We start from the raw sequence: 53869 nt of genomic DNA on the forward strand, positions 1-53869 counted from the left end.
CCGAAGTCGATCACCCGGGGGCCGTCCTCGACGACGAGGACGTTGGAGGGCTTGAGGTCACGGTGGACCAGGCCCGCGCCGTGGATGGACTGCAGGGCCTCGGCGACACCGGCGGCCAGCCAGCGCACGGCCTGGGCCGGGAGCGGTCCGCACTCGTTCACTATCTCTTCGAGCGAGGGCGCGGGGACGTACGCGGTCGCGAGCCAGGGCACGGCGGCCCGCGGGTCGGCGTCCACGACGGCGGCCGTGTAGAAGCCGGAGACCGCCCGCGCGGCCTCCACCTCACGGGTGAAGCGGACCCGGAACAGCTGGTCCTCAGCGAGCTCCGTGCGCACGGTCTTGATCGCCACGCGCCGGCCCGAGGCCGAGCGCGCGAGATAGACCAGGCCCATTCCGCCCGCGCCGAGCCGGCCCAGCACCTCGAAGGGCCCGATACGTCTCGGGTCGTGCTGCGTCAGCTGTTCCACTTGCCTGCCACCTCCCCGTACGGGCCATGAGGGTACGGCCCCGTGGCCCTGATTCTTCCTGTCCGAGGGCCCGGTTGCGAACCCGGGGGCGGATCGGGGTGTCACAGCTCATATCGGAGCCATCCGGAGCGGAAGCCTCACCTCGTGCCGGACGGCTCCGAGAGGACCGCGAAGCGCGCGCCCTGGTTGTCGTGGAGGACGGCGATACGGCCGTGCGGGGTGTCGAAGGCAGGGGTGGCGACCCGGCCGCCGAGCCGGACGGTGGTCTCGCAGGCCTCGTCGCAGTCGTCGACGGCGAAGTACACGAGGACGTGTCCGGGCATCTCGGCGGGGAAGTCGTCGCTGATGACGGCGCGGCCGCCGAAGGCGCTGTCGTCGCCGGTCCGGGAGCCGGGGGGCGACCAGACGCGGTAGTCGAAGCCGGCGGCCCTGCCCTCCTCGTCGGCGTCGGCCTGGCGGCCGAGGTAGCCGAAGACGGTGGCGTAGAAGGTGTCGACGGCGCCGGGACGGCGCGTGTACACCTCCATCCAGCAGAAGGAGCCCGGTCGGCCGGTCGTCTCGAAGCCGTTGTCGTCGCCGGACTGGCGGAGGCCGAAGACGGCGCCGCCGGGGTCGGCCGCGAGCGCGAGGACGCCGAAGGGACCGACGGGGTAGGGGTCCATGACCATCTGGCCGCCGGCGTCCCTGATCCGGGCGGCGAGGGTGCCGGCGTTCTCGGTGGCGAGGTAGACGGTCCAGGTGGTGGGCATGCGGCCGTCGCGCTTGGGGAGGAGGCCGGCGACGCGGCGCCCGTCGAGGAGGGCCTCGTCGCGGTCGGGGTCGAAGGTCCAGCCGAAGAGCTCGCCGTAGAAGCGCTTGCCCGCCTCGAGGTCGGGGAGCTGTGCGTCCACCCAGCAGGGGGTGCCCTCAGTGCGTACGGCCATGTCCACACGCTAGGTCGGCGGAAACCGCCCCGCAGCGTCTCACGGCACCCCGAAATACGAACAAAATGGCGATTTATCGGGGCGGAACCCTTGGGACAGTTGAGTTGTCCACCGAAGTTGTCCACAGGCTGTTCATAAGCCTATTCGGGTACGGGAATCCCGCGGCCCCGGTACGGGGATCCCGCCGGTCCGCGTACGAAGACCCCGCGGCCCCGGCACCGGGATCCCCTCGGCCTCCCTCCCACCCCGCCACGAGTGGCGTGATCCCGCCCCTCCCCTTCACCGGAGTGCCCGCGGAGACACGCGTGCCCACCTCGGAGAACACGAGTGGCAGGGGGGTGCACCCCATTTGCAGTCGGCCGAATCGCGCGCCGACACCCCCTCGGTAAGCTGACGGCATGACAGGACAAGTACGCACCGTCGACGGCCGCGTGGCCGGACGACGCGGCCAGGCGACGCGGCAGAAGCTGCTCGACTGCCTCGGTGAGATGCTCAGCTCCTCGCCCTACCGGGACGTCAAGGTCATCGATGTGGCCCGGAAGGCGGGTACTTCACCCGCGACGTTCTATCAGTACTTCCCGGACGTCGAGGGAGCCGTTCTCGAGATCGCGGAGGAAATGGCCAAGGAGGGAGCCGGGTTGACCGAGCTGGTCTCCGGCCGCTCCTGGGTCGGCAAGGCCGGCTGGCAGACCTCCGAGGAACTCGTCGAAGGCTTCCTGGACTTCTGGCGGAAGCACGACGCCATCCTCCGGGTGGTGGACCTCGGCGCCGCGGAGGGCGACAAGCGGTTCTACAAGATCCGCATGAAGATCCTGAACTCGGTCACCAACTCCCTCACGGACGCGGTGAAGGAGCTCCAGGCCAAGGGCAAGGTCGACAAGGAGGTCAGCCCCGCCGCCATGGCCGGCTCGCTCGTGGCGATGCTGGCCGCGGTCGCCGGCCACCAGAAGGGCTTCACGACCTGGGGCGTGAAGCAGGCCGAACTCAAGCCCAATCTGGCCCTGTTGGTGCATCTGGGCATCACCGGCAAGAAGCCGACCAGATAGGCCCACCCCCTCTCCTCCACCCGTCCTGTCGTCGACGCCGACGGCGGCCCGCCCCTCGGACCGCCGTCGGCGTCGCCGTGTCCGGACGAGCCTGCGACACCGCCGCACGGGCACCATCCCCGCGGCCGGTGGTGGCCGCGCCCACGGGGCGGAGGTCACCGGCGGCTCAGCCGGAAGAGCCTGATCTCGCGCTCGATCCGTGCCTGGTACGTGGCGTACGGCGGCCAGAACTCCAGTGCCGCCCGCCAGGCCTCCGCGCGCTCCTCCCCCGCCAGGAGCCGGGCCCGTACGGGGATGTCCTCGCCCTTCCAGTTCACCTCGACGTCCGGATGGGCGAGCAGGTTCGCCGTCCACGCCGGGTGACCCGGGCGCCCGAAGTTGGAGCCGACGAGCAGCCAGCCGCCGTCCGGCTCCGGCATGCAGGCGAGCGGGGTGACCCGGGGCAGCCCGCTCCTCGCGCCCCGCGCGGTGAGCACGACACCGGGCAGCATCTGGGCGCTGAGCAGCACCTTTCCCCTGGTCAGCCGGTGCACCGCCTTGTCCATGGCGGGCACGACGTGCGGCCCTATCCGGGCGAATGTCCTCGTCGAGGACATCTTCTGCATCAGCCTGCGTCCGACCGGCATCTACGCCGCCACCTCTCCGAAGAGTCCGGTCCGTTCCGCCGCGCGGGCGCGGAGCCGCCGCGCGGGCCCGAAGAGCAGTTCGTCGGAGGCGGCCCGCTTGAAGAAGAGGTGCGCCTCGTGTTCCCAGGTGAAGCCGATGCCGCCGTGGAGCTGGATGGACTCGCCCGCGGTGGCGTGGAGCGCCTCCAGGGCGTGGGCGAGCGCGAGCGGCCCGCTGTCGGGCCCGGGTCCGGGTTCCCTGGCCGCGCAGGCGGTGAGGGAGCGGGCGGCCTCGACCTGGACGTACAGGTCGGCGAGGCGGTGCTTGACCGCCTGGAAGGAGCCGACGGGCCGGCCGAACTGTTCGCGGGCGCCGACGTGGGCGACGGTCCGGTCGAGGGCCTCCCCGGCCGCGCCGACGGCCTCGGCGGCCAGCATGACGGCGGCGGCGCGGCCGGTGACGGCGAGCGCGCCGAGGACGTCGGCCGGTTCCTCGCCGAGGAGTTCGGCCTCGGTGTCCCTGAACTGGACGGTGGCCTGGGTCCGGGTGGAGTCCAGGGTGGCCTGCCGGGTGCGGACCAGTCCGGCGGCCTGCGGCGACCCCGCCCGTACGAGGAAGAGCAGGGTGCGGCTGCGGGCGAAGCCTCCGGCGTGGGCGGCGACGATCAGCAGTCCGGCGCTGTGCCCGTCGAGGACCTGGCCGGCCTCGCCGTACAGCCGCCAGGCTCCGTCGACCGCGCGGGCCTGGACACCGCCGGCGCGGCCGCCGCCGGACCAGTCCTCGGCGGTGTTGTCGCCGGTGAGGCCGAGGGCGAGGGCGAGTGAGCCGCCGGGGACGGCGAGGGCGCAGGTCAGGCTGCCGTCGGCGAGCCTGGGGAGGAGCGCGGCGCGCTGCTCGGGGGTGCCGAGGGCGGCGAGGAGCGGGGCCGCGAGGACGCTGGTCGCGAGGAGCGGGGAGGGGGCGAGGGCGCGGCCGGCCTCCTCGCAGGCGAGGGCGAGTTCGGCGGGCCCGCAGCCGACTCCGCCGTACTCCTCGGGGAGGGCGAGCCCGGCGACGCCGAGGGTGCCGGACATCCGGGCCCAGAGGTCGGGGTCGTATCCCTGGGGGGTGGCGGTGGCCGCGCGGTTCTCCTGCGGTCCGGCCCGTTCGGCGAGCAGGGCGCGCAGGGTGCGGCGGATCTCCTGCTGCTCCTCGGTGAGCGGGGCTGCGGGCGAGGCGGCGAGCGGGGCGGTTCCGGCGGCGTGCGCTGCGCTGTCGGCGGCGTCCATGAGACTCCCTCCGTTTCTGACGGTGCGTCATGCTAGGCCCGCTTGGGGCCGGTTGCCAGAGTCGCGCCGGTTCCGTTCACATCAATCTGATGTACCGTCAGATTTATGCCGACCACCGTGCCGACCACCGTGCCGACCGACGCGCCCGCCACCGTGCCGACCACCGCCCGCGCCCCCGGACGCACCACCGTCCGCGGCCCCCGCCGTGTCGCCGTCGCCGGCGTCGCCCTCGCCGACTGCGGCCGGGTCGACGAGGCCACCCCCTACGCCCTGCACGCCCAGGCCGCCCGGCGCGCCCTGGCGGACAGCGGTCTGGACCGCTCGCTGATCGACGGCCTCGCCTCGGCGGGCCTCGGCACCCTCGCCCCGGTCGAGGTCGCCGAGTACCTCGGGCTCCGGCCCCGCTGGGTGGACTCGACCGCCGTCGGCGGCGCCACCTGGGAGGTCATGGCCGCGCACGCGGCCGACGCGATCGCCGCGGGCCACGCGAACGCGGTCCTCCTCGTGTACGGCTCCACCGCGCGCGCCGACATCCGCGCCCGGCGCCGCACCGCGAACCTGTCGTTCGGCTCGCGCGGACCCCTCCAGTTCGAGGTGCCGTACGGGCACACCCTGATCGCCAAGTACGCGATGGCCGCCCGCCGCCACATGCACGAGTACGGGACCACCCTGGAGCAGCTCGCCGAGGTGGCCGTCCGGGCGCGGGCGAACGCGGCGCTCAACCCGGAGGCGATGTTCCGCGACCCGATCACCGTCGACGACGTCCTGGCCGGGCCGATGATCGCGGACCCGTTCACCAAGCTGCACTGCTGCCTGCGCTCCGACGGCGGCTGCGCGGTGCTGCTGGTCGCCGAGGAGTACGTACAGGACTGCCGTACGGCCCCGGTCTGGGTGCTCGGCACGGGCGAGCACGTCTCCCACACCACGATGTCGGAGTGGGAGGACTTCACGGTCTCCCCGGCGGCGGTCAGCGGCCGGCTCGCCTTCGAGCGGGCGGGCGTGACCCCGGCGGACGTGGACCTCGCCGAGGTCTACGACGCCTTCACCTACATGACCCTGGTGACCCTGGAGGACCTGGGCTTCTGCGCGAAGGGCGAGGGAGGGCCGTTCGTCCAGGAGAAGGACCGGCTGCCGGTGAACACGGACGGCGGCGGGCTCTCTGCCTGCCATCCGGGGATGCGGGGTCTCTTCCTGCTCGTGGAGGCGGTGCGGCAGCTGCGTGGGGAGGCCCCGGGACTCCAGGTCCGGCGGCCGGACGGGAGTCTGCCGGAGGTGGCGGTGGCATCGGGCACGGGGGGCTGGTTCTGCTCGTCGGGGACGGTGGTCCTCGGCCGGTCGTGACCCCGGCCAAGAATCTATACAATCGTCATAGACACGCGTGTAGGACATCCGTATAGTCATGTTCGCGGGCAGGGGACCGGCCCGCGGCCACCGACAAGGAGTCCTGCCATGAACAGCACCGCGCACACCACCGCCGGCACCCCCGCGAAGACCGTCCTCATCTCCGGCGCCTCGGTCGCGGGCCCCGCCCTCGCCCTCTGGCTGCACCGCTACGGCTTCACCCCCACCGTCGTCGAGCGCGCCCCCGAACTCCGCACCGGCGGCTACAAGGTGGACATCCGCGGCACCGCGATCGAGGTCTGCCGCCGCATGGGGATCCTCGACGAGATCCGCGCCCGCTCCACCGACATGCGCGGCGGTTCCTACGTCGACGACCGCGGCCGCACCATCGGCGAACTCCCCGCCGACATCTTCGGCGGACGCGTCGAGGAGGACGACGAGATCATGCGCGGCGAACTGGCCCGCATCCTGTACGAGCGGACCCGCGACGACGTCGAGTACCTCTTCGACGACTCCGTCGCCACCCTCGACGAGGACGCCGACGGCGTCACCGTCACCTTCGAGAGCGGCACCGTCCGCCGCTTCGACCTGGTCGTCGGCGCCGACGGACTGCACTCCCACACCCGGCGCCTGGTCTTCGGCGAGGAGAACCGCTTCAAGCGCCACCTCGGCGCGTACGTCTCCATCTTCACCGCCCCCAACCACCTCGGCCTCGACCGCTGGGAGACGTACCACGCCCTGCCCGGGAAGCTCGTCTGCGTCTACAGCTCGGCCGGCGAGACCGAAGCGAAGAACCTCTTCATCTTCTCCTCGCCCGGGGAACTCCCCTACCACCACCGGGACGTCGCCACCCAGCGCCGCCACCTCACCGACACCTTCGCCGGCGACGGCTGGGAGATCCCCCGCCTCCTCGGCCACGCCGCCGACGCCGACGACCTCTACTTCGACTCCATCTCCCTCATCGAGATGGACCGCTGGTCGAAGGGGCGCGTCGTCCTCCTCGGCGACGCCGCCCACTGCTCCTCCCCCGCCTCCGGCCAGGGCACCGGCCTCGCCCTCACCGGCGCGTACGTCCTGGCGGGCGAACTGGCCCGGGCCCGGGGCGACCACCGCGTCGCCTTCGAGCGCTACGAAGCGCACATGCGGCCCGGCGTGGAACGCAACCAGAAGATGGCGGAGGGCTTCGTCAAGGAGATGACCGTCGACTCGAAGTGGAAGATCAAGCTGCGGATGCTCATGGTGCGGACCCTGCCGAAGACCCCCTGGAAGAACCTCATCGCCAAGAAGATCCGCGACGACATCCAGGCGGCGGCGAACGCGGTCCCGCTGATCGACTACCGGGCGCCGCTCGCGGACGCGGCCCCCGCCGCCACCACCGCGCGGCCTACCGTGGCCTCATGACCGACTTCCACCACGCCCTGCGCTCCCTGAAGGTCTGGGACACCGAGCTGCCCGCCTTCGACCCCGCGGGCACCCCGCCCGAGCCGCTCCCCCTCTTCCACGACTGGTTCACCGCGGCGGTCGCCGCCGGCCAGACCGAGCCGCACACCCTCTCCCTGGCCACCGTGGACGAGGACGGCAGGCCCGACGTCCGCACGGTGATGCTGCACGACGCGGACGCGCGCGGCTGGCACTTCGCCTCCCACGCCACCAGCGCCAAGGGCCGCCAGCTCGCCGCCCGCCCCGAGGCCGCGCTCGGCTTCTACTGGCCGGTCCAGGGCCGCCAGGTCCGGGTCAGGGGCCATGTCACCACCGGGACGACGGAGGAGGCGTACGAGGACCTCCATGCCCGCAGCACCGGTGCCCTCGCCTCGGCCCTGGTCGGCCGGCAGAGCGAACTCCTCGACTCCCCGGAGACCCTCGCGGAGGCGAGCGCCCAGGCCTGGCTCCGGGCCCGGGCCGAACCGGACGCCCCCGCCCCCACCTGGACGCTCTACGTCGTCGAGCCGACCGAGGTCGAGTTCTTCCAGGGCGACGAGAGGCGCCGCCACCTGCGGCTCCGCTACCGCCGCACCGACGACGGCTGGACCCGCGAACTCCTCTGGCCGTGACAGCCGTTCGGCCCGCGGCCCTGCGGGCCCGCCGCTAGGCGCCGGCCCCGGAGGCGTACATCTCCTCGATCTCCCGGGCGAAGTCCCGCAGTACCGCACGCCGTCTGAGCTTGAGCGACGGGGTCAGATGGCCGGAACTCTCCGAGAACTCGGCGTTCAGGACCCGGAAGTCGCGGATCGACTCCGCCCGTGAGACGAGCCGGTTCGCATCGTCCACCGCCCGCCCCAGGGCGGCCAGCAGCTCCTCGTCCCGGGCCAGCTCCCAGAGCGCCAGATGGTCCTTGTGCCGCATCCGCCGCCAGTGCGTCAGACCCTCGTGGTCGAGGGTGATCAGGGCCGTGACGTACGGCCGGTTGTCGCCGAGGACCACGCACTGGGCGACCAGCGGATGCGCGCGCAGCCAGTCCTCCAGCGGGGCCGGAGCGACGTTCTTGCCGGCCGAGGTGATGAGGATGTCCTTCTTGCGGCCGGTGATCCGCAGATAGCCCTCCGCGTCCAGCGAACCGAGATCGCCGGTGGGGAACCAGCCGTCGTCGGTGTACGGCACGGCCGCCCCCCGCTGGGCGTCCCAGTACCCGGCGAAGACATGACCGCCCTTCAGCCAGACCTCGCCGTCCCCGGCGATCCGGACCGACGTACCGGGAAGCGGCCAGCCGACCGTGCCGGTACGGGGCCGCCGGGGCGGGGTGACCGTCGACGCGGCCGTGGTCTCCGTCAGGCCGTACCCCTCGAAGACCTCCACGCCCGCCCCGGCGAAGAACTCGGCCAGCCGCGCGCCGAGCGGGGAGCCGCCGGAGATCACGTACCTCACCCGGCCGCCGAGCGCGGCCCGGATCCGCCGGTAGACGAGCGGGTCGTAGAGCGCCCGCGCGGCCCGCAGCGAGAGCGACGGGGCGGCCTCCTGGCCGTAGCGGCGGGCGACCCGGGCCGCCCGGTCGAAGGCGGCGGCCTTGCCGCCCCGTTCGGCGGTGGCCCGGGCGGAGTTGAAGACCTTCTCCAGGACGTACGGGATGGCGAGGAGGAACGTGGGACGGAACCCGGCGAGATCGTCCAGGAGTTCCTCCCCCTCCACCGAAGGGGCGTGCCCGACACGCACCCGGGCCCGCACGCAGCCGATGGCCACCATCCGCCCGAACACATGGGAGAGCGGCAGGAAGAGCAGAGTGGCCGCCGGATCCTTGCTCTCGGAGACGAAGACCGGATGGAGGAGCCGGACCGCGTTGTCGACCTCGGCGAAGAAGTTGGCATGGGTGAGGGCGCAGCCCTTCGGCCGGCCGGTGGTGCCCGAGGTGTAGACGAGGGTGGCGAGGGTCTCCGGGGTGAGCAGCCCCCGCCGGGCGGTGACGGCCTCGTCGGCGACCCGGGCGCCCGCCGTCCGCAGCTGCTCGACGGCGCCGGTGTCCAGGACCCAGAGATGGGCGAGGCCCGGCAGCTGCCGCCGCTCGGCGGAGACGAGCCGGGCCTGGGCCGGATCCTCGACGACACAGGCGGCGGCGCCGGAGTCCTGGAGGATCCAGCGGGTCTGGAACGCGGAGGAGGTGGGGTAGACGGGGACGGTGACGAGCCCGGCGGCCCAGGCGGCGAAGTCGAGCAGCGTCCACTCGTAGGTGGTCCGCGCCATCAGGGCGAGCCGGTCGCCGGGCCGCAGTCCGTGGGCGATCAGGCCCTTGGCGACGGAGTGGACCTGGGCGGCGAAGGCGGAGGCGGTGACGTCGGCCCACGCCCCGTCCGGCCCCTTGCGGGAGAAGAGCACCGCGTCGGGGTCCTGACGGGCGTTGTCGTACGGCAGGTCGGCGAGCGAGCCGCGGCGGATCACGGGGACGAGCGCGGGCACGGACACCTCGCGGACCACCCCGTCCACCAGGGTCTTGTGCGGTTCGACCGGTTCGCTCTCGGACAGGGCGGTGACGACGGACACGTGCGGCTCCTCGGTCTGCGCGATGAACTGAGGTCGTGCGTCGATGAACTGCTCCCGCGCGACGGTGAACCACCGCCGTACGCCGGTACGTTGCGTATCCCGCAACTGCCTGACTAGCCGGTAACCTTACTGCCAGGTAAGGGCCGGCGGGGAGACCAGCGCTCGCTTTTCATGAGGTTCCCCAGACCGGACCACGCGAAGTTCATCAGCGTCGCGGCCGCCTCCCTCGCCGACACCCCCGGGGTCTCGTTGGCCCAGCTCGCCAACGACTCGGCGGACCCGACGAGCGCCTGCGCGAGCGCGTCGACGTCCCGCCCGGTGATCCCGGCACCGCCCGGCGCCTCCCGCGCCGCCTCACCGATCAGCCCCGCGACGAACGCCGTGATCTCCTCCCGCATCCGCGCCGCCTCCCCGGCGAACGGCTCCCCGTGCGTCCGCGCCTGCCGGCTGAGCACCGTCCAGGAGTCCGGATGCTCGGCGGCGAAGGTGAAGAAGGCCATCAGCCCCGCCCACAACCGCTCGTCGGGCGGCACCCTCCGGTCCACGACCGCCTCGGCCACGACCCCGAGCAGCGCCTGCGCCTCCCGCCGGATCACCGCGGTGAAGAGCTCCTCCTTGGAGTGCAGATACAGATAGACGAGCGGCTTCGACACCCCGGCCGACTCGGCGATCTCGTCCATGGACGCCGCCTGGTACCCGCTCCGCGCGAAGCACCGCACGGCCGCGTCCACCATCTGCCGCTCCCGCACGCCCCGCGGCAACCGCCGCGCCTTAGCCCCACCGGCCATGGCGACCCACCCCTGCTCCCAAGATCCCCCGGCTGCCCCGCCGAAAGCCTACGTGCCCCCTGCCCGGACGGGGGCAGGGGGCACGGAGGGTGTGTGCGAGGGAGGTCAGGCCGCGACCGCGACCTTCTCCTGGGTCTCGCGACTGTCGGCCAGGTCGTCGATCGGGGACGACGAGGCGTTCTCGTACGCGGTCAGGTCGAGGATCTTCTCCCGGGCGGAGACGATCACCGGCACCAGCGCCTGGCCCGCGACGTTCGTGGCCGTCCTCATCATGTCCAGGATCGGGTCGATCGCCATCAGGAGGCCGACGCCCTCCAGGGGGAGGCCCAGGGTGGAGAGGGTGAGGGTCAGCATGACCGTCGCGCCCGTCAGGCCGGCGGTGGCCGCCGAGCCGATGACCGAGACGAAGGCGATCAGCAGGTAGTCGCCGATGCCGAGCTGCACGTCGAAGATCTGCGCGATGAAGATCGCGGCGAGCGCCGGGTAGATCGCGGCGCAGCCGTCCATCTTGGTCGTCGCGCCGAACGGGACGGAGAAGGAGGCGTACTCCTTCGGGACGCCGAGGCGCTCGGTGACCTTCTGGGTGACCGGCATGGTGCCGACCGAGGAGCGGGAGACGAAGGCCAGCTGGATGGCCGGCCAGGCGCCCTTGTAGAACTGGACCGGGTTGACCTTGGCGACCGTCGCGAGCAGCAGCGGGTAGACGCCGAACATGACCAGGGCGCAGCCGATGTAGACGTCGGCGGTGAAGGTCGCGTACTTGCCGATGAGGTCCCAGCCGTAGTCGGCGATGGCGAAGCCGATGAGGCCGATGGTGCCGATCGGGGCGAGGCGGATGACCCACCAGAGGGCCTTCTGGAGCAGCTCCAGGATCGACTCGGAGAGCGTGAGGATCGGCTTCGCCCGGTCGCCCAGCTTGAGGGCGGCGATGCCGGCGACGGCGGCCATGAAGACGATCTGGAGGACGTTCAGCTCGGTGAAGGGCGTGATGACGTCCGTCGGGATGATGCCGGTCAGGAAGTCGATCCAGGAGCCTTCGCGCTTCGGCAGCTTGCCGTCCTGCGGGGTGAGGCCGGTGCCGGCGCCCGGGTTGGTGATCAGGCCGATGGCGAGGCCGATGGCCACCGCGATCAGCGAGGTGATCATGAACCAGAGCAGGGTGCGGGTGGCGAGCCTGGCGGCGTTGTTCACCTTCCGCAGGTTGGTGATCGAGACCAGGATCGCGAAGAAGACGAGCGGGGCGACGGCCAGCTTCAGCAGCTGGACGAAGATGTCGCCGACCTGACCGAGGGTCTCCTTCAGCCAGGAGACGTCCTGACTGCGGGCGATCCAGCCGAGCAGGGCGCCGAGGACCAGACCGGCGATGATCTGGGCCCAGAAGGGGAACTTCGGTATGCGCGAGGAAGCGGGGGACCGCTTCTCGGGTGTGGTCGCGGACGCGGACACAGACACACTCCACAGGTGCGTATCGGGCAATACGGGACGGGGGTGCGGCACACACGCGTTTTCACGCGGGCCGCTGCATGATGCCGGGTCAGACCCCGCGGCAACAGACCGCGGACATACAGCGGCACAGATCGACGTGCAGGCGCGCCACGAGCGGGGTGCTCGCGGCATGAGAGGGGCGCACAGCTGTCGTCATGTCGAACACGTTAACACTTGAACTTTGAGAACCTCAAAGCTCTTCTTTGGGGTAGCCCGATCCCCCTTTCGCCTCCGAAACGCAGAACGCCCCAGGCTGGAGCCTTGGAAGCTCCCGCCCGGGGCGGATGATCTGTGAGCAAGCTTACGCGGCCTTTACGGGCGGCGACGGCGTCGGCTAGTCCTCCTGGGACTGGTTCGCGGCCAGGCGGCCCTTCGCGCGGTCGACCCTCGCCACGACTTCGGCGCTCGCCTCGTCGCGCACCTTGCGCAGGAGGACGAAGCTCAGCGGGGCGGAGATGACGATGGAGAGGACGAGGACCCAGAGCAGGTTCGAGTCGCCGAGTCCGCGCGGCAGCGCGCCGACGTAGACGAGACCCCACAGGGCGAGGAAGCATCCGGCGAAGATGCCGAGCCGCATCAGCGTGTAGCGGAGCATGTCAGCCCACTCTTCCGTTCCGACGTTCCGAAAAGTTCCCAAGATCCCATACGGGACAAGAGCCCCTCCAGTGAAGCACGGCCCCGGGGGCACCCGGGGGCCGGGCCTCCCGCCCACCCCGGAGATCCCTCTTGAGCACCGCGAGCGTAATAGCTAAGCTCACCATATGGCCCTTACTTTCGAGGTGGATCCGGCGATCGACCCCGCTCTGCGCGACGGCGTGCTCTCCCTCTGGGCCGATGTCTCCAACGCGGGCGGCGCGGTCGGCTTCGTCCCGCCCGTCACTCCCGACGAGATCCGCCCCTCACTGCTCAAGCACCTCGTGGCGATGAGCGAGGGCGGTACCCGGCTGCTCGTCGGCTTCGACGCGGACGGCACGGTCGCCGCCACCGCGTTCTTCACCTTCAACACCCACCCCCTGATGAAGCACTGGGTGTGGCTCTACACGGTGATGGTCCACCCCCGGCACCAGGGCAGGGGATACGGCCGCGATCTCATGGCCGCGGTCGAGCGGACCGCCCGTACCGGCGCCGGCTTCGAGGACATCGAGGCGGTCCGGCTGACCTGCCGGGGCGGCACCGGCGTCGACGGCTTCTACGCCAAGTGCGGCTACAAGGAGGTCGGCCGCGTCCCCGACGCGATCCGGGTCGCCCCCGGCGACGACCGTGACGACATCATCATGCTGCTGCCCCTGACCTGACCGGACCGGACACAGGATGTCGGGTCCGGGCACCTGACCGCTTCCTACGGTGAGGACAAGGAAAGGGAAGGACGGACCACGTGCTGGAGCGGCTCAACCAGGCACTCGACCACATCGAGGAGCACCTCGTCACGGAACTCCGCGGCGACCTCGACCCGGCCGAACTCGCCCGGATCGCGACGACCTCGGAGCATCACCTCCGGCGCATGTTCTCGGCGCTGGCCGGCATGCCCCTGTCCGAGTACGTACGGCGCAGGCGGCTCACCGTCGCGGGCGCCGAGGTGCTCGCCGGGGAACGGACGCTCCTGGAGATCGCGGTGCGTCACGGCTACGGCTCCGGGGAGGCCTTCGCCCGCGCGTTCCGCGCGGTGCACGGGGTCGGCCCCGGCGAGGCCCGCCGCACGGGAGCCGCGCTCAACGCCCAGCCGCGGATGTCCTTCCGGCTCGTCGTCGAAGGGAACAGCAGCATGCGGTACAGGGTCGTGGAGAAGAAGGACCTCCGGGTCGTCGGGCGGAAGGCCCGCGTGCCCCTGGTCCACGAGGGGGAGAACCCGGCGATCGCCGCGCACATCCGGTCCCTCGGCCAGGAGACGATCGAGCGGCTCGGGCGGCTCTCGGACCAGGAGCCCCGGGGAGTCGTCTCGGCGGTCGTGCACCTGAGCGACAGCCGGGAGGAGGGCGCCCGGCTCGACTACTGGCACGCGGTGGTGAGCGACGCCGAGGTCCCGGCGGAGTTCGAGGTGCTCGACGTGCCGGCCGGCGCCTGGGCGGTCTTCGAGAACGAGGGCCCGCTGCCGGAGGCCGTGCAGTACCTGTGGCGGGACATCTTCACCCAGTGGTTCCCGTCCAACCCGTACGCCATCAGGCCGGGCCCCGAGATCATGAGCATCCACCCGTCGGAGGACTGGAAGACGGCACGGGCGGAGCTGTGGATCCCGGTGGAACACACGGCGGGATGAGCGAAGGGCCGGTGGGAGTCCCCACCGGCCCTTCGCCTCGTCACGAGCGGGTCAGAACCGCATCGCCTGCGGCGTCTCGCGCCGCTCCGCGTCCGGGCCCGGGTACTCGCGGATGATCTCGTACCGGGTGTTCCGCTCGACCGGGCGGAAGCCGGCGTCGCGGATCAGCTCCAGGAGGTCCTCGCGGCCCAGCTTGTTCGGCGTGCCGTAGTTGTCGGCGTCGTGCGTGATCTTGTACTCGACGACCGAGCCGTCCATGTCGTCGGCGCCGTGCTGGAGCGCGAGCTGTGCCGTCTGGACGCCGTGCATGACCCAGAAGACCTTGACGTGCGGCACGTTGTCGAAGAGGAGCCGGGAGACCGCGAAGGTCTTCAGGGCCTCGGCGCCGGTCGCCATGGTGGTGCGCGCCTGCAGCTTGTTGCGGACCTTGCCGTCCTGCATGTCGACGAAGTCGTGCTGGTAGCGCAGCGGGATGAAGACCTGGAAGCCGCCGGTCTCGTCCTGGAGCTCACGCAGCCTCAGCACGTGGTCGACGCGGTGCCGGGGCTCCTCGATGTGCCCGTACAGCATGGTGCTGGGAGTCTTGAGCCCCTTCTCGTGCGCGAGGCGGTGGATCCGGGACCAGTCCTCCCAGTGGGTGCGGTGGTCCACGATGTGCTGCCGGACCTCCCAGTCGAAGATCTCGGCGCCGCCGCCGGTCAGGGACTCCAGGCCGGCCTCGATGAGTTCGTCGAGGATGTCGGAGGCGGACATGCCCGAGATGGTCTCGAAGTGGTGGATCTCGGTGGCGGTGAACGCCTTGAGCGAGACGTTCGGCAGGGCCTTCTTGAGCTCGGAGAGGGAGCGCGGGTAGTACCGCCAGGGCAGGTTGGGGTGCAGCCCGTTGACGATGTGGAGCTCGGTGAGGTTCTCGTTCTCCATGGCCTTCGCGAGGCGCACGGCCTCCTCGATGCGCATGGTGTACGCGTCCTTCTCGCCCGGCTTGCGCTGGAACGAGCAGTAGGCGCAGGAGGCGGTGCAGACGTTGGTCATGTTCAGATGCCGGTTGACATTGAAATGCACCACGTCGCCGTTCTTGCGGGTCCTGACCTCGTGGGCCAGACCGCCGAGCCAGGCGAGGTCGTCGGACTCGTACAGGGCGATGCCGTCCTCACGGCTCAGCCGCTCACCGTCCCGGACCTTCTGCTCCAGCTCGCGCTTGAGCCCTACATCTTTGATGGATGCAGTCATCTCCGGGCGTCTCCCTTTTCTCCGAAATCAGACTTCTTCTACTGCTTCTGCTACGTCGTTCACCGTACTCTCAGCCGATCCGTCAGCCTTCCTCGGGCAGCTCTCCGACCCGGTTCTCCCACTTCGTGGAGAGCACGATCGTCGTCCGGGTGCGGGAGACGCCCTTGGTTCCGCTGAGGCGGCGGATCGTCTTCTCCAGGCCGTCGACGTCACTGACGCGCACCTTGAGCATGAACGAGTCGTCGCCGGCGATGAACCAGCAGTCCTCGATCTCGGCGAGGTCCTTGAGCCGGCGGGCCACGTCCTCGTGGTCGGCCGCGTCGGAGAGCGAGATGCCGATGAGGGCGGTCACGCCGAGGCCGAGCGAGGCGGCGTCGACGGTGGCGCGGTAGCCGGTGATCACTCCGGCGGCCTCAAGGCGGTTGATGCGGTCGGTGACGGAGGGGCCGGAGAGCCCGACGAGCCGGCCGAGTTCGGCGTACGAGGCGCGGCCGTTCTCACGCAGAGCCTGGATGAGCTGCCTGTCCACGGCGTCCATAGGGAGGAACCTTCCATTGTCCAGCGATACCGCGAGTTTAGGTATAGAATCTAAGGTACACAGGGGAGAGGCCCTGTGAATCTTTCAGCTGATCAAAGACGATCTTTCAGGAGTGGTGTTCACCGTGTACACGATCGAGATGGCCTACGCACGCATGCGCGAGCTGCAGGACCTGGCCAACCGCTCGCGTGCCCACCAGCCGACCGCCGCCTCGAAGCGTGCCGACAAGAAGCACGCCAAGAAGCGCTAATCCGACCGGGGGGTCGCTCCACCGAGCTCTCCCTCCCACCGGCGGTACAGCCGATGCGGCACCCCTGCCGCGTCGAGCACCCGCCCGGCGACGAAGTCCACCAGATCCTGGATGTGCGTCGCCCCCGCGTAGAACGCCGGAGAGGCGGGCAGCACCACGGCTCCCGCCTCGTCCAGCGCCACCATGTGCTTGAGCGTCTGCCCGTTCAGCGGGGTCTCCCGCACGGCGACGACCAGCGGCCGCCGCTCCTTCAGCGTCACGCTCGCGGTCCGCTGGAGCAGATCCTTCGAAAGCCCCAGTGCCACTCCCGCCACCGCGGCGGTCGAGGCCGGCACGATCAGCATCCCCTTCGCCGGGTACGACCCCGAGGACGGCCCCGCGGCCAGATCGCCGGCCGCCCAGTACCGCACGTCGCCGAGGGCGTCCGCCACGTCGAACGTGTCCGGCTTCCCGTCCGCGCCGCGCGCCAGCCAGACCGCCAGGTCCTCGCGCCAGTGCGCGTCGCGGAAGGAGATGCCCGTCTCGTCGAGCAGCGTGAGCCGGGAGGCCCGCGACACGACGAGGTCGACGCTCTCCCCCGCGGCGAGGAGCCCCCGGAGCACGGCTGCGGCGTACGGCGTGCCCGACGCCCCGGAAACCCCTACCACCCAAGGGGTGCGCTTGCCGTCGTTCATGCCGACGAGCCTATCCGTCATCCCGCCGGGGCTACGGGGTGAGCCCGCGGACCAGCAGGTCGAGGAGGGCGCACACGAACAGCGCCATGCCGATGAAGCCGTTCACCGTGAAGAACGCCCGGTTCAGGCGCGACAGGTCGTGCGGCTTCACGATCGAGTGCTCGTAGCAGAAGGCGGCCACCACGATCACGAGCCCGACCCAGAAGAAGACACCGGCGCCGGTGGCGAGGGCGTACCAGACGAGCAGTCCCGTGGTGACGACCGCGGAGGCCCGGGCGCCCCACAGCGCGGCCGGGATCCCGAAGCGGGCGGGGACGGACATCACGCCGTGGGCCCGGTCCGCCTGGACGTCCTGACAGGCGAAGATCAGGTCGAAGCCGCCGATCCAGACGCCGACCGCGAGCCCCAGGATCACCGCGTCCCAGGACCACTCCCCCGTCACCGCGAGCCAGGCGCCGATCGGCCCTATGGCCTGGGCGAGACCGAGGATGGCGTGCGGGAAGTTGGTGAACCGCTTGCCGTACGGATAGACGACCATCGGGATGACGGCGAGCGGCGCGAGAGCCAGACAGAGCGGGTTGAGCAGGGCCGCGGCGCCGAGGAAGACGACGACGGCGATCCCGGCCCCGGTCCACGCCGAGCGCACGGACACGGCACCGGTCACCAGCTCGCGCTGGGCGGTGCGCGGGTTACGCGCGTCGATCTCGCGGTCGATGATCCGGTTGCAGGCCATGGCGAAGGTCCGCAGACCCACCATGCAGACGGTCACGAGGAACAGCGTCCACCAGTGGATGTTCCTGTCCGTCAGGTACATCGCGGTGAGCGCGGCGGTGTACGCGAAGGGCAGCGCGAACACCGAGTGCTCGATCATCACCAGGCGCAGGAACGCCTTCGTTCGCCCCGGCTGGGCGCCGGGGACAGCGGCCGTGGTCACAGCCCGTACTCCTTCCAGCGGCGGTCCACGAGCGCGGCCGTCGCCGGGTCCGACTCGACCATGTCCGGCCAGCCGCCGTCCCGGGTGTAGCCCTCCTCGGGCAGCTTCCTCGTGGCGTCGATGCCCGCCTTGCCGCCCCAGAACTGCTGGTAGGAGGCGTGGTCGAGGTGGTCGACCGGACCCTCGACGACGGTGAGGTCACGGGCGTAGTCGGTGTTGCCGAGGGCCCGCCAGGACACCTCGTGCAGATCGTGGACGTCGCAGTCCTTGTCGACCACGACGATCAGCTTGGTCAGCGACATCATGTGCGCGCCCCAGATGGCGTGCATGACCTTCTGCGCGTGCTTCGGGTACTTCTTGTCGATCGAGATGATCGCGCAGTTGTGGAAGCCGCCCGACTCCGGCAGGTGGTAGTCGACGATGTCCGGCACGATGATCTTGAGCAGCGGGAGGAAGAAACGCTCCGTCGCACGGCCGAGCGGACCGTCCTCGGTGGGCGGCCGGCCGACGACGATCGACTGGAGCAGCGGACGCTTCCGCATCGTGATGCAGTCGATCTTCAGCGCCGGGAAGGGCTCCTGCGGCGTGTAGAAGCCGGTGTGGTCGCCGAAGGGACCCTCCGGCAGCATCTCTCCCGGCTCGAGCCAGCCCTCGACGACGACCTCGGCGTGCGCGGGCACCTGGAGGGGGACGGTCCTGCAGTCGACCATCTCGATCCTCTTGCCCTGCACGAAGCCGGCGAAGAGGTACTCGTCGATGTCACCCGGCAGCGGGGCGGTGGAGGCGTACGTGACGGCCGGCGGGCAGCCGAAGGCGATCGCGACCGGCAGCCGCTCGCCCTTCGCGGCGGCGACGGCGTAGTGGTTGCGGCTGTCCTTGTGGATCTGCCAGTGCATGCCGATGGTGCGCTTGTCGTGCCGCTGGAGCCGGTAGAGCCCGAGGTTCCGGACCCCGGTCTCCGGGTGCTTCGTGTGCGTGAGGCCCAGGTTGAAGAAGGAGCCGCCGTCCTTGGGCCAGGTGAAGAGCGCGGGAAGCAGGTCGAGATCGACGTCGTCCCCGGTGAGCACGACCTCCTGCACGGGCGCGGCGTCCGACTTCACCTTCTTCGGCGGCACGTGGACCATGGAGCCGAGCTTGCCGAAGGCCTCGCGGACACCGACGAAACCGTGCGGAAGCTCGGGCTTGAGCAGCCCGCCGATCTTCTCGCTGATCTCGCCGTACGACTTCAGGCCCAGGGCCTTGAGGAGTCGGCGGTCGGTCCCGAAGACGTTCATCGCGAGGGGCATCGCGGAACCCTTGACGTTCTCGAAGAGAAGCGCCGGACCCCCCGCCTTGTTCACCCGGTCGACGATCTCCCCGACCTCCAGGTACGGGTCGACTTCGGCCTTGATGCGCTTGAGGTCGCCTTCGCGCTCGAGGGCCCTGAGCAGCGAGCGGAGATCGTCGTAAGCCATAGGGGCCAGTATCCGCCACGGGCTACGCTGGACCTGTCACCGGGGCGGTCGAAACGAGCCCCATCTCTGCTTCCAGGGGGCTGTCCCGCATGCTCAGGGCATTGATGTTCATCCTGCCGCTGGCGCTGCTGATCTACGCCTTCATCGACTGCCTGAACACCCCGGAGGACGAGGTCAGGCATCTGCCGAAGGTGATCTGGGTGATCGTGATCCTCCTCTTCCCGATCGTCGGGTCGGTGGGCTGGATCTTCGCGGGCAAGGAACGGCACAGGACGGTCCGGGGCGGCTCGGGCGGCTGGATCGCCCCCGACGACAACCCCGACTTCCTGAAGTCCCTGCGCGAGGAGAAGAGCGGGCCGAAGGACGAGGAGGCCGCCCTGGAGGAGCGGGAGGCGGACCTCCGCCGCCGGGAGGACGAGCTGCGGAAGCGCGAGCAGGACGGTGGGGACGCCGCCCCCGAGAAGCCCTGACATGGAGCTCCGGCTCCTCGCCACCTTCGAGAAGGTGGCGACGGTCCTCTCCTTCACGAGGGCCGCGACGGAACTGGGTTACGCCCAGTCGAGCGTGACGGCCCAGGTCCGGTCCCTGGAGACCTCCCTCGGCGTGGAGCTCTTCGAGCGCCTGGGCAGCCGCATCCGCCTCACCGAGGCCGGCGAGCGCCTGCTGCCGTACGCCCGCGGCATGGCGGAGCTCGCGGAGGAGGCCCGTACGGCGGTGGCGGCGACGGCGGACCCCGCGGGCACGATCGCCGTCGGCACGATGGAGTCCCTGACCTCGTACCGGCTGCCACCGCTCCTGGAGTACTTCCACCACCGCTACCCGGGGGTGCGCCTCACCCTGCGTCCCACCCTCGGCGACGAGACCCGGCAGGCCCTGCGGCAGGGCACGTACGACGTCGGCTTCCTGATGGAGCCGGAGACGGAGCACGAGGGCCTGGAGTCGGAGGTCCTGGCCCCGGAACCGCTGGTCCTGGTGGCGGGCCCGGCCCATCCGCTGGCCGGCCGCACGGAGCTGACCGCCGCCGAGGTGGCGGGCGCGCAGCTGGTGGGCACCGAACCGGGCTGCCCGTACCGCGACCTCTTCGAGCGCGAGCTGGCGCGGTGGTCCCCGCCGTTCATGGAGTTCGGCACGATCGAGGCGACGAAGCGCGGGGTGGCGGCGGGTCTCGGCGTGGCGCTGCTCCCCCGGGTGACGGTCGACGGGGAACTCGCGGCCGGGACCCTGGTGGAACTCCCCTGGGAGGTCCCGTTCACCCTCTTCACCCAACTCGCGTGGCGACGGGGGAAGCGGCTCCCGGCACATGTCCGCCTGTTCGTGGAGCAGGCGCGGCGGCTGGTGTCCGAGCAGCGAGGGTGACCTTGAGGCTGGCGAGGACGATCAGCGGGACGCCGAGCGCCTGGACGATCCCGATGTGATGCCCGTACGCGGCCCAGTCGACGCCCATGGCGACGGCGGGGTAGGTGAAGGCCAGCACGGCGATCTTGGCGGTGGGCAGCTCGGCGTAGGCGGCGTACATGAGGACGTACATCAGCCCGGTGTGGATCAGGCCGAGCCCGACCAGCCAGCCCCAGCCGGTGCCCGGCTTCGACGCGGCGCCGAAGTCGGCGAACGGGAGCAGCAGCGGAAGCCCGACGAGGACCTGCACGAGGGCGACCAGATGCGGCCGTACCCCGGTGATCCGCTTGGTGACGATCGTGGAGAGCGCGTAGAGGACGGCGGCGCCGAGCGCGAGACCGAGCCCCTTGAGCGAGGCGGTGTCGCCGGGCCGTATCCCGGAGACGAGCACGAGCCCGGCGAACGCGACGGCGAGCCAGCCGAACTTCGCGGCGGTGATCCGCTCCCGGAACAGCACGGCGCCGAACACCACGAGGAAGAACGGCTGCGTGTGGTAGACGACGGTGGCGAAGGAGATCGAGGTGGCCTCGTACGCCTCGAAGAGCAGCACCCAGTTGAAGACGATGAAGACCCCGCCGAGCGCGGCGAGCCCGAACTTCCTCGGGGTGAGGCCGTGCCCGGTGAAGTACCCGCGGGCCAGGCTGTACGCGCCGAGGGCGGCGGCCCCGAAGAGGCACCGGAAGAACACGACGTTGAAGGGGGACGCCCCCGACTCCACGACGAAGATGCCGAGGGTGCCGGAGAGCACCATGGCGAGGGTGAGTTCGACGGTTCCCCTGGTCTCGTTTCTCATGACGACGACGCTACGAGCGGCCCGGGGCCGGGTCCACGAGCCAGTGGGGGGACCTGCCGATGACCCCGATCGGCCGGGCCGATGGGGCTCCCGGACCGCCGCGGGCGCGGCGGTCCGGGGGAGGCTCAGTTGTCGGAGCCGACGGTGTTGTCGTGGCCCGCGTTGAACACGTCGTCGTGCGCGAACTGGAGCCAGTCCCCGAAGACGACGGTGTGCGAGGCCTCCGGCTCCAGTTCGACGGTGACGTCGGCGCTCGCGACGCCGGCGGCGCCGAGGACGAGGACACCGGTGGCGAGGGCGGTCAGCAGGGAACGCATGGAGGACACCTCTCGGTAGTGCGGCGGAACGCTCCGCCGACGGGCGGAGCACCCCGTAAGCCAAGGCCACGAACCGCCCGGCCTCCCGCCGCCGGGCCGGTGGGACCCCGACCGTCAGCCGATCGGCGGAGGGGCCGGAACTCCACCGCAGGACGGCCGACCGGCCCCGGCGGAGACGGCGATCCTCCCGCCGACGAAACCTCGCACCCCTGGTGCCGGACGGGCGGGGACGGCTCCGCCACGTACCTCCGGACGATGCGACCACCTGATGCGGGACGTCCCGGAGGGGCAGGGCCGCCCTGCCCCTGCGGGCTACCGCTGCCGGCCGGCCCGGGGCGCCGACCGGAAGCGGCTGCTAGTCCGGAGCGCGGCCGTAGCTCCGGAGCGTCGCCTTCGACGTGGAGGTGTCGACGAGCCTCAGCTCCCACGGGCCTGTGTTGACGTCGAAGTCCTTGCCGAAGCCGACCCACTTGCCCGCCATCCGACGACCGGTCGGCTCCACGAGCATCTGGATCGCGCCGTGATAGCGGGCGCCCTGGTAGTAGCCGTCGGCGGCGGTCTGCTCGGTCCACGAGCCCGTGACTACGCTGCGATCGATGGTGAGATCGAGGGTGAGCGGACTGTCCGGGTTGCTGGACGCTCCCGGCAGGCTCTGGCCGGTCAGTCGAGTGCCGTGCTGAAGCAGTACGACGTAGTGCCTGGCCTCGAACGTCTCGTCACGCGAGGAGCTGAAGAACTCGTACCGAGACAGCCAGATACCCGAGTAGTTCATACCGTCCGGGAGCGGCTGCGGGGCGGTGGGCGCCTGAATGCCTTCTGGGCCGAGGTCCATGTCGTGGCCTCCTGCGGAATCGGAATGGACACGTGCCTGCGGCACGGGGAGTGCGAAACCCAGGGCTTCGACAGGTCGCCCCGTGACGTACTCCAGAGCGCGGGCGTATACGGGGCGTGGAGCGCGGCTGGTGCCGGATTCCCAGCGCTGGACGAGCCGCTTGCTCGCTTCGTTCGGATCGCCCAGCTCTTCACCGGCTGCGCGAAGAGCCTTGGCTAAGTCGTCCTGGCTCATGCGCAGGCTGATCCGCACGGCCCTCAGAACGTCGTTCGAGGCAGTCGTCATAGCTTCGACGGTAGCCTCAACCACATCCCAATGACACCGATTTGACGCCCATGAGTGACGCTCGAATGACGCCCTTTACGCCGCCGCGATGACCTGGCGTCATGCGGACGATGGATGCCATGCCGATCCGCATCGACGCCTACACGACGAAGCCTGATGGGACTCGAACCGAGCCCCGAACCCTGTACGAGGGCGGGGGCGGCCCCCCGATGGTGACCAGCGCGATGCCGGCCTGCACGTGCCCGCGCTGCTGCCTGCAGCGCTCCGCCGCGAAGGAGGAACTCCCGATGATCATCGCGCTTGAGCATCCCCCGATTCACTACACCGAGCCCCGCACGCTCCTGTCCCCGGAGGTGTGGCAGGCCCTGACCACCGACGTGATCAAGGCCCACCCGGGCACAGACCTGGCACTGGCCGAGCGGATCATCGGCCAGACCATCGCGTTTCTGATCGCGGGGGCGATGACCGACGAACCGCTGTCCCCGTCCGAGCACGTCGACTGGGGCTGGCACGCGTTCCTGCTGCGCACCCAGGCGTACCAGGAGTTCTGCGACCGACACTCGGGCCTGTTCATCCACCACCACCCCGGCGTCCCCGACGCGACCGAGACGGGCGGCCCCGTAGCGGCCCGAGATCGCACCGTGGCCGCGATCCGTGCGGCAGGCTTCGAGGTGGACCAGGAGCTGTGGCCGGAGGCCGCCGACTGCACGCAGTGCCACTCGGGCTGCACGGACAGCCCGGTGGGCGGCAAGAAGTAGTCACGTCGATTCCGCCCGCCCCTCGGCCTTCGGGCCGACGGGCGGGCCCTCAGCGTAGGGAAGGTCGAGGGTGCGCGAACAGGATGCGAGTGCGTGGGACGTATGGGGAGCGGCCCGGCAGGGACGGAAGGAGACGAACTCGGCCGGGGCCACTACGTGGTTCAACTGGACGCAGTGGCCCGACCACGGGCCCGACGCGAACGTCCTTGGCAACCTCTCCGGCATCCGGGCCCTCGACCTCGGCTGCGGCAGCGGTGGAAATCTCGCCCACCTAGCCGCGCTGGGAGCCCAGGCGATCGGTGTGGACATCTCACCTGTCCAGGTGGCCAAAGCCCGTGAACGCTGGCCGCACCTCGACGTGAGGCAGAAGACGGCCGAGGAGTTCCTCGCGGACACCGCGTACGAGTTCGAGGCCGTCTGCTCGGTTTTCGGAGCCGCCTGGTTCACCGATCCCGCCGAACTGCTGCCGCTGGTCCATGAGCGCCTGGCGCCTGGCGGCGTCTACGCGTTCTCCCACAACCCTCCTGCCCTGGAGGGTTGCTACGGACCACAGGCGTCCCAGCTGCCATCGCCGGAGAAGGGCGCGGAACCCCTGTACGTGAAGCGCTGGGACTACCGGCCCGACCGCTGGACCGAGATCCTCCAACGGGCAGGGTTCACGGAGGTGACGGCCGAAGTGATCCCGCCCCCGGACGGCAGACGCACCGGAACCCTGCTCGTCCGGGGCGTCAGGGCATCGTAGGCAGCGCCAGATGGCAGGGGCACTCGCACACGAGATGGCGGACCCCCTGCACGCCGCTGTCGCGGGGCCTGTGGTCGCGGCAGCGGTCGTGGCGCCCGACGACGCACCGCGGCGAGGTGAACTCCGGCTCCGGGGCGGCCGTGAGAGCCCGGGTCAGCAGGGACAGGCACACGGCGTCGGCGATCTCCGGCGTCACCCACCAGCCGTCGCCCGCCCGGTCGCGGTGGTGTCCCTCATGTCCCGGGGCGAGCACGCAGACCGCACCGCCCCACACCGGCCGCACCACGTCCGCGACGGCGAACACGGACCGCCGCGCCCCACAGCGGCTCATCGGGTGCCCCCGGCGTGGATGTCCCGGCGGTCGACGTCCACCCCGACCGTCGCGAGCCACAGCGCCCGCCGTCGGCCGCGCTGGGCGGCTCGCGCCGAGGTGGCCGTGAGGTAAGGGCGTTCCAGGGGCGATCGGGCTCCGTCGAGGAGCGTCGCCTGTTCCTGTGCGTACGGAGATCGCCGCGTCGGGACGCGGTGACGCGGCCTGGGGGCGATCACGGGGCGCGCCGCGCGGCGGGCTCGTCGGTGGGCGGCCGGCCGGGGCCGGTGCCTGCCGGTGGGCGGCAGGGTCAGCATGAGCAGCCAGAGGAGGAGCGGGATCCAGACCCGGCCCAGTACGCTCGCGATAGGGTTCCGCACGTCATCAACTCCGTTGGTAGTTGGTGGCCATGCCCCGGGGCCGGTAGGACGGTCGCCGGGGTCCTTCGTTTCACGCTCACCGTAGTGCGTGATGCACCGTGATGCATCACGATGTAGCTAGAGCCACCCAAACGTGCCTTTGTATGACTATCTAGCGTTGGACCATGACCCTTGATCCGCAGTCGGGACGCCCGCTGTACATGCAGCTGGCCGATGTGATCGCCTCGAAGATCGCCACCGGGGAGTACGCGCCCGACCGCGTGATCCCCACGCCCGGCCGCCTCGCCGAGGAGTACGGCATCGCCGTACTGACGGGCCGCCGGGCCATGCGTGAGCTCCGCGAGCGCGGGCTGATCTACACGGTTCCGGGCAAGGGCTCCTACGTCACACCCGTCGCCGGGGAGAGTGACTCCCCGGCGGAGTGACCCGCCAGTCCCCGGAGTGAGTTCGACGCCTCGCCGGGGAAGAGTCCCGTCCATGGACGAGGAACAGGCAATCCGCTGGCTCGCGACCGCCCTCGCCGAGGCCCGGGCCGGGCTGGCCGAGGGCGGGATCCCGATCGGGGCCGCGCTCTACGGGGCCGACGGGACACTGCTCGGGCGCGGGCACAACCGGCGGGTGCAGGACGAGGACCCGTCGACGCACGCGGAGACCGCCGCCTTCCGGGCCGCCGGACGGCAGCGCTCGTACCGGGGGACGACGATGGTGACGACCCTCTCGCCCTGCTGGTACTGCTCCGGCCTGGTACGGCAGTTCGGGATCTCTCGGGTGGTCGTCGGGGAGGCGGAGACCTTCCATGGCGGGCACGACTGGCTGGCGGAGCACGGCGTCGAGGTGATGGTCCTCGACGACCCGGCGTGCGCCGCGATGATGCGGGAGTTCATCGCCGAGCGGCCCGCCCTCTGGCACGAGGACATCGGCGACGCGTGAGGGCCGGCGCCCCGGCCGGACAGCGCCGAGCCCCGGAAGCAGCGGGACGTCCTCGTCCGGACACGGAGAGGCAACACCTCCAGCACAGACTCGAAAAGCCGACCGCTTTCCCAACACACCGTCGATATCCTTGAGTTGACTGTGACGGGGGTAGTCAGGGGCAACGGGGGCAACGGGGGAGCAGGTCGTGGACAGGGAGCTGTACGGCCGCGAGGCGGCCTTGCACGATGCCGGACTGGTCGCGCGCCTCAGCGGCCTCACGAAGCACGGCGCCTCCCGGGTGCCGTTCGAGCACGGTGACGATCCGCCGGTCACCGTCTTCACCGGCGGGCGCGGCACGGGAAAGACCGCCCTGCTCAAGGAGGTCCGCAACCGCTACAAGGGGTACACGCCGCTGGCGCTCCTCGACTGCGCGCACATCGAGCCGCCCGCCGACCACGGCCCCGGCTGGACCCCGCTCACCGGGGCCCTCGCCGAACTCGCCGTACAGCTGTCGCCGAAGGTGCTCGGCGCGCGGCCGGTGAGGTTCCCCCGGGTGTCGCTCGGGCTCGTCGCGGTCGCCTCGCTGGGCTGGTCACAGGAGGACGACGAGCGGGCCAGGCGCGACCTCCAGCGGCTCGGACCGCTGCTCGCGACCGTCGACCCGACCAGGGGCGCGGCCACCCACTGGGTCGGCAAGGTGCTCGCCAAGCTGGCCGCCACGTTCGCCGAGGCCACGGTCCCGCTCGCCGGACTCCTTGCCGAGGCGACCGTGGAGACCGTCCTGGAGGAGGTGTTCGGCCGCCTCCAGCGTGCCTCGGAGAGCTGGTACGGCGCCTATCGCAACGCCGGCGGACGCGGCAAGGCCGGACTCCAGCAGCTCGCGATCGACTTCGAGCAGGGCGGCCGGCGCCGCGCCGAGGCCGAGGGCTTCCTCGTCGGCGCGCTGACCGAGGACCTCCTCCACCCGTACGTGGGGATCCGGCGCGGCGGCCGGATCGGCCGCCCGCTGGTCCTCCTCGACAACGCCCACGAACCGCTCGGACGCCAGCTCGTCGAACCGATCCTGCGCGCCCGCTCCGAGGGCCGCCGCGACCGGGTCGTCGTCCTCGCCACCTCCCGGGTCCGCGAGCACGAGGGGCTGCGGAACGCCACCAGGACCCGGCTGCCCGAGACCGCGCACCGGGCGCCCAGCCCGCGCGACGCCCGTGTCGGCTCCGGCATCCTCGCCGTGGAGCTCACCCCGCTCTCGCCCTCCCAGACCCGCTCCGCCTTCGACCACCACGACCCGGCCGGCCGGACGCCCACCGGACTCGCCCGCGCCGTGCACCGGTTGACCGGGGGCCGCCCGCTCGGCGTCGCCCTCCTCGGCCGGGCCGCCGGAGAGGCCCCGGACCGTCTGCGCGCCGGTCTCACCCCGGGCGGGCTGCTCGACCTGACCGTGGAACTCCGCGAGGACACCCCACCGGTGCCCGTCGCCCCCGCCCTGCTCGCCGAACTCCTCCCGGTGCGGCGACCCGGCCCGTACGCCGTGCTCGCCGCCGCCCACGACGAGGAGTCCGCCCGGATGCTCGCCCACGCCCGCCTCCAGGGCGAGTCCCTGGACGGCGACGTGGCGCTGCGCGTCCGCGACCAGCTGCGCTCCGAGGACTGGGCCGCCTCCGAGCCGGGCTCGGGCCACTTCGTCGCCGACCCGCTGCTGCGCGCCCTGCTCCTGCACCGCCTCCGTTTCGAGGACGGCGACCATCCCCGGTACGCGGCCTGGCACGCCGTCCACGAGACCCTGCACCGGCACTACGGCCCCGCACCCGGCCCGTACCGGCTCCATCACGACCTGGCCCTCGGCCGCACCGAGGAGGCCGTCACCCAGCTGCGGCTCACCTTCCCCGAGCAGGACGTCCTCGGCTGGCTGGAGCGGCTGCGGTTCATCGCCTCCGCCCCGTACCCCCGCGAGCACGGCCGGACCGGGCCGGACCCACGCCGGGCGGTCGCCCTCGGCCGGGGTGGGGCGGACGGGGCGAGCGGCGGAACGGGCGAGGACCTCCAGCCCGGACTGGACCACGACACCACCGAACTCCATCTGTCCGTACGGCGGCTTCTGCACGCCGTATGGCTGCTGACCGATCCGCTCGCGCTGCCCGACGACGAGGTGGCCGACCGCCTCGCGCACGAACTGCGCCGGCTCTCCGGCCGTCATCTGACGGGCAGCGGTTCGCTCTGGGACGCGGCCACCCACTGGCCGCGCGACATCCGTGCCTGGCGGGAGCTTTCGCTGCCGCCGGGCCGCGAGGACGGAGTCTGACGCCATGCCCGACCGCCCGACCGCCCCGCGCATCGGCCGACCGCTCGACCGGCTGCGGCGCCGCGTCCGCACCCCCCGCCAGAGGCTCGTCGCGTCCGTCGTCACCGCCGCCGTCGTCCTGGGCCTCGGCGGGTACGCCGTCGCCCGGCTCAACACCCCGGAGGACCGTTCCTGCGCCGCGGGCGTCGAGCGGCCGGAGGGCAGCGCCGAATGCGTCGGCGTCAACGGCGACGGCTTCGCCTTCGGCGTGCCCGAACTGGCCGAGGTCGCCCGTGCCATCGGCGCCGAGAACGCCACGCTCGAACCCGGCGCTTACGCCACCGTCGCCGTCCTCCTGCCGCTGACCTCCACCGACGCCGGCATGCGGGTCAAGGTGCTGCACGAGGTCCAGGGCGCGTACGCGTACCAGTACCGGGCCAACCACGAGTCCAACAGCGAGACCCCGAAGATCCGCCTCGTCCTGGCCAACACCGGCAAGGGCAACGCCCACTGGCGCGGCACCGTCGACCGGCTGGTCTCCATGACCGGAGCCCCCGACCGGCTGCGGGCCGTCTCCGGAGTCGCCACCTCCTCCACCGAGATACGCGAGTCGGTGACCGCCCTCACCGGCGCCGGGATCGCCGTCGTCGGCACCACCATCACCGCCGACGACATCGCCAACGGCCCGGGCCCCGGGCACAACCGCTACCCCGGCCTCGCCCGCGTCTCCCCCACCAACAACGACGAGGCCAGGGCCCTCGCGAACTTCGGCCGCGTCGACGCCGCCAAGGCCCTCCTCGTCCAGGACACCCGCAGCGGCGACCACTACACCGACACCCTCAAGTCCGCCTTCGCCGCGTCCCTCAAGGGCGCCCCCTACGAGCCGCAGCTCTTCACCTCGCCCGCCGACCCCACCGACGAGGGCACCACCGCCAACACCTTCCGCCAGATCACCCATCTGATCTGCGACACCCGCGCCGAGACGGTCTTCTTCGCGGGCCGCCACACCCAGCTGCGCCAGTTCATCAACGCGCTCGGCTCGCGCGGCTGCCTCGACCGCGCCTTCACGATCCTGACCGGCGACGAGGGCTCGTACCTGGGCGCGGACAAGCAGCTCGACCCGGGCGCCCTGAAGGCGAAGCTGACCGTGCGATACGCGGCCCTGGCCCACCCCGACGCGTGGAAGCAGTCGGCGGGGCGGAAGGTCCCGGCGACCGGCGGTTCGGTGGTGGCGTACTCGACCTTCGTGACGGACATCGCCCGCGCCTCGAAGAAGCCGGTGCCGCTCGCGGACGGCCAGGCCATCGTGGCGTACGACGCGATGGCGACGGCGGTGCACGCGATCCGCCAGGCGACCCCGCAGGGCTCCCAGTACCCGGAACTCGCCGACGTGGTCACCCAGTGGCCGCAGGTCAAGGGTTCGCTGCGGGTGCAGGGCGCGAGCGGCTGGATCTGCCTGGACAACTACGGGAACCCGTACAACAAGGCGGTCCCGATCGTCGAACTCGCCCAGGACGGCACCCAGCGCTTCGTCCAGATCGCCTGGCCGGAGGGCAAGCCGCCGTCGGCTTCCTGTCTGCCGCCGAAGAAGGGCTAGCCCCGCCTACGGCACCCATTTGGGCCAGGGCGCCTCGTCCAGCTCGTACAGGGCACGGAGGTGCTGCCACCGCTCGGGCGACCGGGCGGACCAGTCCGTCGGGCGCCCGTCCAAGGCCGCGGCGAGCCGCTCGAAGTGATCGTGCCACCCCGCGAGACGGTCCAGCCGGTGCTCCCGGTCCGCCCTCAGTTCGTTCGTGAAACGCAGCACGGTCGACCCGTCGCCGCCGGGCTCCCCCGGTTCCAGATGGAATCGGATGCGTCCGTGCGTCGGATCGACCGTGTACTCGGCCACGTACTCGGGGTCCCAGGCGGTCACCCGCCCCGACACCACGGTGTCGCCGTCGAGCCGGCGGAGGGTGACCCGGCCGCCGAGCCGGGGTTCCAGCGGGTCCGCCGCGCAGAGCCAGCCCGCCAGGCCCTCGGGGGTGGCGACGGCCTCCCAGACCTCGGGCAGGGGACGGGACAGCTCGACTGCGAACCGCAGCAGGTGCGCGTCCCCGTCATGGGTCTCGCACCTGCCCCGGGGAATCTCGCTCATACCTCAAGCGTCACCCCGGGACGGGCCCGGTGCCAGCTCAGACGCCCGCGTACGAGTGCTTGCTGTTCACGAAGATGTTCACGCCGTAGTAGTTGAACAGGAAGCAGGCGAAGGCGATGAGCGCGATGTACGCGGCCTTCCGCCCCTTCCAGCCGGCCGTCGCGCGCGCGTGCAGGTACGCGGCGTAGCCGACCCACGTGATGAAGGACCAGACCTCCTTGGCGTCCCAGCCCCAGTAGCGGCCCCACGCGTCACCGGCCCAGATGGCGCCCGCGATGATCGTGAAGGTCCAGAGCGGGAAGATGGCCGCGTTGACCCGGTACGAGAACTTGTCGAGCGAGGCCGCCGAGGGCAGCCGCTCCATGACGGAGCGGGTGAAGGCGCCCGGGTTGCCGCCGGTCACGAGCTTGTTCTCGTAGGAGTCGCGGAAGAGGTACAGCAGGGTGGCGGTGGCGCCCAGGTAGAAGACCGCGCCGCAGAAGATCGCGGTGGAGACGTGGATCCACAGCCAGTACGAGTCGAGCGCGGGGACCAGCTGGTCACTGGGGGTCTTCAGCCAGGTGGTGGCCATGCCCAGGTCCAGCAGGACCGTGGTGACCAGCGGCAGGCCGAGCCAGCGCACGTTCTTCTTGGCGACGAGGAAGCCGAGGTACGCGCCGACCGCCACCGTGGAGAAGGTGGTGGAGAACTCGTACATGTTGCCCCAGGGGGCCCGCTGCACGGAGAGCGCCCGGGTGACCACGCCCGACGCCTCGACCAGGAAGGCGAGGACGGTGAGCGAGACGGCGATACGGCCGTACAGGTCGCCCTTGACCGTGCCGCCGGCGGCGCCGGGGCCGTCCGGTACGTCACGGGTGCCGGCCGCGGACCGGGTGACGACCTTCGGCTTCTCCAGGACGGTCGTGCCACCACCCGCCTGCTTGACCTGGACGGTCACGGCGGCGGTGGCGGCCGGAGCCCGGGAGGTGAGCGCGGCGGCGGTACGGCCGACCTTGCTGCGGCTGCCCAGCACCCACTCGGCGATGTGGGCGAAGAAGGCCAGGGTGTAGACGGCCATCGAGGAGTAGATGAGCAGGTCGCTCATCCGCGCCATGCTCTCGTTGGTCGTGGCGGCGAGGATCACTTGTCGGCCTCTCCAGAAGGGGCAGGGTCTTCTGCGGGTTCTTCCGCGGGTTCCGGTACGTCTTCCGGATCGGCTTCGGGTACGGCGTGCTTCACGGCCCCGGGCCGCACGTCGTCGCGTACGCCCTCGGGTGCGGCCCTCGGTACGGCGTCCGGCTCGGTCTTCGGGTCCGCGTCCGGCTCGGACTCCGGACCGGGGTCCGGCGCCGGCGGCGCGTCCGCCGTGAGGGCGACCGCGAGGTCGCCCAGCTCCTCCGGCAGCTTCGCGGACTCGCTGCGGCCCAGGCCGGCCATCTCGACGACGGTCACGCCGCCCTCACCGCGCACGGCCCGGACCCAGACCCGGCGCCGCTGGATGAAGAGCGAACCGGTCAGACCGGCGATCGCGGCGATCGCGCCCGTGAGGGCGAGCCCGTTGCCGGGCTGCTGCGAGATCTGGAAGCTCGCCCACTCCTTGACGTCCTTCTCGAAGGTGATCGAGCCGGCGCCGTCGGGGAGGGTCATGGTCTCGCCGGGCAGCAGCCGCTTGGCGAACCCGGTCCCCTCGTCGATCTTGAACTGGGTCATCTTGGAGGTGTTGAGCTGGTACACGTTCTGCGGCAGACCGGAGTTCACGCGCAGGTCGCCGTGGTAGCCGGTGAGCGCGAGGACCGGGTAGTCGAGCCCCGGGAACTGCGAGAACATCGTGCCCTTGCCCTCGCCCGCGAAGGTAGGCACGAAGAGGGCGCTGAAGCCCAGCTGGTCCTTCTCGCCCTTCTGGTCGCGGTAGCCGTCCATCACCTTGATGGCGCCGGTGGACGTGATGTTGTTGTCGATGGGGAGCAGCGGCACCGCGCCCTCGAAGACGACCTTGCCGCGGCCGTCCCTGACGGTGACGGCGGGCGCGTAGCCGTGGGCGATCAGATAGACCTTGGAGTCGCCGACCTTGAGCGGCTCGTTGACCCGGATGACGGCCTTCTTGTCCGTACCGCCCTGCGAGTAGGAGACCTTCGCCTCGAAGGTGCGGGGCGTGCCGCGCTGGGGGCCGCTCTTCTCGTACGTGCCGTCGAAGGCGTCGAGCTTGAAACTGAACGGCTCCAGCTCGTCGATGCCGAACTGGGAGCCGGACTTGAAGTCGTCGTACTGGGTGAGCGTGTTGGAGAAGCCGTCGCCCTCGACGATCAGCTTGCCGCCCTCGGACTTGAAGAGCTGCCCCCAGGCGAAGGCGACGAGCATGACGATCAGGGCGACGTGGAAGGCGAGGTTGCCGGCCTCGCGCAGATAGCCCTTCTCGGCGGCGATCGCGTTCCCGGCCGTGTGGGCGCGGAAGCGGCGTCCCTTGAGGAGGGTGAGCGCGGCCTCGCGGACCTGCTCGGGCTCGGCCCCGGTGCGCCACGTCGTGTACGCGGGCAGCCGGTCGAGGCGCTTGGGCGCGCCCGGCGGGCGGCTGCGGAGCTGGCCGACGAACTGCCAGGTGCGGGGCACGATGCAGCCGATGAGGGAGACGAACAGCAGTATGTAGATCGCGGAGAACCACACGGAGCTGTAGACGTCGAAGAACTGGAGCTTCTCGTACAGCGGCGTCAGCGTCTTGTGGGCGTCCTTGAAGGCCTGTGCCTTGATCTCGTCCACGGCGGTCTGCGGGATGAGGGAGCCGGGGACGGCGCCGAGCGAGAGCATGAAGAGCAGGATCAGCGCGACCCGCATCGAGGTCAGCTGCCGCCAGAACCAGCGGATCCAGCCGATGACACCGAAGGCGGGACCGCCGGTGACGGCCGTCTCGGCGCGGTCGTCGAGGGGGGCGGTCGACAGCTGCGCCCCGGCCTCACCGAGGCTCTCCTGCTGCTCCGTCGTACCGGAGGTGTCCGTCGTACCGGACGTGTCGGTCGTACTCATGGAACTCAGATCCCCACCGTGAAACCGCTGGACCAGCCCTGCATCGTGGCGACCATGCTGTCCCACGCGCCTGTGAGGAGCAGGACACCGGTGACGAGCATCATGCCGCCGCCGATCCGCATGACCCACACGTAGTGCTTCTTGACCCACCCGAACGCGCCGAGTGCCTTGCGGAAGGCTATGGCGGCGAGGACGAACGGCACGCCGAGGCCGAGGCAGTACGCGAAGGCGAGCAGCGCGCCGCGGCCGGCGCTGGCCTGCTCCAGGGCGAGGGCGTTGACCGAGGCGAGCGTCGGGCCGATGCACGGGGTCCAGCCGATGCCGAAGAGCGCGCCGAGCAGCGGCGCGCCGACCAGACCGGCGACGGGCTTCCGGTGGAAGCGGTACTCGCGCTGGGTGAACCAGGGCATCAGGCCGAGGAAGAACACGCCCATGAGGATCATGAGCACGCCGAGGATCGTGGTGAGCGTCTCGCGGTACTCCTGGAGGGTCGACCCGAAGTAGCCGAAGAGCGCCCCGCCGGACACGAACACGGCGGTGAAGCCGAGGACGAAGAGGACCGCTCCGGCGGTCATCCGGCCGCGGCGGCTCTCGGCGAGGTCGGTGCCGGAGACGCCGGTCACGTAGGACAGGTAGCCGGGGACCAGCGGGAGGACGCAGGGCGAGAAGAAGGAGACCAGTCCGGCGAGGAGGGCGACGGGCAGCGCGAGGAGCAGGGCTCCGCTGGTGACGGTCTCGTTCACCGGCTCACTTCTCCTTGAGGAGGGGGTCGATCATCGACCGCAGCTTCTCCTCGTCGAGCGCCATGAGCGAGCGGGCCGCGATCCGGCCCTCCTTGTCGAGGACGACGGTGGAGGGGATGGACTGCGGGGAGAGCGTGCCCTTGGGGAAGCCGAACAGGATCAGCTTGCCCTGCGGGTCGTAGAGGCTGGGGTAGGTGACCCCGTAGTCCTCCTCGAAGGCGAGGGCGGGCTGCTTGTTGGGGTCGCGGGTGTTGACCCCGACGAACGCGACGCCCTTGCCCTCCATGTCCTTGGCGACCTTCGCGAAGTGCGGGGCCTCGGCACGGCACGGGGCGCACCAGGAGCCCCACACGTTGAGGACGACGACCTTGCCCTTGAGTTCGGCGACGTCGAGCTGCTTGCCGTCGAGGGTCTCGCCCGCGAGCTTCCCGGTGGCCGCGCGCTCGCCCTTGGGCGCGGTGGCGATCCCACCCGTGTTGGTCACGAAGTTGGTGTTGCCACCGCCGCCGGACTTGCCGTTGCTGTCGCCGCCGCAGGCCGAGAGCGTGAGGGCGGCGGTCAGCACTCCGACGGCGAGCAGGGTGCGTCGAGGGGCACGGCTAAGGCTCATGTGAAAAGTTTCGCATGGGCGTTTGGGGGATCTTGGGCACCCCCCTACGTGCCCGGAAAGCCCCTTGTCAAGATCGCCTAAGCGGACAGGGCGGACGACTATGCGGACGGGGTCGACGAGGGTGTCGAACCGCTTGTCGCGGGCTTGAGGAAAGCATTCCAGCCGCCGGCCGGCTTCTGTCCCACTTCCAGCGAGCGCAGCTGCTGGAGGATCTTCGGGTCCTGGACGTCGAGCCAGTCGACGAACTGCTTGAAGGAGACGAGCCGGACGTCCTTCTTGCCGGCCATGCCCTTGAGCGCGTCCTCGACGGCGTCCATGTAGATGCCGCCGTTCCACTGCTCGAAGTGGTTGCCGATGAAGAAGGGCGCGCGGTTCGACTCGTACGCGCGCGTGAAGCCGCCGAGGAGCGCCTCGGTGGCCTGCTTGCGCCAGCCCGGGTAGCGCGAGGGCATGCCCTTCGTCGTGTTCTTCGACTGGTTGGCGAGCATGTTGTAGTCCATCGAGAGGACCTCGAAGGAGTGCCCGGGGAAGGGCACGGCCTGCAGCGGGAGGTCCCAGACGCCCTGTCGCTTGGTGGGCCACATCTGCCGGCCGCCGGGCGAGCTGGCGTCGTAGCGCCAGTTGAGCCGCTTCGCGGTGGGCAGCAGGTTGTCCTGGCCAAGGAGGCACGGCGTACGGCCGCCGATGAGCTCCTTGGAGTAGTCGAAGGGCAGCGGGTCGAGGTCGGTCCAGCCGCTGTTCGTCTTCCACTCGGTGACGAACTTCATGGCCTGGTCGATCTCGCTCTGCCACTGGGCGGGGGTCCAGTTGCCGACGGAGCCGGAGCCGCCGCAGAAGTGCCCGTTGAAGTGGGTGCCGATCTCGTGGCCTTCGAGCCAGGCCTGCCGGACGTACTTCAGGGTGTCCTTGATGTGGTCGTCGCTGAGGTAGCCGATGTCCGAGGCGCCGACGCGGTTGTTCGGCGGACGGTAGAGGTTCTTCTTCGACTCGGGGAGGACGTAGATCCCGGAGAGGAAGAAGGTCATCGCCGCGTCGTGGTTCTTGGCGAGTTCCAGGAAGCGCGGGAACAGTCCGTTGCCGACCTCGCCGGCGCCGTCCCAGGAGAAGATCACGAACTGGGGCGGGGTCTGGCCGGGTTCGAGCGGGACGGGGGCGTCGGGCTGGTGGGGCTGCTTGCCGGTGTCGGCGGTGGAACCGTCGCCGATGAGCTTGGCGTCGTCCTTGGTCGGGGTGCTCGTGCTCGGCTCCGCCGAGACGTCACCCCCCTTACCAGGCCCGGATCGTCCCGGCTTGTCCTGATTGCCGTTGCTGCAGGCGGCGACACCCATCGCCGCCGCGGCCCCAACGCCCGCCCCGAGCAGCCCCCTTCGACTGATCCCACTGATCCCGCGCATGACATCCCCATTCGCGCTGACGTATTAACGAAACGTCATCCAAACCGACAATGAGTGAGATGCCGGGAGGAACACGGAGGTTCCGGGAAATCGCACAAAAATTTCAGGGCGGTCGGTTGGCATGAGCACCACCCGACCGCCCTGAACTCTGGACCTCGAACTCTCGTTCTGTCCAGCGGGGACGAAATCCTTCACCGAAGGACTACAGCGACTCCGGAAGAGTCATGATCACGTTCCGGGGCGCTACGCCCCGAAGGCCTTCGACTTCCCCTTGACCGGCTTCGCACCGGCGAGCAGATGCGCCGGAACGAGGTCCCGGGCCGGCTCGCTGTACCCCACCGAGACGATCTTGTCGCCCTTGTACGTGAAGGAGGTCAGCGAGGCGAGCGTGCACTGACGGCGCCGCGGATCGTGCCAGAGGCGGCGCTTCTCCACGAAGCTGCGGACGATCCAGATCGGCAGCTGATGGCTGACCAGCACCGCCTCGTGCCCCCGGGCCGCGTCCTTCGCCGCGTCGAGCGCCCCCATCATGCGGACGACCTGCTCGATGTACGGCTCGCCCCAGGACGGCTGGAACGGGTTGGTCAGGTGCTTCCAGTTCGCCGGCTTGCGCAGCGCCCCGTCACCGACACCGAAGGTCTTGCCCTCGAAGACGTTCGCCGCCTCGATGAGCCGCTCGTCCGTGGCCAGATCCAGACCGTGCGCCTTGGCGACCGGCGTCGCCGTCTCCTGCGCCCGCTCCAGCGGAGAGGCGACGACGTACGTGATGTCCCGGTCGGCCAGGCTCTCCGCGACCCGGTCCGCCATCTGCCGGCCGAGCTCGGACAGGTGGTAGCCGGCGCGGCGCCCGTAGAGGACACCGTCGGGGTTGTGCACCTCGCCGTGCCGCATCAGGTGGACGACGGTGATGTCCTGATCGGCACCGTGCGTGCCGTGGGTGCCGTCGCTCATGCCGTCGCCTCCGCGGCGGCGCGGGCGGCGGCCGGCAGGGCGGCGGCGATCCGCTCGATCGCCCGCTCGTCGTGGGCGGCCGACACGAACCAGGACTCGAAGGCGGACGGCGGCAGGTAGACGCCGTCGGCCAGCATCGAGTGGAAGAAGGCGTTGAAGCGGAAGGCCTCCTGCCGCTTCGCCTCGTCGTAGTTCCGCACCTCGTCGGCGGTGAAGAAGACCGAGAACATGTTGGACGCGGTCTGCAGCCGGTGCGCCACGCCCTCCTTGGTGAGCGCGTCGGTGACCAGGCCCTGGATCGTCTCCGAGACCGCGTTCACCCTCGCGTACGCCGCGTCGTCGAGCAGCCGCAGCTGCGCGAGGCCGGCGGCGGTCGCGATCGGGTTACCGGAGAGGGTGCCGGCCTGGTAGACCGGCCCGGCCGGGGCGAGGTGCCCCATGACGTCGGCACGGCCGCCGAACGCGGCGGCCGGGAAGCCGCCGCCCATGACCTTGCCGAAGGTCAGCAGATCGGCCTTGACGCCGTCGACGCCGAACCAGCCCGCCTTCGACGTACGGAAACCGGTCATCACCTCGTCGGAGATGTACAGCGCGCCGTTCTCCCGGCACAGGTCCGCGAGACCCTGGTTGAATCCCTCGGCCGGCGGCACGACGCCCATGTTGCCCGGCGAGGCCTCCGTGATGACACAGGCGATCTCGCCCGGGTGCGCGGCGAACGCGGCCCGGACGGCCTCCAGGTCGTTGTAGGGGAGCACGATCGTGTCCCCGGCCTGGGCGCCCGTCACGCCGGGCGTGTCGGGAAGCCCGAGGGTGGCGACACCCGAACCGGCCGCGGCCAGCAGCGCGTCCACGTGACCGTGGTAGCAGCCGGCGAACTTGACGACCTTGGCGCGCCCGGTGAACCCGCGGGCCAGCCGGATCGCGGACATCGTGGCCTCGGTGCCCGAGGAGACGAGCCGTACCTGCTCGACGGGCTCGACGCGCGCGACGATCTCCTCGGCGAGCGCGACCTCGCCCTCGCCCGGCGTACCGAAGGAGGTGCCGCGGGCGACGGCCTGCTGCACCGCGGCGGTGACCTCGGGGTGCGCGTGGCCGAGGATCATCGGCCCCCACGAGCACACCAGGTCGACGTACTCACGACCGTCCGCGTCGGTGAGGTAGGGACCGGAACCGGACACCATGAACCGGGGCGTTCCGCCCACGGCCCGGAAGGCACGTACCGGTGAGTTCACGCCGCCGGGCGTCACGAGGGAAGCGCGGTCGAAAAGCGTCTGTGAGACTGGGGCTTCGTATGAATACGGCACTGTGATCCTGACCTGCGAGAACGACTTCGGGCACGACATCGGGAACGGAGGGAGGGTGTGAACATCCTGAGTATTACGCCGGGGCGTTCGCCCTCCGCGTCTGCGAAACTGGGGCGTCATAGGGATGGCTCACGGAATCCATGGTGTCAGAGGCCACGGCGTTCTTGCGGACAGGTGTTTCACCGTACGAACGCGGGGGAGGTCACTGACACGATGATCGGGTTGCGCGGCGGGGTCGTGTTGCCGAGAAAAAGCAGTCGGGTGGAGATATGCATCGCGGTGGCGGACCGGGCGAGGGGACGGACGATCTGGGTCCGGAGTCTGCCCGCCGGGGCAGGCACCGGCGCCGGCGGAGCGAGGACGCGACCTCGGGATCCCAGGGCACTCCAGGCATTCCCGGCATCCCCGACACATCGGGCCCACCGGGAGATCCGGGCAACGGAAGCGCGAGCGGGAGTGGCCGGTTGGGGGTGACGTACAAGTACTTCGGCGCGCCCGACGGCGCCACCGCGGCCCGCGTCCCGATCTCGATGCGCCCGGAGGAACTGGGCGGCGACGAGCTCGGCATGGGCGGCATGTTCACCAAGATCAAGCCGGAGACCATAGCGGCCATGGTGCTGACCGGCATCCAGGGCATGCCCCTGAACAAGGTGCCGCCCCTCGAGCTGGTGGTCCTGCACCCGGACTACGCCGTGGTGAAGCTGCCGATGACGGTGGTCGACCCGCTGCGCGCGATCGGCGAGGAGTCGGTCGGCGCGGCCGCCTTCATCTGGTCCACGGTCCCGGACCGCGGCGGCCCGCGCGACGCCTTCGACGTCTACCAGCTGCTCCACGAGTGGCAGGACTTCTCGGTCCGCCTCCACGAGGCGGGTCACCAGCCGTACTGCCTGGTGTGGCCGTAGGGGCATGACCCGGTGGCACGAGCGGGCCGTCAGGTCCCGTCTCCGGCCCGTTCCGCCTCCGCGGCCTTCGCCGCCTCCGCCGCTCTCGCGCGCTCGGCGGCCAGCTCGCGGGCGGAGGCGAGCCGGTACGGCACGTCGATGACGACGACGTTCTTCATGAACAGCAGCCGGGTCTTGAGGCGCAGCGCGCTCTGGTTGTGGAGCGGCTGCTCCCACCAGTGGCCCACCACGTACTCGGGGATGACCACCGAGATCACCGCGTCCCCCCTCCGCTCGGGCGCCTCCCGGACGTGCCGCAGGACCGGCTGGACGACCGAGCGGTACGGGGAGCTCAGCACCCGCAGCGGTACGTCGATGCCGTGCGCCTCCCAGGTCGCCCGGAGCACCTCCGCCTCCGCCGGGTCCTCGGCGACGGTGACCACCGTGAGCGAGGTCGGGCGCAGGGTCTTCGCGTACGACAGCGCCCGGAGGCTGGGGGCGTTGACCGAGGCCACCAGGACGAGGACGTGGTTCTCGGCGAGGGCGTGGGGCCGCTGCCCTGGGGCCACGGCCACCTCGGCGGCGACGGCGTCGTAGTGCCGCCGCACCCCCTTCATGCCGGCGAAGAGCACCGGCATCGCGATGACGACGATCCAGGCACCGTGGGTGAACTTGGTGATGAGGACGATGACGAGGACGACCGCCGTCAGACAGGCGCCGAAGGCGTTGATCGCGAGACGGCGGTGGATGTTGTGCCGGTCGGCGGCCCCCGCGGGCGTGGCGAGTTCTCGCCGCCAGTGCTTGACCATGCCGGCCTGGGACAGGGTGAAGGAGACGAAGACACCGAGGATGTACAGCTGGATGAGGCGGGTCAGCTCCGCGTCGAAGGCGATGATCAGGACGATCGCGGCGAGCGCGAGCAGGACGATGCCGTTGGAGTAGACGAGCCGGTCGCCGCGGTGGAAGAGCTGGCGGGGCGCGTAGCGGTCGCGGCCGAGGACGGAGGCGAGCATCGGGAAGCCGTTGAAGGCGGTGTTGGCCGCCAGGATCAGGACGCCCGCGGTCACGGCCTGGAGCACGTAGAAGAGGATGTGCCAGTCGCCGAAGGTGGCCCGCCCGATCTGCGCGAGCGCGGTGGACATCGGGGTGCCGGGCGCGAGCCCGAGTTCGGTGGGGTCCTCGGCGACGTGGACCTCGTAGACCATCGCGAGCACGGTGATCCCGAAGAACATGGTCACGGACAGCCCGCCCATGACCGCGAGGGTCATCGCCGCGTTGCGGCTCTTCGGCTTGGCGAACGCGGGCACGCCGTTGCTGACGGCCTCGACACCGGTCAGCGCGGTGCAGCCGGAGGCGAAGGAGCGCAGCGCGAGCAGCACGAGCGCGATCCCCGAGTAGGTGGAGACCGCCTCGACGGGCAGATCGGCGGACTCGGCCCGGATCGTCGCACCCGTCGCCGTCCGCACCGCGGCCACCGCGAACATCAGATAGACGACCGCGATGAAGGCGTACGTGGGGACGGCGAACCAGCGCCCCGACTCCCGCACCCCGCGCAGGTTCATCCACGCGAGCACGGCCACGAAGAACACCGACATGGCCACGGCGTGCCCGTCGAGCGAGGGGACGGCCGAGGTGATGGCGGCGACCCCGGAGACGACGGAGACGGCGACGGTCATCACGTAGTCGATCAGCAGCGCCGAGGCGGCGGTGAGCGCGGCGGTCTGCCCCAGGTTCTCGGCGGAGACGACGTAGGCCCCGCCGCCGCCGGGATAGGCGTAACAGGTCTGCCGGTAGGAGGCGACGACCACCAGGAGCAGGATCACGATGCCGACCGCCGCGTACCAGGCCAGATGGAGCACGGCGAGGCCGCCGAGGGCCAGGATCAGCAGGATCTCCTCGGTGGCGTACGCGACCGAGGAGAGCGGGTCGCTGCAGAAGATCGGCAGGGCGACCCGTTTGGGCAGCAGGGTCTCCCCGAGTCGGCCGCTGTCCAACGGACGACCTACGAGCAGGCGTTTCGCCGCACTTCCAGCTCTCATAAGTGATGAAGTTAGGACGAATGGTATGTAATGCGCGGAAGCCGCGCCCTGTGGGGACCCCGTACGCCCGGTGGGAACCCCGTACGAGGAAGGACCTGACGCGTGAGCGGAGTACGAGGAGTGCGGATGGCCGGCGAGCCCATGCAGATCGGCGAGGTCGCCGCACGGACCGAACTGTCCCTGCGCACGATCCGGCAGTACGAGGACAACGGCCTGGTCGTCCCGTCCGCGGCCTCACCGGGCGGCTTCCCGCTCTACACGGACGCGGACGTGTCCCGGCTGATGGTCGTCCGCCGGATGAAGCCGCTCGGCTTCACCCTCGACGAGACCCGCGAACTCCTCACGGCCGTGGACCTGCTCGCCGCCGAGCGCGTGGGCACGGACACCGAACTCGACCCGGACGAGCGGGCCGCGCTCGTGGCCCGCGTCCGCGGCTACGAGCAGGCCGCCGCGGAGCGGGTCGCCGAGCTGCGGGCCCAGCTCTCCCGGGCGGAGGAGTTCGCCGACTCCCTCCGCCGAACCCGCCTGACGGCGACCCCGGCGTGACGGCGACCCCGGCGTGAGGGGGGCCTGGTCTGATGAGGGCCTGGTCTGACGGGGGCCGGCCTGACGGGGGCCCGGCCTGACGGGGGCCGCCCGTTCAGTCGCCGAGCGCCCCGGCCACGGTGCGGAAGAAGCGCGCGTACGCGGCCGGGCTGGGCGGGGTCTCCGGGTTCCACGGCGTGCGCCGGACACCGGACAGGACCCCGTCCGGCGCCGTCGCGTGCGCCCGGCTGTCGAAGAGGACCAGGTCGGGACCGAGCTCGGCGGCACGCCCCCAGTCACCGGTGATCCAGTTCGCCCCGGGCCCCGGGCCCGGGTCGACGAGCCGGACGCCGAGCTCCGCGAGCCTGGCCAGCTCGGGCCAGGCGAGCGGCCGCGCGAGGTGCACCTGGTCGGGACCGGCCCCGGAGAGGGCGAGCACCCCGAGCCCGGTCCGCGCGGCGACCTCCCGGAGCGCGTCCTCGGCGGCACGGAGGTCCGCCGGGGAGCCCTCGGCGGCCGTCCCGTCGTCCGGCGCCGCACCCAGGCTCACCGCCAGCGCGCCGAACCGGTCGAGGATGGCCGGCAGGGTGAGCTCGTTGCCGACGGAGAGCGCGACGAGCGGTACCCCGAGCCGATCGGCGACGGCCTCGTCGAGCGCGTAGGGGCTCTTCCCGTCGTACGTCACGTCGACGATCACGTCCGGCCGGAGCTCCCGCAGCAGCACCTCGTCGAGGACCCGGCCCGGCCCGAGGTAGGTCACCGCGGCCGCCGTCAGCCCACCCTCCTTCGCCGGGTCGAGGACCTCCCCGTCGTGCCCGGATCCGTACACCGCGACCGGCGTCACACCCAGGTCGCACAGGGCGGCCCCCGCCCTCACGTACGCGATCACCCGCCGCGGCACACGGGCCGCCACCAGCTCCGTACCTCTGTCGTCCGTGAATCCCCATGCCTGCGTCCCGGACATGCGGCTGCTCCCTCCCCGGCCGGAAATGTGCCTCTTCCGAGCACCTTGGAGCGGTTCCCCGGCCCGCACAAGAGGGCCTTCTGCCGCGCGGGCCACCCGGACGGCCGGGGCAGGGCCCAAGGTCCCGGGCCCCCTGCCGAAAGTCCCCCAGGGTGGTGTTAACTGAACAGGTCGGGAGGAAGCAGTAGGAATCGCCGGGCCCCCGTACCCGCGCCACCTGCCGGGGCGCGCGGCGTCGGGCGGCCCTCACGCCCTGGAGTGAGTCATGTCCTTGCCCGGCCAGTTCTCCGATCCCCGTGTGATCACGCTCTTCGGCCTGCTCGCCGTCTCGACGGCGGCATGGCTGGCGCTCGGCCTGCGCGCCCGCGTACGGGACCGCCGCGACCGGGCGCGCACCCCGCTGGAGCGGGTCTGGCACCCGCAGGAGTCGATACCGCTGACGCCCGCGGAGGAGCACGCCTTCGGCCAGGTCGTCTCGCGGCTCTCCCCGGGCTCGGCGGGCCGCCTGCGCTGAGCGCCGCGGACCGGCCTCAGGCCCCCCAGGCGCGCGGATCGCGGCCGGTCGTCGCGAGCAGCCGCTCGAAGGCGGTGGTGTCGCCGGGCAGCTCGACGGCCTCCCCGAAGACGCCCATCCTCCGGGCCATGGGCGCCATCCGCTCCACCTCGTCGACGAGCCCGTCGACCACGCCCGGGTCGGGGGTGAAGCTCCGCCCGGTGGCGCGGGCCAGGTCCCAGACGTGCACCGTGAGGTCGAGCAGCACCATGGACCCGACGGTCCGCGCCGGCATGGCCATGCCTCCGGTGGTGCCCTCCTCGGCTCCGGGCGCCGACCAGGCCTCGACGAGCTTCCCGGTCTCCGCCTCGAAGCGGTCGCGCCAGTCGGCGTCGGCGAGCCAGTCCGTGGTCGCGGAGAGGTCGGCGGACTGCTTGGCGGCGAGCGCCTGGAAGTGGACGACGACGCCGAGAAGGTGGTTCAGCAGGGCGCGCACGTCGTAATCGGCGCAGGGCGTGGGCGCGCCGAGCGAGTCGTCGGCGATGCCCCTGACCAGGGGATTCGCCTGCGCGGCGGCGCTACGGAGCAGGTCACCGATGCGGGGCGGGGCACCGGTGCGGAGCGGGTCCTCGTTCGTCATGGGAGCGACGTTAGGAGAGGCTGCCCCCCTCCGTCTTGAAGAAACACGCCAGGACGGAGACTCGTCCCGGCCCCCTAGCATCGGAGCATGTCCGACTCCGCTCCCCGCAAGGACACCCGCGGCATCGTCGACCCCGCCGAACTGCTCTCCCGCGTCCGCTTCCGCCGACACACCCCGGCGCCGGAGCTGCAGCCCTATCTGGAGCACTACTGGCTGATCGACTGGGAGCTGCCGGAGCCGTACGCGACCCATGTCGTCCCGCACCCGTCGATGAACATCGTCTTCCAGCGGTACGGGGCCCTCGGCGCCCCGGCGGCGGACACGCGCGCCTCCGCCGAGGTCGCCGGGATCGGGCTCGGTCTGTTCACCCGGAAGCTGACGGAGGCGGGCCGGGTCTGCGGGATCCAGTTCCGCCCCGGCGGCTTCCGCCCCTTCGCGCCCGCGTGGCCGGTGGCGGCCTGGACGGGCCGCCGGGTCCCGCTGGCGGAGGTCTTCCCGGACGCGGGCACGGGCACGGGTGCGGGTGCGGGTGCGGGTGCCGGCGCGGCGGAGGCGGGCCACCCGGCCACGGACCCCGGCCTCCTGTCCGCCGTCCTCTCCCCCGGCACCGACCACGCGCGCGTGGCGGCGCTCGACGCCTTCCTGCTCGCTCACGGCCCCGCGCCCGACCCGGCCGCAGACCGGGCGATGGAGCTGGTGGGCCTGATCCGGGGGGACCGTACGGTCCGCAAGGTGGCCCAACTGGTCGCGGCGACCGGCCTGTCGGCCCGCTCGCTCCAGCGGCTCTTCGCGAGCCACGTCGGCGTCGGCCCGAAGTGGGTGATCCTGCGCTACCGCATCCACGAGGCCCTGGAACGCGCCGAGGCGGCGGACCCGGCGGGCGGCCCGGACTGGGCGGCCCTGGCGGCCGAGCTGGGCTACAGCGACCAGGCCCATCTCGTACGGGAGTTCACGGCGACGATCGGGGTGCCGCCGACGGCGTACGCCCGGGGATTGTCAGCGCCCTGACCTACCGTACGGAGATGGACACCGACACCGCCGCACCCGTACGGCTCGAACCCTGGTCCGAGTCCGACGCCGGCCTGCTGCGCGCCCTGAACGCACCGGAGTTGATGGATCACCTCGGCGGCCCGGAGACGGAGGAGCAGCTCGTCCGGCGCCACCGGCGGTACGTGGAGCTGAGCGCCGACGAACCGGGCGCGGGGCGCATGTACCGGATCGTGCTGCTGCCGGAGGAGGCCGTGGTCGGCAGCATCGGCTTCTGGGTGCGCACCGGCGACGGCGAGCCGGTGTACGAGACCGGGTGGGCCGTGCTGCCGGGCTTCCAGGGCCGGGGCGTGGCGAGCGCCGCCACGCGCGCGGTGGCCGCGGAGGCCCGGGCAGCGGGCCTCCATCGTTTTCTCCACGCGTTCCCGTCGACGGAGAACGCCGCGTCGAACGCGGTGTGCCGCAAGGCCGGGTTCGAGCTGCTCGGCGAGCGGGACTTCGAGTACCCGCCGGGGCACGCGATGCGCTGCAACGACTGGCGCCTCGACCTGGTGAAGACGGCCTGAGAAGCCCGTCTCAGGGGGCGCGCCGAGGGGCGCTCAGGAGGCGTCCTCCGGCGGGGTGAGCGACCGGCTGAAGTGGAAGGCCACGATGTCGAAGCGCTCACGCAGGTAGAAGCGGTGGGCTCCGGTGCGGTGGGTGCCGGAGTCCAGGTCGAGCTCGTGGCAGCCGGCCGCGCGGGCGTGGCCCTCCAGATGGGCGACGAGCGCGTGGCCGACCCCGGTGGAGCGGGTGGCGGCGGCGGTCACGAGGTCGTCGATGTAGAGCTTGCGCAGGGAGCTGGTGGTGATGACGATCCGCCAGCCGGCCGCGCCGACGCAGCGGCCCTCGTCCGAGTAGGCGGCGCTGAAGCGCAGGCCCTGGGCGTGTCCGGTGCCGTACACCTCGCGGAAGAGCTCCGGGGTGAGGTGGGGCCGGAGTTCGGTGAGGACGGGCAGGAGGTCGTTCTCCAGCCGGGGGTCGCCGGGCTCGAGGTCGATGATCTTCATGCCGGGACGGTACCCCAGGGTTTTGTCGGGGTTGACGCGCACGGCACGAGCCTGGATATTTATCTGCGTGGCGCAGATGATGTGCCGCGAAGGGAAATCTGTCGCTCTGGAAGGAGCCCCTCATGACCGTTCTCGTCACCGGCAGCCGCGGTCGCGTCGCCTCCACCCTGCTCGGCCTCCTCGACGCCGCGGGCATCAAGGCGAAAGCCGCGTCCAAGAACCCGGCGGACCTTTCCCCACCGCCCGGCGTGGACGTCGTGCGCTGCGATCTCACCGACCCCTCCACCTTCGACACCGCTCTGACCGGCGTCGACTCCGTCTTCCTGTACGCCGAGGCCGGCCACGCCGAGGCCTTCGCCGACCGCGCCCGCACCGCCGGCGTCGAGCATGTCGTGCTGCTCTCCTCCAGCTCCGTCCTCGCCCCGGACGCCGCCGAGAACCCGATCGCCGCCTCCCACCTCGCGGCCGAGCGCGCGCTCTCCGCCGCCGCGGACGCCGGGGCCTTCGAGGCCACCCACCTCCAGCCGGGCGCCTTCGCCACCAACGCCCTGCAGTGGTCCCGGGCCCTCCGCGCCGGGCGGGGACCCGCCCTGCCCCACCCGCACTCGTACGGCGACCCGATCCACGAGCGCGATGTCGCCGAGGCCGCCTTCGCGGTCCTGAGCGAGCCCCGGCTGCGCGGCTCCTCGTACCTTCTGACCGGCCCCGAGTCGCTGACCTTCGTCGAACAGCTGGCGATACTCGCCGAGGTGACCGGACGACCCGCGCCCCACACCGTCGTGACCCCCGAGGAGTGGAAGGAGTCGGTCACCGGGTTCATGCCGGAGCGCTTCGCCGACGCCCTGCTCTCCTACTGGGCCACGCACGACGGCCGGCCGACTCCGCTGACCCGCACGGTCGAGGAACTGACCGGCCACCCTGCCCGCGCCTTCGCCACCTGGGCCGCGGACCACGCGGAGGACTTCCGGCCCTGACGGCGGCGAATTCCCTGGCCGCCCGTCCCGCCCCGGTGCCATCCTGTCCTCGTGAACGGACCGGAGATCCACATCAGCTTCGCCCCCGACCTGGGGCTCTTCGTCGCGGCCGACCGCCGCTCGGGCCGCACGCCCGTGACCACCGACGGCGCCTCCTCGCTCGGCCACGTCGTGGAGTCCCTCGGCGTGCCGCTCACCGAGGCAGGCCGGCTGCTGGTCGACGGACGGCCCGTCGACGTCTCCCACGTCCCCGCGGCGGGCGAGACCGTCGAGGTGGAGTCCGTCGCCCGCCCGCAGCCGGTACGACCCGGCGCACCCCTCAGGTTCCTGCTCGACGTGCACCTCGGCACGCTGGCCCGGCGGCTCCGGCTGCTCGGGGTGGACGCGGCCTACGAGAGCGAGGACATCGGCGACCCCGCCCTGGCCGCGCTCTCCGCGCGCGAGCGGCGCGTCATGCTCTCGCGCGACCGCGGCCTGCTCCGCCGCCGCGAGCTGTGGGCGGGGGCCTACGTCTACAGCGACCGGCCGGACGACCAGCTCCGCGACGTCCTGGAGCGCTTCGCCCCGCCACTCGCGCCCTGGACACGGTGCACCGCGTGCAACGGGCGGCTGGGCGACGCCGACAAGGAGACCGTGCGCGAGCGCCTGGAGCACGGCACGGAGAAGTCGTACGACGTGTTCGCCGAGTGCGTGGAGTGCGGCCGGGTCTACTGGCGCGGCGCCCACCACGCCCGTCTGGAGGCGATCGTCTCCGACGCGGTGCGCGAGTTCGGCGGCGTGACCGCCGGCTGAGCCCACGCCTCTTCCTCAGGGACGCCGGGGGCCGACCGCCGAAGACGGCGCGCCTCCCGCCTCCGGACCCGTCCCTGGTCAGTCCAGGGCGCCGCCGCGCAGCCGTTCGATCTGCGTGGCGCTGATCTCCACGGTGCGCCGCATATGGGCGATGAGCAGGGCGAGCTCGGCGTCGCTGTAGACGTCGAACATCGTGCCCCAGGTGCTGTTGAGCTTGCGCCACAGGACGCCGAGTTCGGCGATCCGCTCGGGCACGAGGGCCACCAGGACCCGGCGCCGGTCCTCGGTGTCCCGGTGGCGCGTGACATAGCCGGACCGCTCCAGGCGGTCGACGAGCCGCGTCGCGGAGCCGGTGGTGAGCCCGGTCAGCTCGGCGACCCGCCCGGTGGTCACCGGGCCCTCCTCCAGGCTGAGCAGGTTGAGGCACTGCACATCGGTCGGGTGGAGCCCCAGGTGGTCGGCGACGGCCTGGTTGAACAGGGCGTACGCCGCCATGTAGCGGCGGGCCTCCCCGTACAGCTCGGTCATCAGCGTCTCGCGCCGGCCTGAACTCTTCTGCGTCATGCAGAGATCGTACGGACCAGGCACCGGCCCGCACCGGCCTCGCCCACCCGCGCCGCGGTCACCGTCAGGGCGCACAAGCGCCGCGGTCACCGTCAGGGCGCCTCGGCGGTCAGATAGCGCTGCACGGTCGGACCCAGCCAGGCCACGATCTCCTCGGGCGTCATCTCGACGACGGGCGCCAGCCGCAGCACATAGCGGGTGAGCGCCATGCCGAGGATCTGGGACGCGACGAGCGCCGCCCGCCGGGGCGCTTCCGCCGGGTCGGGGCAGACGCCCCGGGTGACGGCGCCGAGCTGCTGGGCGAAGACCGCCCTCATCCGCTCCGCCCCCGCCTCGTTGGTGACCCCCACCCGCAGGAGCCCGGTCAGGACGTCGTCCCGTTCCCAGCGCTCCAGGAAGTGGGTGACCAGGACGGCCCCGATGTGCCGCGAGGGCAGGCCGCCCAGCTCGGGCAGGTTCAGCTCGATCTCCGAGGCCGCGGCGAACAGCCCCTCCTTGTTGCCGTAGTAGCGCATGACCATCGACGGATCGATCCCGGCGTCCCGGGCGATGGCCCGGATGGTGGCGCGGTCGTATCCGTCGGAGGCGAAGCGCTCGCGGGCGGCCTCCAGGATGGCGGCTCTGGTGGCGTCGGAACGGCGGGCGGTCGTCATACCAACGACTGTAGGCCAACGGGCGTTGACATTCCATCGGGGACGCCCCTACAGTTGCCAACAAGCGTTGACCAACAGCCGTTGGCAAACGGCCGTGGGCACCCTGGAGGCAGCCATGAGCACCGCGGAGACACCCGAGACCACCCGGACCACCGATCCGACGGACACCCAGGTCCTCGTCGTCGGCGCCGGCCCCACCGGCCTGCTCCTCGCCGGAGACCTGGCCGGCGCCGGCATCGACGTCACCCTCGTCGAGCGCCGCCCGCACGGCCTCGCCAACATGACCCGTGCCTTCGGCGTCCATGCCCGCACCCTGGAGCAGCTCGACGCCCGCGGCCTCGCGGACGAGCTCGTCGCCACCGGCACGACCCTCGGCACCGCCCGCCTCTTCGGCCGGCTGGACCTCGACCTCACCCGGCTGCCCAGCCGCTTCAACCACCTGCTCGTCACCCCGCAGTACGAGGTCGAGCGCCTCCTGGAGCGCCGGGCCGTCGCCGCCGGGGTCACCTTCCGGTACGGCACGGAGCTGCGGGGCCTGCGCCAGGACGCCGACGCCGTGACGGCGGACTTCACCGGCCCCGACGGAGCACCGCTCACCCTCACCGCCCGCCACCTGGTCGGCACGGACGGAGTCCGCAGCGCCGTCCGCACCGCCCTGGGCCTGCCCTTCCCCGGCGGATCCGTGATCCGCTCCCTCGTCCTCGCCGATGTCCGCCTCGCCGAGGAGCCCACCGACGCGTTCAGCGTCAGCGGCTCCGGCGACACCTTCGCCTTCCTCGCCCCCTTCGGCGACGGCTGGTACCGCGTGATGGGCTGGAGCCGCACCCGTCAGGTCCCCGAGACCGAACCCGTCGACCTGGACGAGGTCCGCGACATCGCCCGCCGCGCGCTCGGCACCGACCTCGGCATGCACGACCCCCGCTGGATCTCCCGCTTCCACAGCGACGAGCGCCAGGTCCCCTCGTACCGCGTGGGCCGGGTCCTCCTCGCCGGCGACGCCGCCCATGTCCACTCCCCCGCCGGCGGCCAGGGCATGAACACCGGCCTGCAGGACGCCGCCAACCTCTCCTGGAAGCTCACCGCCGTCCTGCGCGGCGACGCGCCCGATCCCGAGGCGCTCCTCGACAGCTACCACTCCGAGCGCCACCCCGTCGGCGCCGCCGTGCTCCGCACCAGCGGCGCGCTCGTGCGCCTCGCGATGGCCCACACCCCGCTCACCCGCGCCGCCCGCTCCCTCGCCACCCGGCTCCTGGGCGTCCTACGACCCGCCTCCACCCGCGCCATGGGCATGATCAGCGGACTCGGCATCGCGTACGCGCCCCCGGCGGGCTCGCGGCGCCCCGCGGGCCGCCGCGCACCGGATGCGCGACTGCGCGAAGGCCGTCTCTACGAGCTGCTGCGGGCGGGCGAGTTCGTCCTGATCACCCCGCAGGGCGAGGCCCCGGCCCTGCCCGCGACCGCCCCCGTCTCCCCCGCGCGCCTGGTACGGGCCACCTGGACGGACCCGACGCGCAGAACCGCGGTCCTCGTCCGCCCCGACGGCTACGTCCACTGGACGCGCGACTGAGCGGACACCACCGGAACACCGTCAGAAGACGTAGGGATCCCCGGTGGCGAGCACCAGCACCTGATGCCGGTCGTTCCGCGAATTCCGGTCGGTGGCCCCGTCCCGCCAGGCGGTCGTGATGTCCACGGTCAGTTCGTCCGGAAGGCCCGCCGTCCGCAGATCGAGCGCCAGCTCACCGGCACCCCCCGTCGCGGGCAGCTCGCCCGTCCGGCAGGAGACCACCCGGTCACTGCTCCACAGACAGGCCTCCGGCAGCTCCTGGCTCCCCGCCATCGGCACGGAGAAGGCGAGCCGCACCGTCGCCTGGGCCAGATCGGCGGGACCGAAGTTCTCACTCACCAGCCAGACCCCGACCCGCCCGTCCCAGAGGGAGACATGACCGTGGTGGGACACATCCGCCTCGGGCCCCACCACCGGCCCCGCGGCACCGGCACTCACGCCCGCGCCCATCACCACCGCGGCCGCGAGAGCGACCCCGAGCACAGCCTTTCGCAATCCACGCATAGACCCAAAATACCCACACATCATCTGACATTCTGACAATCCATCAGTCAGCGTGTCTCCTCCGGGCGGGTCACCCCCCGCACTCACCGCGCCCCCCGGGATCGCCGCCGCCTATCCTGGCCGGGCGATCGACGTAATCGACCATCTGCGCGAGGAGCACGACGTCATGACTGCCCCCGGTACCCCCATCGCCGTCATCACCGGAGCGAGCAGCGGAATCGGCGCCGCCACGGCCAGGCAGCTCGCCGCCGCCGGCTACCGCGTGGTCCTCACCGCCCGGCGCAAGGACCGCATCGAGGAACTGGCCGCCGAGATCAACGAGGCCGGCCACCAGGCCGCCGCCTACGCCCTCGACGTCACCGACCGCGCCGCCGTCGACGAGTTCGCCACGGCCTTCCAGACCCTCGCCGTCCTCGTCAACAACGCCGGCGGCGCCCTCGGCGCCGACCCCGTCGCCACCGGCGACCCGGCCGACTGGCGCCAGATGTACGAGGTCAACGTCATCGGCACGCTGAACGTGACGCAGGCCCTGCTCCCCGCCCTCACCGCGAGCGGCGACGGCACGGTCGTCGTCCTCTCCTCCACCGCCGGCCACTCCACCTACGAGGGCGGCGCCGGCTACGTCGTCGCGAAGAACGGCGCCCGCGTCCTGGCCGAGACCCTCCGCCTGGAGATCGTCGGCACCCCGGTCCGCGTCATCGAGATCGCCCCCGGCATGGTCAAGACGGACGAGTTCGCCACCACCCGCTTCCGCGGCGACACCGAGAAGGCCGCCAAGGTCTACGCCGGCGTGGCCGACCCCCTCACCGCGGACGACGTGGCCGACACCATCACCTGGGCCTGCACCCGCCCCCCGCACGTCAACATCGACCTCCTGGTCGTCCGCCCCCGAGCCCAGGCCTCCAACACCAAGGTCCACCGCGAGCTCTGACACCACGGCGCCGACGTCCACGTTCGGGTGAACCACCCGGATCACCCGAACGACGCCCGCACGCGCGCCCTAACGTCGAGGACAACTCCATACAGAACGGCCCTCGGCAGGGATTGCACTCCCGACCGAGGGCCTCACCAGAAGGAAGAGACGACTTCCCATGGCTGAACAGGACACTAGCGCGCCCGCGCTCTTCGATGTGAGCGCCCTTACGCCGACGTTCATGGACCTCCGAGACCCCGAGTACGCCTACATGTTCGGCTTCCTTCAAGCCGACGGGCACCTGTCCCGCGGAACCGGCCAGAAGGGCAGGCTGACCGCCGAGATCAACGTGCGGGACATCGCCATCCTCCGCGTCTCCCTCACCACTGCCAGCACCGCGATCGGCGCCTACCTGTGCCACTACGCGAAGAAGGTCACCGGTGCTGAACGCATGATCAGGCGGAATGCTCGCGACGGAATCTACAACGTCCTGTACACAAAGGAAGCTGCCGTACTGCTGGCCGAGCACCTGTACTACCCCGGCTGCCTAGCCCTGGAGCGCAAGAAGAGTGCCGCCGCCTCCCTCACCTCGTGGGTGCGTCCTCCCGGGATGAAGGTTCGACCTCCCCGTAGGCCATGGACTGCCGCGGAAGACCGCGTCCTGCTCGCGGCACCCACGCCGGCTCACGCGGCCGCGAAACTGGGCCGCTCCCGGAAGAGCTGTCAGGTGCGCCGATGGCGCCTGGTCAACGGCATCGCGACGTCCACGACTCCAAGGAGCCTCTAGCCCATGCCCGAACGGCCCCGGCATGACGTGCCGGGGCCGTTCGATGCCCTCACTGCCGAGCCTCAGCCCTTGATGCAGATGAACTGCTTCAGCTTGGCGACCACCTCGACGAGGTCCCGCTGCTGCGCCATGACCTGCTCGATCGGCTTGTAGGCGCCCGGGATCTCGTCCACGACGCCGGAGTCCTTCCGGCACTCGACGCCTCGCGTCTGCTCTTCAAGATCACGCACGGTGAAGCGCCGTTTCGCCGCGCTCCTGCTCATCCTGCGCCCCGCGCCGTGCGAGGCGGAGTTGAAGGCCTTCTCGTTGCCGAGCCCCTTCACGATGTACGAGCTGGTACCCATCGACCCCGGGATGATCCCGAAGTCGCCACTGCCGGCCCGAATCGCACCCTTCCGCGTGACCAGCAGGTCCATGCCCTCGTACCGCTCCTCCGCCACGTAGTTGTGATGACAGGAGATCTCGGTCTCGAAGGACACCTTCGCCTTCCGGAACTCCTTGCGGATCACCTCCTTCAGGAGCGCCATCATGATCGCGCGGTTGTACTTCGCGTACTCCTGAGCCCAGTAGAGATCATTGCGATAGTCCGCCATCTGCGGCGTGTCAGAGACGAACACCGCCAGGTCCCGGTCGACCAAGCCCTGGTTGTGGGGGAGCTTCTGGGCAATGCCGATGTGGTGCTCGGCGAGTTCCTTGCCGATGTTGCGGGAGCCCGAGTGGAGCATCAGCCAGACCGAACCTGACTCATCAAGACAGACTTCAATCATGTGATTGCCGCTTCCGAGCGTCCCCATCTGCTGCCGCGCCCGTTCCTGTCGGAACTTGACCGCGTCGGCGACCCCGTCGAACCGCGACCAGAAGTCGTCCCACCCCGACGTCGGGAACTGGTAGAGCCGCCCCGGGTCCACCTCCGACCGGTGCAGGCCCCGGCCCACCGGAATCGCCTGCTCGATCTTCGAGCGGAGCCTCGACAGGTCACCCGGCAGGTCGTTCGCCGTCAGCGAGGACTTGACCGCCGACATGCCGCAGCCGATGTCCACACCGACCGCCGCGGGACAGACCGCCCCCTGCATCGCGATCACCGAACCGACCGTCGCGCCCTTGCCGTAGTGCACGTCGGGCATCACGGCGAGGCCCTTGATCCACGGCAGCGTCGCCACGTTCTGCAGCTG

At 71.3% G+C, this 53869-nt stretch carries 59 protein-coding genes (2 of these 59 running past the window's edge); 25 read left to right on the plus strand and 34 right to left on the minus strand.

Features of this window, described 5'->3' with window-relative positions; genetic code table 11:
• Positions 1-467, minus strand: partial view of an outer membrane protein assembly factor BamB family protein gene (locus tag OG392_RS15885; protein WP_329279833.1) — the 5' end (the start) only. Its footprint begins 1993 nt before the window's first position; the window shows 467 of its 2460 coding nt (coding positions 1-467); its start codon is at positions 465-467; the stop codon falls past the left edge of the window.
• A gap of 137 nt (positions 468-604) precedes the next feature.
• Positions 605-1390, minus strand: a complete 786-nt coding sequence (locus OG392_RS15890) for a VOC family protein (protein ID WP_329279836.1) — start codon at positions 1388-1390, stop codon at positions 605-607.
• Positions 1391-1788: 398 nt separating this feature from the next.
• On the opposite strand from OG392_RS15890, the gene OG392_RS15895 reads away from it, so the two are divergent.
• Positions 1789-2436, plus strand: a complete 648-nt coding sequence (locus tag OG392_RS15895) for a TetR family transcriptional regulator (protein WP_030315615.1) — start codon at positions 1789-1791, stop codon at positions 2434-2436.
• 155 nt (positions 2437-2591) lie between these two features.
• Here the strand turns inward: OG392_RS15895 and OG392_RS15900 are convergent, their stop codons facing one another.
• Positions 2592-3062 (minus strand): nitroreductase family deazaflavin-dependent oxidoreductase, encoded by a 471-nt coding sequence (locus OG392_RS15900; RefSeq protein WP_329279838.1) that lies wholly within the window; start codon positions 3060-3062, stop codon positions 2592-2594.
• Complete coding sequence (locus tag OG392_RS15905) at positions 3063-4310, minus strand: acyl-CoA dehydrogenase family protein (RefSeq protein ID WP_329279840.1); 1248 nt, start codon at positions 4308-4310, stop codon at positions 3063-3065.
• A gap of 105 nt (positions 4311-4415) precedes the next feature.
• Between OG392_RS15905 and OG392_RS15910 the strand changes: the two genes are divergently transcribed.
• The 3 genes from OG392_RS15910 (at position 4416) to OG392_RS15920 (ending at position 7702) form a co-directional block, all read left to right on the plus strand.
• The gene (locus tag OG392_RS15910; RefSeq protein ID WP_329279842.1) at positions 4416-5651 is read left to right on the plus strand and encodes a thiolase C-terminal domain-containing protein; all 1236 of its coding nucleotides are present in this window, start codon (positions 4416-4418) and stop codon (positions 5649-5651) included.
• Positions 5652-5759: 108 nt separating this feature from the next.
• Entirely contained in the window at positions 5760-7052 is a 1293-nt protein-coding gene (locus OG392_RS15915) for an FAD-dependent monooxygenase (protein ID WP_329279844.1), read from the plus strand.
• Positions 7049-7702: a pyridoxine/pyridoxamine 5'-phosphate oxidase gene (locus OG392_RS15920; protein WP_329279846.1), complete on the plus strand. Its 654-nt coding sequence runs from the start codon at positions 7049-7051 to the stop codon at positions 7700-7702. Before OG392_RS15915 ends, OG392_RS15920 begins: the two co-directional genes overlap by 4 nt.
• Positions 7703-7736: 34 nt before the next feature.
• Here the strand turns inward: OG392_RS15920 and OG392_RS15925 are convergent, their stop codons facing one another.
• From OG392_RS15925 to OG392_RS15940, 4 genes are all read right to left on the minus strand, one after another.
• Positions 7737-9602: an AMP-dependent synthetase/ligase gene (locus tag OG392_RS15925; protein WP_329287304.1), complete on the minus strand. Its 1866-nt coding sequence runs from the start codon at positions 9600-9602 to the stop codon at positions 7737-7739.
• A gap of 131 nt (positions 9603-9733) precedes the next feature.
• Positions 9734-10408, minus strand: coding sequence for a TetR/AcrR family transcriptional regulator (locus OG392_RS15930; RefSeq protein WP_329279848.1), 675 nt, complete (start codon positions 10406-10408; stop codon positions 9734-9736).
• Between the two features lie 105 nt (positions 10409-10513).
• Positions 10514-11854, minus strand: a complete 1341-nt coding sequence (locus tag OG392_RS15935) for a dicarboxylate/amino acid:cation symporter (protein ID WP_329279850.1) — start codon at positions 11852-11854, stop codon at positions 10514-10516.
• Positions 11855-12227: 373 nt separating this feature from the next.
• Positions 12228-12488 carry a DUF4229 domain-containing protein gene (locus OG392_RS15940; RefSeq protein ID WP_329279852.1) on the minus strand — a complete coding sequence of 87 codons (261 nt, stop codon included), beginning with the start codon at positions 12486-12488 and terminating at the stop codon, positions 12228-12230.
• A gap of 166 nt (positions 12489-12654) precedes the next feature.
• Here OG392_RS15940 and OG392_RS15945 point away from each other — a divergent pair, with 166 nt between their 5' ends.
• Positions 12655-13188 (plus strand): GNAT family N-acetyltransferase, encoded by a 534-nt coding sequence (locus OG392_RS15945; RefSeq protein WP_329279854.1) that lies wholly within the window; start codon positions 12655-12657, stop codon positions 13186-13188.
• A gap of 80 nt (positions 13189-13268) precedes the next feature.
• On the plus strand, positions 13269-14147 hold the full coding sequence (locus OG392_RS15950) for an AraC family transcriptional regulator (RefSeq protein WP_329279856.1): 879 nt from the start codon (positions 13269-13271) through the stop codon (positions 14145-14147).
• Positions 14148-14198: 51 nt separating this feature from the next.
• On the opposite strand, the gene mqnE is transcribed toward OG392_RS15950, so the two are convergent.
• Positions 14199-15377 (minus strand): aminofutalosine synthase MqnE, encoded by a 1179-nt coding sequence (gene mqnE / locus OG392_RS15955; protein WP_055600340.1) that lies wholly within the window; start codon positions 15375-15377, stop codon positions 14199-14201.
• Positions 15378-15459: 82 nt separating this feature from the next.
• Positions 15460-15915, minus strand: coding sequence for an Lrp/AsnC family transcriptional regulator (locus tag OG392_RS15960; RefSeq protein ID WP_030324379.1), 456 nt, complete (start codon positions 15913-15915; stop codon positions 15460-15462).
• Positions 15916-16027: 112 nt separating this feature from the next.
• Between OG392_RS15960 and OG392_RS15965 the strand changes: the two genes are divergently transcribed.
• A complete protein-coding gene (locus tag OG392_RS15965; RefSeq protein WP_167346897.1) occupies positions 16028-16165 on the plus strand; it encodes a hypothetical protein in 138 nt (45 codons plus the stop codon).
• Here OG392_RS15965 and OG392_RS15970 read toward each other — a convergent pair.
• Genes OG392_RS15970 through OG392_RS15980 form a run of 3 tightly spaced genes read right to left on the minus strand, consistent with a single transcriptional unit; the run spans position 16162 to position 19227 of the window.
• Positions 16162-16839, minus strand: a complete 678-nt coding sequence (locus tag OG392_RS15970) for a UbiX family flavin prenyltransferase (RefSeq protein WP_329279862.1) — start codon at positions 16837-16839, stop codon at positions 16162-16164. The two genes, OG392_RS15965 and OG392_RS15970, sit on opposite strands and share 4 nt — an antisense overlap.
• Before the next feature lie 31 nt (positions 16840-16870).
• A complete protein-coding gene (gene mqnP, locus OG392_RS15975) occupies positions 16871-17773 on the minus strand; it encodes a menaquinone biosynthesis prenyltransferase MqnP (protein ID WP_329279865.1) in 903 nt (300 codons plus the stop codon).
• Positions 17770-19227 (minus strand): menaquinone biosynthesis decarboxylase, encoded by a 1458-nt coding sequence (locus OG392_RS15980; RefSeq protein WP_329279867.1) that lies wholly within the window; start codon positions 19225-19227, stop codon positions 17770-17772. The genes mqnP and OG392_RS15980 overlap by 4 nt, the downstream gene beginning before the upstream one ends.
• Before the next feature lie 89 nt (positions 19228-19316).
• Here OG392_RS15980 and OG392_RS15985 point away from each other — a divergent pair, with 89 nt between their 5' ends.
• Positions 19317-19697, plus strand: coding sequence for a PLD nuclease N-terminal domain-containing protein (locus OG392_RS15985; RefSeq protein ID WP_329279869.1), 381 nt, complete (start codon positions 19317-19319; stop codon positions 19695-19697).
• A gap of 1 nt (position 19698) precedes the next feature.
• A complete protein-coding gene (locus tag OG392_RS15990; protein WP_329279872.1) occupies positions 19699-20583 on the plus strand; it encodes a LysR family transcriptional regulator in 885 nt (294 codons plus the stop codon).
• On the opposite strand, the gene OG392_RS15995 is transcribed toward OG392_RS15990, so the two are convergent.
• From OG392_RS15995 to OG392_RS16005, 3 genes are all read right to left on the minus strand, one after another.
• Positions 20486-21415, minus strand: a complete 930-nt coding sequence (locus tag OG392_RS15995) for a DMT family transporter (RefSeq protein ID WP_329279874.1) — start codon at positions 21413-21415, stop codon at positions 20486-20488. The genes OG392_RS15990 and OG392_RS15995 overlap by 98 nt on opposite strands.
• A 125-nt stretch (positions 21416-21540) precedes the next feature.
• The gene (locus OG392_RS16000; RefSeq protein ID WP_329279876.1) at positions 21541-21732 is read right to left on the minus strand and encodes a hypothetical protein; all 192 of its coding nucleotides are present in this window, start codon (positions 21730-21732) and stop codon (positions 21541-21543) included.
• Positions 21733-22087: 355 nt separating this feature from the next.
• The gene (locus OG392_RS16005) at positions 22088-22849 is read right to left on the minus strand and encodes a helix-turn-helix domain-containing protein (RefSeq protein ID WP_329279879.1); all 762 of its coding nucleotides are present in this window, start codon (positions 22847-22849) and stop codon (positions 22088-22090) included.
• Positions 22850-22968: 119 nt separating this feature from the next.
• Here OG392_RS16005 and OG392_RS16010 point away from each other — a divergent pair, with 119 nt between their 5' ends.
• Positions 22969-23607, plus strand: a complete 639-nt coding sequence (locus tag OG392_RS16010; RefSeq protein WP_329279881.1) for a glycine-rich domain-containing protein — start codon at positions 22969-22971, stop codon at positions 23605-23607.
• Between the two features lie 70 nt (positions 23608-23677).
• Positions 23678-24349, plus strand: coding sequence for a class I SAM-dependent methyltransferase (locus OG392_RS16015; protein ID WP_329279882.1), 672 nt, complete (start codon positions 23678-23680; stop codon positions 24347-24349).
• On the opposite strand, the gene OG392_RS16020 is transcribed toward OG392_RS16015, so the two are convergent.
• Positions 24336-24680, minus strand: a complete 345-nt coding sequence (locus tag OG392_RS16020) for a hypothetical protein (RefSeq protein WP_329279885.1) — start codon at positions 24678-24680, stop codon at positions 24336-24338. The genes OG392_RS16015 and OG392_RS16020 overlap by 14 nt on opposite strands.
• Positions 24677-25039, minus strand: a complete 363-nt coding sequence (locus OG392_RS16025; RefSeq protein WP_329279887.1) for a hypothetical protein — start codon at positions 25037-25039, stop codon at positions 24677-24679. The genes OG392_RS16020 and OG392_RS16025 overlap by 4 nt, the downstream gene beginning before the upstream one ends.
• A 164-nt stretch (positions 25040-25203) precedes the next feature.
• Here OG392_RS16025 and OG392_RS16030 point away from each other — a divergent pair, with 164 nt between their 5' ends.
• From OG392_RS16030 to OG392_RS16045, 4 genes are all read left to right on the plus strand, one after another.
• The gene (locus OG392_RS16030) at positions 25204-25464 is read left to right on the plus strand and encodes a GntR family transcriptional regulator (protein WP_329279889.1); all 261 of its coding nucleotides are present in this window, start codon (positions 25204-25206) and stop codon (positions 25462-25464) included.
• Positions 25465-25516: 52 nt separating this feature from the next.
• On the plus strand, positions 25517-25969 hold the full coding sequence (locus tag OG392_RS16035; protein WP_329279892.1) for a nucleoside deaminase: 453 nt from the start codon (positions 25517-25519) through the stop codon (positions 25967-25969).
• Between the two features lie 187 nt (positions 25970-26156).
• On the plus strand, positions 26157-28250 hold the full coding sequence (locus OG392_RS16040) for a hypothetical protein (protein WP_329279894.1): 2094 nt from the start codon (positions 26157-26159) through the stop codon (positions 28248-28250).
• A 4-nt stretch (positions 28251-28254) separates the two neighbouring features.
• A complete protein-coding gene (locus tag OG392_RS16045) occupies positions 28255-29826 on the plus strand; it encodes an ABC transporter substrate-binding protein (RefSeq protein ID WP_329279896.1) in 1572 nt (523 codons plus the stop codon).
• Between the two features lie 6 nt (positions 29827-29832).
• Here the strand turns inward: OG392_RS16045 and OG392_RS16050 are convergent, their stop codons facing one another.
• The 8 genes from OG392_RS16050 to hemL form a co-directional block, all read right to left on the minus strand.
• Positions 29833-30366 carry an SRPBCC domain-containing protein gene (locus OG392_RS16050; RefSeq protein WP_329279898.1) on the minus strand — a complete coding sequence of 178 codons (534 nt, stop codon included), beginning with the start codon at positions 30364-30366 and terminating at the stop codon, positions 29833-29835.
• Positions 30367-30403: 37 nt separating this feature from the next.
• Positions 30404-31489 carry a c-type cytochrome biogenesis protein CcsB gene (gene ccsB / locus OG392_RS16055; protein WP_329279899.1) on the minus strand — a complete coding sequence of 362 codons (1086 nt, stop codon included), beginning with the start codon at positions 31487-31489 and terminating at the stop codon, positions 30404-30406.
• Positions 31486-33363, minus strand: coding sequence for a cytochrome c biogenesis protein ResB (gene resB / locus OG392_RS16060; RefSeq protein ID WP_329279901.1), 1878 nt, complete (start codon positions 33361-33363; stop codon positions 31486-31488). Before resB ends, ccsB begins: the two co-directional genes overlap by 4 nt.
• Positions 33364-33368: 5 nt before the next feature.
• A complete protein-coding gene (locus tag OG392_RS16065; protein WP_329279902.1) occupies positions 33369-34106 on the minus strand; it encodes a cytochrome c biogenesis CcdA family protein in 738 nt (245 codons plus the stop codon).
• A 4-nt stretch (positions 34107-34110) separates the two neighbouring features.
• The gene (locus tag OG392_RS16070) at positions 34111-34716 is read right to left on the minus strand and encodes a TlpA family protein disulfide reductase (RefSeq protein ID WP_329279905.1); all 606 of its coding nucleotides are present in this window, start codon (positions 34714-34716) and stop codon (positions 34111-34113) included.
• Positions 34717-34814: 98 nt separating this feature from the next.
• The gene (locus OG392_RS16075; protein ID WP_329287306.1) at positions 34815-36101 is read right to left on the minus strand and encodes a hypothetical protein; all 1287 of its coding nucleotides are present in this window, start codon (positions 36099-36101) and stop codon (positions 34815-34817) included.
• 252 nt (positions 36102-36353) lie between these two features.
• Complete coding sequence (locus OG392_RS16080) at positions 36354-37061, minus strand: histidine phosphatase family protein (protein WP_329279907.1); 708 nt, start codon at positions 37059-37061, stop codon at positions 36354-36356.
• Entirely contained in the window at positions 37058-38404 is a 1347-nt protein-coding gene (gene hemL / locus OG392_RS16085; protein WP_329279909.1) for a glutamate-1-semialdehyde 2,1-aminomutase, read from the minus strand. Before hemL ends, OG392_RS16080 begins: the two co-directional genes overlap by 4 nt.
• 230 nt (positions 38405-38634) lie before the next feature.
• Here hemL and OG392_RS16090 point away from each other — a divergent pair, with 230 nt between their 5' ends.
• Positions 38635-39267 (plus strand): hypothetical protein, encoded by a 633-nt coding sequence (locus tag OG392_RS16090; RefSeq protein WP_329279912.1) that lies wholly within the window; start codon positions 38635-38637, stop codon positions 39265-39267.
• 29 nt (positions 39268-39296) lie between these two features.
• Here OG392_RS16090 and OG392_RS16095 read toward each other — a convergent pair whose 3' ends face one another.
• Positions 39297-41285, minus strand: a complete 1989-nt coding sequence (locus OG392_RS16095) for an APC family permease (protein WP_443054788.1) — start codon at positions 41283-41285, stop codon at positions 39297-39299.
• A gap of 126 nt (positions 41286-41411) precedes the next feature.
• On the opposite strand from OG392_RS16095, the gene OG392_RS16100 reads away from it, so the two are divergent.
• Complete coding sequence (locus OG392_RS16100; protein WP_329287308.1) at positions 41412-41831, plus strand: MerR family transcriptional regulator; 420 nt, start codon at positions 41412-41414, stop codon at positions 41829-41831.
• A 94-nt stretch (positions 41832-41925) separates the two neighbouring features.
• Here OG392_RS16100 and OG392_RS16105 read toward each other — a convergent pair whose 3' ends face one another.
• Positions 41926-42774 (minus strand): ABC transporter substrate-binding protein, encoded by an 849-nt coding sequence (locus tag OG392_RS16105; protein WP_329279915.1) that lies wholly within the window; start codon positions 42772-42774, stop codon positions 41926-41928.
• Positions 42775-43039: 265 nt separating this feature from the next.
• Here OG392_RS16105 and OG392_RS16110 point away from each other — a divergent pair, with 265 nt between their 5' ends.
• On the plus strand, positions 43040-43288 hold the full coding sequence (locus OG392_RS16110; protein ID WP_329279917.1) for a hypothetical protein: 249 nt from the start codon (positions 43040-43042) through the stop codon (positions 43286-43288).
• A 16-nt stretch (positions 43289-43304) separates the two neighbouring features.
• On the opposite strand, the gene OG392_RS16115 is transcribed toward OG392_RS16110, so the two are convergent.
• Positions 43305-43907: a TIGR03086 family metal-binding protein gene (locus OG392_RS16115; RefSeq protein ID WP_329279919.1), complete on the minus strand. Its 603-nt coding sequence runs from the start codon at positions 43905-43907 to the stop codon at positions 43305-43307.
• Positions 43908-43994: 87 nt separating this feature from the next.
• Between OG392_RS16115 and OG392_RS16120 the strand changes: the two genes are divergently transcribed.
• Together OG392_RS16120 and OG392_RS16125 are read left to right on the plus strand one after the other, a co-directional pair.
• Positions 43995-44915, plus strand: a complete 921-nt coding sequence (locus tag OG392_RS16120; RefSeq protein ID WP_329279921.1) for a helix-turn-helix domain-containing protein — start codon at positions 43995-43997, stop codon at positions 44913-44915.
• Between the two features lie 14 nt (positions 44916-44929).
• Positions 44930-45460: a GNAT family N-acetyltransferase gene (locus OG392_RS16125; protein ID WP_329279923.1), complete on the plus strand. Its 531-nt coding sequence runs from the start codon at positions 44930-44932 to the stop codon at positions 45458-45460.
• Between the two features lie 33 nt (positions 45461-45493).
• Here the strand turns inward: OG392_RS16125 and OG392_RS16130 are convergent, their stop codons facing one another.
• Positions 45494-45943 (minus strand): GNAT family N-acetyltransferase, encoded by a 450-nt coding sequence (locus OG392_RS16130; RefSeq protein ID WP_329279925.1) that lies wholly within the window; start codon positions 45941-45943, stop codon positions 45494-45496.
• Between the two features lie 122 nt (positions 45944-46065).
• On the opposite strand from OG392_RS16130, the gene OG392_RS16135 reads away from it, so the two are divergent.
• Positions 46066-46917, plus strand: coding sequence for an NAD(P)H-binding protein (locus OG392_RS16135; RefSeq protein ID WP_329279927.1), 852 nt, complete (start codon positions 46066-46068; stop codon positions 46915-46917).
• A 51-nt stretch (positions 46918-46968) separates the two neighbouring features.
• Positions 46969-47709 carry a Mut7-C RNAse domain-containing protein gene (locus tag OG392_RS16140; RefSeq protein WP_329279929.1) on the plus strand — a complete coding sequence of 247 codons (741 nt, stop codon included), beginning with the start codon at positions 46969-46971 and terminating at the stop codon, positions 47707-47709.
• Between the two features lie 78 nt (positions 47710-47787).
• Here the strand turns inward: OG392_RS16140 and OG392_RS16145 are convergent, their stop codons facing one another.
• Both OG392_RS16145 and OG392_RS16150 read right to left on the minus strand, forming a co-directional pair.
• A complete protein-coding gene (locus OG392_RS16145; protein ID WP_329279931.1) occupies positions 47788-48273 on the minus strand; it encodes a MarR family winged helix-turn-helix transcriptional regulator in 486 nt (161 codons plus the stop codon).
• Between the two features lie 92 nt (positions 48274-48365).
• A complete protein-coding gene (locus OG392_RS16150; RefSeq protein ID WP_329279933.1) occupies positions 48366-48926 on the minus strand; it encodes a TetR/AcrR family transcriptional regulator in 561 nt (186 codons plus the stop codon).
• Positions 48927-49041: 115 nt separating this feature from the next.
• On the opposite strand from OG392_RS16150, the gene OG392_RS16155 reads away from it, so the two are divergent.
• Positions 49042-50493, plus strand: a complete 1452-nt coding sequence (locus tag OG392_RS16155; RefSeq protein WP_329279936.1) for an FAD-dependent monooxygenase — start codon at positions 49042-49044, stop codon at positions 50491-50493.
• 21 nt (positions 50494-50514) lie between these two features.
• On the opposite strand, the gene OG392_RS16160 is transcribed toward OG392_RS16155, so the two are convergent.
• Positions 50515-50997 carry a hypothetical protein gene (locus OG392_RS16160; protein WP_329279938.1) on the minus strand — a complete coding sequence of 161 codons (483 nt, stop codon included), beginning with the start codon at positions 50995-50997 and terminating at the stop codon, positions 50515-50517.
• A gap of 166 nt (positions 50998-51163) precedes the next feature.
• Between OG392_RS16160 and OG392_RS16165 the strand changes: the two genes are divergently transcribed.
• Both OG392_RS16165 and OG392_RS16170 read left to right on the plus strand, forming a co-directional pair.
• Entirely contained in the window at positions 51164-51928 is a 765-nt protein-coding gene (locus OG392_RS16165; RefSeq protein ID WP_329279940.1) for an SDR family NAD(P)-dependent oxidoreductase, read from the plus strand.
• 160 nt (positions 51929-52088) lie between these two features.
• Positions 52089-52697 carry a hypothetical protein gene (locus OG392_RS16170; RefSeq protein WP_329279942.1) on the plus strand — a complete coding sequence of 203 codons (609 nt, stop codon included), beginning with the start codon at positions 52089-52091 and terminating at the stop codon, positions 52695-52697.
• A gap of 62 nt (positions 52698-52759) precedes the next feature.
• On the opposite strand, the gene OG392_RS16175 is transcribed toward OG392_RS16170, so the two are convergent.
• Positions 52760-53869, minus strand: partial view of an RtcB family protein gene (locus tag OG392_RS16175; RefSeq protein WP_231073793.1) — the 3' portion only. It continues 84 nt past the right edge of the window; the window shows 1110 of its 1194 coding nt (coding positions 85-1194); its start codon lies beyond the right edge, outside the window; the stop codon is at positions 52760-52762.

It is taken from the genome of Streptomyces sp. NBC_00691, from assembly GCF_036226665.1.
Classification (GTDB): domain Bacteria; phylum Actinomycetota; class Actinomycetes; order Streptomycetales; family Streptomycetaceae; genus Streptomyces.

Excerpts from the sequence above, each read along its gene's own strand:
- OG392_RS15890 (WP_329279836.1), bottom strand. The coding sequence starts at position 1,390 with ATGGCCGTACGCACTGAGGGCACCCCCTGCTGGGTGGACGCACAGCTC.
- OG392_RS15895 (WP_030315615.1), top strand. The coding sequence starts at position 1,789 with ATGACAGGACAAGTACGCACCGTCGACGGCCGCGTGGCCGGACGACGC.
- OG392_RS15900 (WP_329279838.1), bottom strand. The coding sequence starts at position 3,062 with ATGCCGGTCGGACGCAGGCTGATGCAGAAGATGTCCTCGACGAGGACA.
- OG392_RS15905 (WP_329279840.1), bottom strand. The coding sequence starts at position 4,310 with ATGGACGCCGCCGACAGCGCAGCGCACGCCGCCGGAACCGCCCCGCTC.
- OG392_RS15910 (WP_329279842.1), top strand. The coding sequence starts at position 4,416 with ATGCCGACCACCGTGCCGACCACCGTGCCGACCGACGCGCCCGCCACC.
- OG392_RS15915 (WP_329279844.1), top strand. The coding sequence starts at position 5,760 with ATGAACAGCACCGCGCACACCACCGCCGGCACCCCCGCGAAGACCGTC.
- OG392_RS15920 (WP_329279846.1), top strand. The coding sequence starts at position 7,049 with ATGACCGACTTCCACCACGCCCTGCGCTCCCTGAAGGTCTGGGACACC.
- OG392_RS15930 (WP_329279848.1), bottom strand. The coding sequence starts at position 10,408 with ATGGCCGGTGGGGCTAAGGCGCGGCGGTTGCCGCGGGGCGTGCGGGAG.
- OG392_RS15940 (WP_329279852.1), bottom strand. The coding sequence starts at position 12,488 with ATGCTCCGCTACACGCTGATGCGGCTCGGCATCTTCGCCGGATGCTTC.
- OG392_RS15945 (WP_329279854.1), top strand. The coding sequence starts at position 12,655 with ATGGCCCTTACTTTCGAGGTGGATCCGGCGATCGACCCCGCTCTGCGC.
- mqnE (WP_055600340.1), bottom strand. The coding sequence starts at position 15,377 with ATGACTGCATCCATCAAAGATGTAGGGCTCAAGCGCGAGCTGGAGCAG.
- OG392_RS15960 (WP_030324379.1), bottom strand. The coding sequence starts at position 15,915 with ATGGACGCCGTGGACAGGCAGCTCATCCAGGCTCTGCGTGAGAACGGC.
- OG392_RS15970 (WP_329279862.1), bottom strand. The coding sequence starts at position 16,839 with ATGAACGACGGCAAGCGCACCCCTTGGGTGGTAGGGGTTTCCGGGGCG.
- OG392_RS15980 (WP_329279867.1), bottom strand. The coding sequence starts at position 19,227 with ATGGCTTACGACGATCTCCGCTCGCTGCTCAGGGCCCTCGAGCGCGAA.
- OG392_RS15985 (WP_329279869.1), top strand. The coding sequence starts at position 19,317 with ATGCTCAGGGCATTGATGTTCATCCTGCCGCTGGCGCTGCTGATCTAC.
- OG392_RS15990 (WP_329279872.1), top strand. The coding sequence starts at position 19,699 with ATGGAGCTCCGGCTCCTCGCCACCTTCGAGAAGGTGGCGACGGTCCTC.
- OG392_RS15995 (WP_329279874.1), bottom strand. The coding sequence starts at position 21,415 with ATGAGAAACGAGACCAGGGGAACCGTCGAACTCACCCTCGCCATGGTG.
- OG392_RS16000 (WP_329279876.1), bottom strand. The coding sequence starts at position 21,732 with ATGCGTTCCCTGCTGACCGCCCTCGCCACCGGTGTCCTCGTCCTCGGC.
- OG392_RS16005 (WP_329279879.1), bottom strand. The coding sequence starts at position 22,849 with ATGACGACTGCCTCGAACGACGTTCTGAGGGCCGTGCGGATCAGCCTG.
- OG392_RS16010 (WP_329279881.1), top strand. The coding sequence starts at position 22,969 with ATGCCGATCCGCATCGACGCCTACACGACGAAGCCTGATGGGACTCGA.
- OG392_RS16020 (WP_329279885.1), bottom strand. The coding sequence starts at position 24,680 with ATGAGCCGCTGTGGGGCGCGGCGGTCCGTGTTCGCCGTCGCGGACGTG.
- OG392_RS16030 (WP_329279889.1), top strand. The coding sequence starts at position 25,204 with ATGACCCTTGATCCGCAGTCGGGACGCCCGCTGTACATGCAGCTGGCC.
- OG392_RS16035 (WP_329279892.1), top strand. The coding sequence starts at position 25,517 with ATGGACGAGGAACAGGCAATCCGCTGGCTCGCGACCGCCCTCGCCGAG.
- OG392_RS16045 (WP_329279896.1), top strand. The coding sequence starts at position 28,255 with ATGCCCGACCGCCCGACCGCCCCGCGCATCGGCCGACCGCTCGACCGG.
- OG392_RS16050 (WP_329279898.1), bottom strand. The coding sequence starts at position 30,366 with ATGAGCGAGATTCCCCGGGGCAGGTGCGAGACCCATGACGGGGACGCG.
- resB (WP_329279901.1), bottom strand. The coding sequence starts at position 33,363 with ATGAGTACGACCGACACGTCCGGTACGACGGACACCTCCGGTACGACG.
- OG392_RS16070 (WP_329279905.1), bottom strand. The coding sequence starts at position 34,716 with ATGAGCCTTAGCCGTGCCCCTCGACGCACCCTGCTCGCCGTCGGAGTG.
- OG392_RS16080 (WP_329279907.1), bottom strand. The coding sequence starts at position 37,061 with ATGAGCGACGGCACCCACGGCACGCACGGTGCCGATCAGGACATCACC.
- hemL (WP_329279909.1), bottom strand. The coding sequence starts at position 38,404 with ATGTCGTGCCCGAAGTCGTTCTCGCAGGTCAGGATCACAGTGCCGTAT.
- OG392_RS16090 (WP_329279912.1), top strand. The coding sequence starts at position 38,635 with ATGCATCGCGGTGGCGGACCGGGCGAGGGGACGGACGATCTGGGTCCG.
- OG392_RS16095 (WP_443054788.1), bottom strand. The coding sequence starts at position 41,285 with ATGAGAGCTGGAAGTGCGGCGAAACGCCTGCTCGTAGGTCGTCCGTTG.
- OG392_RS16100 (WP_329287308.1), top strand. The coding sequence starts at position 41,412 with ATGGCCGGCGAGCCCATGCAGATCGGCGAGGTCGCCGCACGGACCGAA.
- OG392_RS16105 (WP_329279915.1), bottom strand. The coding sequence starts at position 42,774 with ATGTCCGGGACGCAGGCATGGGGATTCACGGACGACAGAGGTACGGAG.
- OG392_RS16110 (WP_329279917.1), top strand. The coding sequence starts at position 43,040 with ATGTCCTTGCCCGGCCAGTTCTCCGATCCCCGTGTGATCACGCTCTTC.
- OG392_RS16115 (WP_329279919.1), bottom strand. The coding sequence starts at position 43,907 with ATGACGAACGAGGACCCGCTCCGCACCGGTGCCCCGCCCCGCATCGGT.
- OG392_RS16120 (WP_329279921.1), top strand. The coding sequence starts at position 43,995 with ATGTCCGACTCCGCTCCCCGCAAGGACACCCGCGGCATCGTCGACCCC.
- OG392_RS16125 (WP_329279923.1), top strand. The coding sequence starts at position 44,930 with ATGGACACCGACACCGCCGCACCCGTACGGCTCGAACCCTGGTCCGAG.
- OG392_RS16130 (WP_329279925.1), bottom strand. The coding sequence starts at position 45,943 with ATGAAGATCATCGACCTCGAGCCCGGCGACCCCCGGCTGGAGAACGAC.
- OG392_RS16135 (WP_329279927.1), top strand. The coding sequence starts at position 46,066 with ATGACCGTTCTCGTCACCGGCAGCCGCGGTCGCGTCGCCTCCACCCTG.
- OG392_RS16145 (WP_329279931.1), bottom strand. The coding sequence starts at position 48,273 with ATGACGCAGAAGAGTTCAGGCCGGCGCGAGACGCTGATGACCGAGCTG.
- OG392_RS16150 (WP_329279933.1), bottom strand. The coding sequence starts at position 48,926 with ATGACGACCGCCCGCCGTTCCGACGCCACCAGAGCCGCCATCCTGGAG.
- OG392_RS16155 (WP_329279936.1), top strand. The coding sequence starts at position 49,042 with ATGAGCACCGCGGAGACACCCGAGACCACCCGGACCACCGATCCGACG.
- OG392_RS16160 (WP_329279938.1), bottom strand. The coding sequence starts at position 50,997 with ATGCGTGGATTGCGAAAGGCTGTGCTCGGGGTCGCTCTCGCGGCCGCG.
- OG392_RS16165 (WP_329279940.1), top strand. The coding sequence starts at position 51,164 with ATGACTGCCCCCGGTACCCCCATCGCCGTCATCACCGGAGCGAGCAGC.
- OG392_RS16170 (WP_329279942.1), top strand. The coding sequence starts at position 52,089 with ATGGCTGAACAGGACACTAGCGCGCCCGCGCTCTTCGATGTGAGCGCC.